Source organism: Methanoculleus sp. UBA374 (genome assembly GCA_002508705.1).
GTDB lineage: Archaea > Halobacteriota > Methanomicrobia > Methanomicrobiales > Methanoculleaceae > Methanoculleus > Methanoculleus palmolei.
Map to the genome: position 1 here is coordinate 284,665 of DAYL01000033.1, position 53,913 is coordinate 338,577.

The 53,913-nt window shown below is 63.1% G+C and carries 55 protein-coding genes, 2 tRNA genes and 1 pseudogene; 32 read left to right on the forward strand and 26 right to left on the reverse strand.

The window, feature by feature from the left end; all coding sequences use genetic code 11:
• Positions 1–193: 193 nt before the first annotated feature.
• From BRA42_RS12985 to BRA42_RS12995, 3 genes are all read right to left on the reverse strand, one after another.
• Positions 194–1,873, reverse strand: a complete 1,680-nt coding sequence (locus tag BRA42_RS12985) for a hypothetical protein (RefSeq protein ID WP_292409269.1) — start codon at positions 1,871–1,873, stop codon at positions 194–196.
• Positions 1,870–2,577, reverse strand: coding sequence for a hypothetical protein (locus tag BRA42_RS12990; RefSeq protein ID WP_292409268.1), 708 nt, complete (start codon positions 2,575–2,577; stop codon positions 1,870–1,872). Before BRA42_RS12990 ends, BRA42_RS12985 begins: the two co-directional genes overlap by 4 nt.
• Before the next feature lie 370 nt (positions 2,578–2,947).
• Positions 2,948–3,928 (reverse strand): quinone oxidoreductase family protein, encoded by a 981-nt coding sequence (locus BRA42_RS12995; protein ID WP_292409266.1) that lies wholly within the window; start codon positions 3,926–3,928, stop codon positions 2,948–2,950.
• Positions 3,929–4,038: 110 nt separating this feature from the next.
• Between BRA42_RS12995 and rsgA the strand changes: the two genes are divergently transcribed.
• Positions 4,039–5,133, forward strand: a complete 1,095-nt coding sequence (gene rsgA / locus BRA42_RS13000; RefSeq protein WP_292409265.1) for a ribosome small subunit-dependent GTPase A — start codon at positions 4,039–4,041, stop codon at positions 5,131–5,133.
• 103 nt (positions 5,134–5,236) lie between these two features.
• Here the strand turns inward: rsgA and BRA42_RS13005 are convergent, their stop codons facing one another.
• Positions 5,237–5,986: a class I SAM-dependent methyltransferase gene (locus BRA42_RS13005; RefSeq protein ID WP_292409264.1), complete on the reverse strand. Its 750-nt coding sequence runs from the start codon at positions 5,984–5,986 to the stop codon at positions 5,237–5,239.
• Positions 5,987–6,123: 137 nt separating this feature from the next.
• Here BRA42_RS13005 and BRA42_RS13010 point away from each other — a divergent pair.
• Positions 6,124–7,317, forward strand: a pseudogene (locus BRA42_RS13010) (M24 family metallopeptidase).
• A gap of 67 nt (positions 7,318–7,384) precedes the next feature.
• On the opposite strand, the gene BRA42_RS13015 reads toward BRA42_RS13010, so the two are convergent.
• Positions 7,385–8,248: an alpha/beta hydrolase gene (locus BRA42_RS13015; protein WP_342770663.1), complete on the reverse strand. Its 864-nt coding sequence runs from the start codon at positions 8,246–8,248 to the stop codon at positions 7,385–7,387.
• 137 nt (positions 8,249–8,385) lie between these two features.
• Here BRA42_RS13015 and BRA42_RS13020 point away from each other — a divergent pair, with 137 nt between their 5' ends.
• Entirely contained in the window at positions 8,386–9,231 is an 846-nt protein-coding gene (locus tag BRA42_RS13020) for a hypothetical protein (protein WP_292409258.1), read from the forward strand.
• A 280-nt stretch (positions 9,232–9,511) separates the two neighbouring features.
• Positions 9,512–11,632, forward strand: coding sequence for a catalase (locus tag BRA42_RS13025; protein ID WP_342770664.1), 2,121 nt, complete (start codon positions 9,512–9,514; stop codon positions 11,630–11,632).
• 89 nt (positions 11,633–11,721) lie between these two features.
• On the opposite strand, the gene BRA42_RS13030 is transcribed toward BRA42_RS13025, so the two are convergent.
• The 3 genes from BRA42_RS13030 to BRA42_RS13040 form a co-directional block, all read right to left on the reverse strand.
• Positions 11,722–12,171 (reverse strand): DUF3887 domain-containing protein, encoded by a 450-nt coding sequence (locus BRA42_RS13030; protein WP_292409255.1) that lies wholly within the window; start codon positions 12,169–12,171, stop codon positions 11,722–11,724.
• A gap of 74 nt (positions 12,172–12,245) precedes the next feature.
• Positions 12,246–12,629, reverse strand: a complete 384-nt coding sequence (locus BRA42_RS13035; protein ID WP_292409252.1) for a hypothetical protein — start codon at positions 12,627–12,629, stop codon at positions 12,246–12,248.
• A gap of 383 nt (positions 12,630–13,012) precedes the next feature.
• The gene (locus BRA42_RS13040; RefSeq protein WP_292409250.1) at positions 13,013–13,402 is read right to left on the reverse strand and encodes an ArsR/SmtB family transcription factor; all 390 of its coding nucleotides are present in this window, start codon (positions 13,400–13,402) and stop codon (positions 13,013–13,015) included.
• Between the two features lie 391 nt (positions 13,403–13,793).
• Here BRA42_RS13040 and arsB point away from each other — a divergent pair, with 391 nt between their 5' ends.
• The 4 genes from arsB to BRA42_RS13060 all read left to right on the forward strand — a co-directional run bounded on the left by arsB (position 13,794) and on the right by BRA42_RS13060 (position 16,036).
• Positions 13,794–14,906: an ACR3 family arsenite efflux transporter gene (gene arsB / locus BRA42_RS13045; protein ID WP_342771042.1), complete on the forward strand. Its 1,113-nt coding sequence runs from the start codon at positions 13,794–13,796 to the stop codon at positions 14,904–14,906.
• A gap of 84 nt (positions 14,907–14,990) precedes the next feature.
• Complete coding sequence (locus BRA42_RS13050; RefSeq protein ID WP_342771043.1) at positions 14,991–15,293, forward strand: DUF2703 domain-containing protein; 303 nt, start codon at positions 14,991–14,993, stop codon at positions 15,291–15,293.
• A 123-nt stretch (positions 15,294–15,416) separates the two neighbouring features.
• Positions 15,417–15,698 carry a hypothetical protein gene (locus tag BRA42_RS13055; RefSeq protein WP_342771046.1) on the forward strand — a complete coding sequence of 94 codons (282 nt, stop codon included), beginning with the start codon at positions 15,417–15,419 and terminating at the stop codon, positions 15,696–15,698.
• A 179-nt stretch (positions 15,699–15,877) separates the two neighbouring features.
• Positions 15,878–16,036 carry a hypothetical protein gene (locus tag BRA42_RS13060; RefSeq protein ID WP_292409244.1) on the forward strand — a complete coding sequence of 53 codons (159 nt, stop codon included), beginning with the start codon at positions 15,878–15,880 and terminating at the stop codon, positions 16,034–16,036.
• Positions 16,037–16,342: 306 nt separating this feature from the next.
• Here the strand turns inward: BRA42_RS13060 and BRA42_RS13065 are convergent.
• Positions 16,343–16,427 (reverse strand) — tRNA-Leu (locus BRA42_RS13065).
• 180 nt (positions 16,428–16,607) lie between these two features.
• Between BRA42_RS13065 and BRA42_RS13070 the strand changes: the two genes are divergently transcribed.
• Entirely contained in the window at positions 16,608–16,889 is a 282-nt protein-coding gene (locus BRA42_RS13070) for a hypothetical protein (RefSeq protein ID WP_292409242.1), read from the forward strand.
• Positions 16,890–16,893: 4 nt separating this feature from the next.
• On the forward strand, positions 16,894–17,550 hold the full coding sequence (locus tag BRA42_RS13075; protein ID WP_342685932.1) for a hypothetical protein: 657 nt from the start codon (positions 16,894–16,896) through the stop codon (positions 17,548–17,550).
• Positions 17,551–17,649: 99 nt separating this feature from the next.
• Here BRA42_RS13075 and BRA42_RS13080 read toward each other — a convergent pair whose 3' ends face one another.
• From BRA42_RS13080 to argH, 9 genes are all read right to left on the reverse strand, one after another.
• Positions 17,650–19,389 carry a DUF2070 family protein gene (locus BRA42_RS13080; RefSeq protein ID WP_292409237.1) on the reverse strand — a complete coding sequence of 580 codons (1,740 nt, stop codon included), beginning with the start codon at positions 19,387–19,389 and terminating at the stop codon, positions 17,650–17,652.
• An 83-nt stretch (positions 19,390–19,472) separates the two neighbouring features.
• Positions 19,473–20,363 carry a carbohydrate kinase family protein gene (locus BRA42_RS13085; protein ID WP_292409235.1) on the reverse strand — a complete coding sequence of 297 codons (891 nt, stop codon included), beginning with the start codon at positions 20,361–20,363 and terminating at the stop codon, positions 19,473–19,475.
• A complete protein-coding gene (locus BRA42_RS13090) occupies positions 20,360–20,698 on the reverse strand; it encodes a DUF555 domain-containing protein (RefSeq protein ID WP_292409233.1) in 339 nt (112 codons plus the stop codon). Before BRA42_RS13090 ends, BRA42_RS13085 begins: the two co-directional genes overlap by 4 nt.
• A gap of 21 nt (positions 20,699–20,719) precedes the next feature.
• Positions 20,720–21,247 carry a nitroreductase family protein gene (locus BRA42_RS13095; RefSeq protein WP_292409231.1) on the reverse strand — a complete coding sequence of 176 codons (528 nt, stop codon included), beginning with the start codon at positions 21,245–21,247 and terminating at the stop codon, positions 20,720–20,722.
• On the reverse strand, positions 21,234–21,590 hold the full coding sequence (locus BRA42_RS13100) for a hypothetical protein (RefSeq protein WP_292409229.1): 357 nt from the start codon (positions 21,588–21,590) through the stop codon (positions 21,234–21,236). The genes BRA42_RS13095 and BRA42_RS13100 overlap by 14 nt, the downstream gene beginning before the upstream one ends.
• 55 nt (positions 21,591–21,645) lie before the next feature.
• Complete coding sequence (locus tag BRA42_RS13105) at positions 21,646–21,951, reverse strand: DUF5350 domain-containing protein (RefSeq protein ID WP_292409227.1); 306 nt, start codon at positions 21,949–21,951, stop codon at positions 21,646–21,648.
• Positions 21,952–22,053: 102 nt separating this feature from the next.
• The gene (gene gatE, locus BRA42_RS13110; RefSeq protein WP_342771044.1) at positions 22,054–23,913 is read right to left on the reverse strand and encodes a Glu-tRNA(Gln) amidotransferase subunit GatE; all 1,860 of its coding nucleotides are present in this window, start codon (positions 23,911–23,913) and stop codon (positions 22,054–22,056) included.
• Complete coding sequence (gene gatD, locus BRA42_RS13115) at positions 23,903–25,144, reverse strand: Glu-tRNA(Gln) amidotransferase subunit GatD (RefSeq protein WP_342771047.1); 1,242 nt, start codon at positions 25,142–25,144, stop codon at positions 23,903–23,905. The genes gatE and gatD overlap by 11 nt, the downstream gene beginning before the upstream one ends.
• Positions 25,141–26,619: an argininosuccinate lyase gene (argH, locus tag BRA42_RS13120; protein WP_342771045.1), complete on the reverse strand. Its 1,479-nt coding sequence runs from the start codon at positions 26,617–26,619 to the stop codon at positions 25,141–25,143. Before argH ends, gatD begins: the two co-directional genes overlap by 4 nt.
• A 535-nt stretch (positions 26,620–27,154) precedes the next feature.
• Here argH and BRA42_RS13125 point away from each other — a divergent pair.
• The 17 genes from BRA42_RS13125 (at position 27,155) to hisB (ending at position 40,814) form a co-directional block, all read left to right on the forward strand.
• Entirely contained in the window at positions 27,155–28,147 is a 993-nt protein-coding gene (locus tag BRA42_RS13125; protein WP_292409221.1) for an ABC transporter substrate-binding protein, read from the forward strand.
• 134 nt (positions 28,148–28,281) lie between these two features.
• Positions 28,282–29,058, forward strand: a complete 777-nt coding sequence (locus BRA42_RS13130; protein ID WP_292409219.1) for an ABC transporter permease — start codon at positions 28,282–28,284, stop codon at positions 29,056–29,058.
• 1 nt (position 29,059) lies between these two features.
• On the forward strand, positions 29,060–29,821 hold the full coding sequence (locus BRA42_RS13135; protein ID WP_292409217.1) for an ABC transporter ATP-binding protein: 762 nt from the start codon (positions 29,060–29,062) through the stop codon (positions 29,819–29,821).
• A gap of 61 nt (positions 29,822–29,882) precedes the next feature.
• Positions 29,883–30,395: a 50S ribosomal protein L16 gene (locus BRA42_RS13140; RefSeq protein ID WP_292409215.1), complete on the forward strand. Its 513-nt coding sequence runs from the start codon at positions 29,883–29,885 to the stop codon at positions 30,393–30,395.
• A 95-nt stretch (positions 30,396–30,490) separates the two neighbouring features.
• Positions 30,491–31,330, forward strand: coding sequence for a fumarate hydratase (locus tag BRA42_RS13145; protein ID WP_292409213.1), 840 nt, complete (start codon positions 30,491–30,493; stop codon positions 31,328–31,330).
• Entirely contained in the window at positions 31,327–31,872 is a 546-nt protein-coding gene (locus tag BRA42_RS13150) for a FumA C-terminus/TtdB family hydratase beta subunit (RefSeq protein WP_292409211.1), read from the forward strand. The genes BRA42_RS13145 and BRA42_RS13150 overlap by 4 nt, the downstream gene beginning before the upstream one ends.
• A gap of 11 nt (positions 31,873–31,883) precedes the next feature.
• Positions 31,884–32,156, forward strand: coding sequence for a 4Fe-4S dicluster domain-containing protein (locus BRA42_RS13155; RefSeq protein WP_292409209.1), 273 nt, complete (start codon positions 31,884–31,886; stop codon positions 32,154–32,156).
• Positions 32,153–33,253: a 2-oxoacid:acceptor oxidoreductase subunit alpha gene (locus BRA42_RS13160; protein ID WP_292409207.1), complete on the forward strand. Its 1,101-nt coding sequence runs from the start codon at positions 32,153–32,155 to the stop codon at positions 33,251–33,253. Before BRA42_RS13155 ends, BRA42_RS13160 begins: the two co-directional genes overlap by 4 nt.
• On the forward strand, positions 33,250–34,038 hold the full coding sequence (locus BRA42_RS13165; RefSeq protein ID WP_292409205.1) for a thiamine pyrophosphate-dependent enzyme: 789 nt from the start codon (positions 33,250–33,252) through the stop codon (positions 34,036–34,038). Before BRA42_RS13160 ends, BRA42_RS13165 begins: the two co-directional genes overlap by 4 nt.
• Positions 34,035–34,583, forward strand: a complete 549-nt coding sequence (locus BRA42_RS13170) for a 2-oxoacid:ferredoxin oxidoreductase subunit gamma (protein ID WP_292409203.1) — start codon at positions 34,035–34,037, stop codon at positions 34,581–34,583. The genes BRA42_RS13165 and BRA42_RS13170 overlap by 4 nt, the downstream gene beginning before the upstream one ends.
• Entirely contained in the window at positions 34,570–35,655 is a 1,086-nt protein-coding gene (locus BRA42_RS13175) for a succinate--CoA ligase subunit beta (RefSeq protein ID WP_342770717.1), read from the forward strand. The genes BRA42_RS13170 and BRA42_RS13175 overlap by 14 nt, the downstream gene beginning before the upstream one ends.
• Positions 35,652–36,518, forward strand: coding sequence for a succinate--CoA ligase subunit alpha (sucD, locus tag BRA42_RS13180; RefSeq protein ID WP_292409199.1), 867 nt, complete (start codon positions 35,652–35,654; stop codon positions 36,516–36,518). The genes BRA42_RS13175 and sucD overlap by 4 nt, the downstream gene beginning before the upstream one ends.
• On the forward strand, positions 36,515–37,327 hold the full coding sequence (locus BRA42_RS13185; protein WP_292409197.1) for a DNA integrity scanning protein DisA nucleotide-binding domain protein: 813 nt from the start codon (positions 36,515–36,517) through the stop codon (positions 37,325–37,327). Before sucD ends, BRA42_RS13185 begins: the two co-directional genes overlap by 4 nt.
• A gap of 60 nt (positions 37,328–37,387) precedes the next feature.
• Positions 37,388–38,590: a methionine adenosyltransferase gene (locus tag BRA42_RS13190; protein ID WP_292409195.1), complete on the forward strand. Its 1,203-nt coding sequence runs from the start codon at positions 37,388–37,390 to the stop codon at positions 38,588–38,590.
• A gap of 29 nt (positions 38,591–38,619) precedes the next feature.
• Positions 38,620–39,519, forward strand: coding sequence for an ATP phosphoribosyltransferase (gene hisG, locus BRA42_RS13195; RefSeq protein ID WP_292409194.1), 900 nt, complete (start codon positions 38,620–38,622; stop codon positions 39,517–39,519).
• A 4-nt stretch (positions 39,520–39,523) separates the two neighbouring features.
• Positions 39,524–40,243 carry a 1-(5-phosphoribosyl)-5-[(5-phosphoribosylamino)methylideneamino]imidazole-4-carboxamide isomerase gene (hisA, locus tag BRA42_RS13200; RefSeq protein WP_292409290.1) on the forward strand — a complete coding sequence of 240 codons (720 nt, stop codon included), beginning with the start codon at positions 39,524–39,526 and terminating at the stop codon, positions 40,241–40,243.
• The gene (hisB, locus tag BRA42_RS13205; protein ID WP_342770718.1) at positions 40,230–40,814 is read left to right on the forward strand and encodes an imidazoleglycerol-phosphate dehydratase HisB; all 585 of its coding nucleotides are present in this window, start codon (positions 40,230–40,232) and stop codon (positions 40,812–40,814) included. Before hisA ends, hisB begins: the two co-directional genes overlap by 14 nt.
• A gap of 10 nt (positions 40,815–40,824) precedes the next feature.
• Here hisB and nth read toward each other — a convergent pair whose 3' ends face one another.
• From nth to pyrH, 3 genes are all read right to left on the reverse strand, one after another.
• Complete coding sequence (gene nth, locus BRA42_RS13210) at positions 40,825–41,493, reverse strand: endonuclease III (protein ID WP_292409190.1); 669 nt, start codon at positions 41,491–41,493, stop codon at positions 40,825–40,827.
• Between the two features lie 5 nt (positions 41,494–41,498).
• A tRNA-Pro gene (locus BRA42_RS13215) sits at positions 41,499–41,573 on the reverse strand.
• Positions 41,574–41,627: 54 nt separating this feature from the next.
• Entirely contained in the window at positions 41,628–42,332 is a 705-nt protein-coding gene (gene pyrH / locus BRA42_RS13220; protein WP_292409188.1) for a UMP kinase, read from the reverse strand.
• A gap of 172 nt (positions 42,333–42,504) precedes the next feature.
• On the opposite strand from pyrH, the gene amrS reads away from it, so the two are divergent.
• Positions 42,505–43,518: an AmmeMemoRadiSam system radical SAM enzyme gene (gene amrS / locus BRA42_RS13225; protein WP_292409186.1), complete on the forward strand. Its 1,014-nt coding sequence runs from the start codon at positions 42,505–42,507 to the stop codon at positions 43,516–43,518.
• Positions 43,499–43,990, forward strand: coding sequence for a Mut7-C RNAse domain-containing protein (locus BRA42_RS13230; protein ID WP_292409184.1), 492 nt, complete (start codon positions 43,499–43,501; stop codon positions 43,988–43,990). The genes amrS and BRA42_RS13230 overlap by 20 nt, the downstream gene beginning before the upstream one ends.
• Positions 43,991–44,065: 75 nt before the next feature.
• On the opposite strand, the gene BRA42_RS13235 is transcribed toward BRA42_RS13230, so the two are convergent.
• Positions 44,066–45,118: a hypothetical protein gene (locus BRA42_RS13235; protein WP_292409181.1), complete on the reverse strand. Its 1,053-nt coding sequence runs from the start codon at positions 45,116–45,118 to the stop codon at positions 44,066–44,068.
• A 218-nt stretch (positions 45,119–45,336) separates the two neighbouring features.
• On the opposite strand from BRA42_RS13235, the gene BRA42_RS13240 reads away from it, so the two are divergent.
• Positions 45,337–48,732: a HEAT repeat domain-containing protein gene (locus BRA42_RS13240; RefSeq protein ID WP_342770719.1), complete on the forward strand. Its 3,396-nt coding sequence runs from the start codon at positions 45,337–45,339 to the stop codon at positions 48,730–48,732.
• 9 nt (positions 48,733–48,741) lie between these two features.
• Here the strand turns inward: BRA42_RS13240 and BRA42_RS13245 are convergent, their stop codons facing one another.
• Both BRA42_RS13245 and BRA42_RS13250 read right to left on the reverse strand, forming a co-directional pair.
• The gene (locus BRA42_RS13245; RefSeq protein WP_292409177.1) at positions 48,742–49,410 is read right to left on the reverse strand and encodes a flavodoxin family protein; all 669 of its coding nucleotides are present in this window, start codon (positions 49,408–49,410) and stop codon (positions 48,742–48,744) included.
• Positions 49,411–49,464: 54 nt separating this feature from the next.
• Entirely contained in the window at positions 49,465–49,932 is a 468-nt protein-coding gene (locus tag BRA42_RS13250) for an FxLYD domain-containing protein (protein WP_342770720.1), read from the reverse strand.
• Positions 49,933–50,072: 140 nt separating this feature from the next.
• Between BRA42_RS13250 and msrB the strand changes: the two genes are divergently transcribed.
• On the forward strand, positions 50,073–50,558 hold the full coding sequence (gene msrB, locus BRA42_RS13255) for a peptide-methionine (R)-S-oxide reductase MsrB (protein WP_292409173.1): 486 nt from the start codon (positions 50,073–50,075) through the stop codon (positions 50,556–50,558).
• 18 nt (positions 50,559–50,576) lie between these two features.
• On the opposite strand, the gene BRA42_RS13260 is transcribed toward msrB, so the two are convergent.
• Together BRA42_RS13260 and BRA42_RS13265 are read right to left on the reverse strand one after the other, a co-directional pair.
• Positions 50,577–51,632 (reverse strand): hypothetical protein, encoded by a 1,056-nt coding sequence (locus BRA42_RS13260; protein ID WP_292409171.1) that lies wholly within the window; start codon positions 51,630–51,632, stop codon positions 50,577–50,579.
• 89 nt (positions 51,633–51,721) lie between these two features.
• A complete protein-coding gene (locus BRA42_RS13265; protein ID WP_292409169.1) occupies positions 51,722–52,912 on the reverse strand; it encodes a hypothetical protein in 1,191 nt (396 codons plus the stop codon).
• A gap of 127 nt (positions 52,913–53,039) precedes the next feature.
• Here BRA42_RS13265 and BRA42_RS13270 point away from each other — a divergent pair, with 127 nt between their 5' ends.
• The gene (locus BRA42_RS13270) at positions 53,040–53,663 is read left to right on the forward strand and encodes a class I SAM-dependent methyltransferase (RefSeq protein ID WP_342685933.1); all 624 of its coding nucleotides are present in this window, start codon (positions 53,040–53,042) and stop codon (positions 53,661–53,663) included.
• The last annotated feature ends 250 nt before the right edge of the window (positions 53,664–53,913 follow it).

Here is a 53,913-nt window from a genome sequence, read left to right on the forward strand (position 1 = left end):
ATGCACCCGCCGTTCCGCCGGGTGCACCTCGAAACCCTTCGGGTTTCTCCCGCTCCGGCTGCTCTACGGCCCGCAAGGATTCGCCGTGCCGATGCCGAGTCCGCTTGCATCACCGGCCTTGGGTGCCGGAGACGTCGATCCTGTTCTTGAGGACCGGAACGGTGCCCGGCTCTTCCGTCTCGGAGACTGTATACTATCGGATCCCGTGCTGTTGCCTGGCCCGAGATCCGTTGAGCTGGCGCAATTTCTCACGGACCTCTTCGATGAGGGGCAGAAGCGCATAGTCGATACAGGAATCCTCAACCCAGAGGGGAGATGCACCGACCAGGGCGATGTAAGTGTCGGCCGTGGCAAACGCTGTTTCAACCCAGTCTTCAGATCGGAGCACGATCTTCCGTGCATCCATACCCGGCTCGTATATGTTGTCGAGCGAGAACAGGACCGTATCTCCGTCACCGGGAGCGAGGATTATGGTCCGCGGGCCCGGGGTAGTCAGGTCGAACACATACGCCTTTCCTTCAAGGTAATTCTTGATGCTGAAGAAGAGCCCCACCACAAACAGGGTCGCGACGAGGGGGCTGTCGCAGTCGATGCCCTCGAACAACACCTGCCCGTCAACCGAGGGAGAGAACCTGAACAAAGGACGTTCCGGCGTTTCACCTTCAAGGAGGGTGACCCCGAACGAGATACGGGACACGCCCCCTTCCGGAGGAGGAGAGAGAAAACGGCGGTATGCACGCCAGGCGCAATCCACCAGAGCATCGTAGTCGAGGAGCTGCCCGTCGCCCGGTCGAACGTCCCGGCGGCGGCAGCACCGCATCAGTTCGTTCCGGCGGTCGGCAAGTATCCGGGGGTATGGGGTCCTGCTCAGATGAGGGTGGACCTCAAGCGCCTGCCGGAGGTACCGGTCTACCGTATCGATTACAGCCTTCATATAATCCTCTGTCCTCACCGCCATCGCCGGTATGACGACGGTATCCGATTCCAGCGCCGAGATCTTCAGTAGGTCGCGGCTGCAGGGCTCAAGAACGAGACGGGGTCCGGAGGAAGAGCAGGGCCGGATGACGACGGTCTCCCCATCGAGCAGTTCAAGGCCCGACTGAGTGAACACTCCTAGAAGAGAGGGAAGGGATGCTTCTCTGAAATGAGGGCCATGGCTGCCGGCCTCTCCCGGGAACGTGTAGTTTTCGCCGATCTTCAGGGAAAATGAACCTCGCTGATTGAGCCAGGCACGCCAAGGGGCGCTCTCAACATCCTGCCATAACTGATTCCACCAGGATCTTTCCCGTGAGGGATCCGCCCGGTACCTCTGCACGGAAATATCCTCGTCGATGAAGAACTCGAGAGTGAACGGTGTTACGGTCTCCTCCCCGGATGCGTCCTTCGTATCGGTATCCGGCAGGGAGGCGTTCGGTCCACGATCCAGCTCATGAATCTCTTTGAGATCCGTGCGAGCCGTCCGGACGTAGACATAGTCTCCTTCACGAAACTCTGCCGGGTCCTTCTTCGAGAGATCGACCTCGATCGTGCCGGTACCGAAGTCCACGAGGCCGTGGCGCCGTTCATAGGTGCCGTGACGCGCGGTCCAGCTCATGACGATGACGCCCCAGACCTCGAGCGAAGAGGAACTGCCGGGCAGAACCCGTTGAACCTGTTCCGGCACCCTCTCGACGACCTTGCTTATACCCCCGGAGATCTCGATCGCCGCTTTTTTCCAGAGCAGCGAGAGCGGACTGTCCCGATAGTCATTAAACAGCTCGAGCCCGGCGCCGTCCTGCATCTCCACCGTAACCCATGCGCCGTAGGGTTTGCCCATATAGAGAGCATCGGGCTCGATCTTCAGAACCCTGCCCCTGAGCGGATTCGGGATCACCGGTCCCGACCCCGCCGAGGAGAAAGAGCGCCCTGCATCCAGAGAACCCCCTGGATGTCGTCGCCCACGCGGGGCACGTAGCCGCCCGTCACGTACTCGGCCGCGTACAGGGCGATATCGATGTCGCGGCGGTATTCGCCGTCTTCGTCCCGCAACCGACAGAGCGGAACGATAAGGCGGTAAAAGGTTTTTCCGCAGAAACGAACCCTCTCCACATCTTTTACGGGAGAATAAAAGGCAAAATCGTCGATATCCCCCTCCGGCAGAGGGACGTAGGCGGCCATGTTCCGGGTAACGACCTCTCTTCCGCCCCGGTCGGCGATTGTACGCGGTTCGGCCCTGTACAGCACGTAAACGAAGGCCGCCAGGGCGAACGGGTAGGTATCGCCCGTCCGATATGCCCCTGCATTCCGGTAGTAGCGCACGTCGAAGAATCTCATGACGGCATCGTCGAGCGAGCCGACTATCTGCCCTTCGATCCCGTTTGCCCATTCTTCGACACCGTGCAGCCTCACCTCGTGGACGACGCCGTCCACGGCCACAGGGTATCCCGTGGAGATCGTTCGATCGACGGTGACGGCGCATGCAGTGAGGCGATCGGATTCCGGGATGTATGCGGAGATCTCGCGTCCGTTCGACTCACGGGTCTCGGGCGTCGCCGCTTCGTTTACCGCCCATGCGAGTATCCGGCGGACCTCTTCCATGGATCGCGTGACGCAACCCCAATGGTTCCCGTGGCCTCCCGGTTTCTTACCGCCACTGTTCGTCAAACCCATCGGATGACCCTCCTTTCAGGAGTTGGTTTAGGTATACACAGAGAGTTACTCCGCGCCGGATAACTCTTTCCTTTCTCTTGTTCGACCGAACGCTCCAGGATATGAAAAACCAACCCCGGTTTTCAGATGTCCCGGTCTCCGCCGCCTTTGACGCCGATCTCGGTGAGGTCATGATCGCGGCGGTCAGGTGTTGTTTTACGCCGATCGGTCCCTCCAGGGCGCCATCGGCGGCAGGTCGCCTGCTGTACGGAAGATCGAGCACATAGCGCGGGCCTGTCGGGTGCTCAAGGATGAGGCATTACTTCGGTCGGATCACCCGGAGCGCGATCTTCCCGGGATGGTGGAGATCAAGATACCGGTGAGCGTCGGCCGCACGATCCAGGGGAAACACCCGGTCGATATGAGGTTTTACGGCACCGGACTCGATAAAAGAGCCAAGTCTCCGTATAATGTCCGGCCCGGGCTCTGCATTATACCCGTTGATCCTGACGTCCGGCCGGGGTTGCGGTTCCGGGTGGATACCGTTGGGGAAGACGACCCTTCCGCCGCTGCGGACGCAGGAAACGACCTCTCCGGCCCCCTCACCGCCCGCGGTGAGCAGGGCGGCGTCGAGCTCTCCAAACCCGAACGAACGTATCGCGGATGAGATCTTGTCCCTTCGTCCGTCTATAACGCAATCGATACCGAGCCTCTTCACCAGAGCGACACCGTCTCTCCCGGATGCGACCGCGAAGACCCGCGCTCCCATCTGCCGTGCAAGTTGTACCGCCACGTGCCCGACGCCCCCGCTTGCTCCGAAGACCGCCACCGACTCGCCCCGCCCGAGGTTCAGCACATCGGCAAGCCCGCGCAGCGCCGTGATACCGGCACCCGATATAACGCTTGCCTGCTCTGCCGTCAGATCTTCCGGGGTGAGCGAGACGTAGCCTGCATCGACTGCAGCGAACTCCGCGTAGAAGCCGCCCTTCGGGTTCAGGAATTCCGGGGCGTAGACATGGTCGTCAGTCTTGAAGCGGGATACCCCCTCGCCGACTGAGGCGATACTGCCAGCGCCTTCCGATCCTAAGACATACGGAAACCGGGTCTCGATCCCGAGCATCCGGGCGTATCCTCCCTCACGCTCAAACGGGTCCCATGCGCCGACACTGGCATACTCCACCCGGATTAAGACCTCTCCGGGGGCGATCTCGGGTATGGGGACCTCCTGCACCACAAGTTCTTCGGGGCCTCCGAACCTGTTGATCACGGCGGCCTGCATTGTTTCTCCGGCCTGTTTCATCGTCGCTCTCCCTGTGAGTTAGGGACAGTCGCCCATAAAGGCGACGGCGGCCGACAACCGCGACCGCAAAGCACTTGTCGCTTCGCATGCCACCCAATTTATGGTTTTTTATGAGCCAATCCACTTCCCGGTGCAAAGAACAGCATCCCTGTACGCTTGAAGACCTCGGCTGGACAAAAGAGCACGATGCGGCGTTCTCGAAGTACGCCGGCCCGTATCTCGCCGGCCGCGTGGCCTGCCGGCAGAAGACCGTATGGGACGTGCTCGTCGACGGCGGGTCCGTCACGGCCGGGGTCTCCGGAGCATTGCGAAAAATCGGCCGCTTTCCCGCAGTGGGGGATTTTGTCGTACTGCTGAACCAGCCGGAGGCCGGAACCTCGATGATCGTCGATATCCTCCCGCAGAAAACCCGGTTTGCACGGGGAACGCCGGGACGCGAAGGCGCCGACCAGGTCATCGCGGCGAATATCGATACGGTCTTCATCGTCACGGCCGCCGGCCGAGACCTTAACGCCCGCCGGATCGAACGTTTTCTCGCGATCACCCACGCATCCGGCGCCTGCCCGGTGGTCGTCATCAACAAATCCGATCTCGCGGACGATCCCGTAGCGCTCGCCGACGAGATCACCTCGATCTCGCCCGGCATACCGGTCATCCCGATCAGCGCTGTGAGTGGGGAAGGCGTCGATCGGCTCGATCCGTACCTGTCGCCACGAACAACGATCGCCCTCATCGGCTCGTCGGGTGTCGGCAAATCCACCCTGATCAACCGGCTCGTGGGCCGGCCGGTGCAGGCGACCTCGCATACCCGCGACTATGACGATAGAGGGCGGCACACCACGACCGTCCGCCAGCTCTTCGTCCTCGCCGGCGGGGCGCTCATGATCGACAACCCCGGTCTGCGGGAGGTCGGTATCGGTACGGCATCCGCCGGTATCGCCGATACGTTCCCCGACATTCTCGAACTCGCGGAGGGCTGCAGGTTCTCGGACTGCCGGCACGAAGAGGAGCCGGGCTGTGCAGTGCAGGCGGCCGTCGCGGACGGAACCCTCTCAGCGTCACGGCTGAATAGTTTCCACCGGCTGATGCGGGAACTCGCATTCGAACGGGACAAAGAGGAGATCGGGCTTGTCCGGCTTGAAAAGAAGCGCTGGAAAGAAATTGGAAAAATTGCAAGGGATTTTGCGAAGACAAAGGGGAGGTAGCGGCCGTCCGGTTCAGCACCGCGGCTGCAAACCGACCCCCGGCATCTCCCGGAGGGGGAAAGGAGGGCCCATCGGATGAAAAACCGCCTCCCGGGCAGCAAGGTCAGCCGTTCTTCCGCAGGATGAAGAACTCGTAGCCGTACTCGTCGGCATGCTCCCGGTAGACGGCGGCCTCCCGTTCGGCGAACTCAATTTGCGCCTTCGCTTCGGGATTGCCGGCGACTTTCGGCCGCAGGTCTTCTATCCGCGTGTGGACCGGCACATAGTAATTCTCCCACCACGCGGACTTCGGGAGCGGGAAGGTCGCGACGACCTCATAGCCGGCATCTTCGGCGATCGCGCAGGTCTCCCGGACCGTTTTTATCGCCGGGTAGCAGTCGTTCCAGAACGCCGCCGCCTCCGGCGAGGGGGTTTCGGTGAACCAAACAGATTCGGTGAGGCAGAGGTAGCCGCCCGGCCGGAGGAGCCGCTTCCACGAGGCGAGCCCCTTCTCGAACCCCACGACAAAGATCGAGCCCTCCGCCCAGAGGACGTCGAACGTTGCATCGGGAAATGGCAGGTCGTCCATCGAGGCCCGGAGGGGGACGATCCGGCCGCCCACCCCGGCCGATGCCGCGCTCCGGGCGAGGTCGTCGAGGAACGGCTGGTGGACGTCGACGGCGGTAATGTGGCAGCCCGGGCAGATCCGGGCCAGCTCGACGGTCTGCATCCCGGCCCCGCACCCGATGTCCAGGATCTCCGGCCGGGCGGGAAGGTCGGCAAGCATCGAGAAGGCCTTCCGGGTGCATGCGTTGCTCCCCGGCCCCTGGCGGGGCAGGTTCTCGTGCAGGGTAAAAACGAAAGGAGTGTCCATGGGAGTAGTGCGCGGTTCGGCTTTATAACCCATGTGGTCGGCATTGCCTCCGGTCGGCGGGAGAGGAACGGGACGGCCCCGACTGCCGGAACCCGCATCCCGCCAGAGCCAAATACCATCGCCGCCCAACCATAGGTATGGACCAGCGAACCCCCGCCTCCGAACTCCGCGACCGCATGGAGCGGTTTCGAGATCGCATGGGCGCGGAGAACCCCACATGGGAACTTGCCGCAATCTTTGGCAGGGTGAACCAGTTCTACCTCACCGGAACTATGCAGGACGGGGTGCTCCTCATCCCCCGCGACGGAGAGGCGGTGCTCCGGGTGCGCCGGAGTTTCGAGCGGGCATTGGACGAGTCCTTCTTCTCCGATATCCGGCCGATGAAGAGTTTTCGCGATGCGGCATGCGGGATGGGCGCCTGCCCGGAAACGGTCCATGTAGATACGGAGGTGGTGCCCCTCGCGCTGCTCGAACGCTTCCGGAAGTATTTCCCCTTCAGGGAGGCGGGATCGCTCGATACGCAGGCAGCGGCAGTCCGGGCAAAGAAGAGCGCCTACGAACTCGCGATCATGGAGCGGGCAGGCAAAATCCACCGGCACGCACTGGAGGACTGCGTCCCCGGAATGCTCTGGGAGGGGATGAGCGAGGCCGAACTCGGGGGCGAAGTCTTCTCTCTCATGGTCCGGGAGGGGCACCATGGCATAGCCCGGTTCGGGCGGTTCGGGACGGAGATGGTGCTCGGACAACTCGGCTTCGGGGAGAACTCTCTCTACCCGACCAGCTTCGACGGACCGGGCGGATGTTACGGAGCGGCTCCCGGTGCACCGGTCCTCGGCAGCATGGGTCGGACGCTTAAATCCGGCGACCTGGTCTTCGTCGACTGCGCATGCGGGGTGCAGGGCTACCACACCGACAAGACGGTGACGTATATGTTCGGGCGATCGCTTCCCGATGAGGCGATAGAGGCCCATCACCGGTGCGTGGAGATCTAGGACGAAGCGGCTTCGATGCTGCGGCCGGGGACCGCACCCTCGGAGATCTACGAAGCGATACTCGACGGTTTAAACCCGAAATTTCTGGAAGACTTCATGGGGTTCGGCGACCGGCAGGCACAGTTCCTGGGCCACGGCGTCGGCCTCTGCGTGGACGAGACACCCGTGATCGCGCGGGGCTTCGACGAACCGCTCGAGGAGGGGCTGGTGTTCGCCCTCGAACCCAAGAAGGGAGTCCGGGGTGTCGGGATGGTCGGGATCGAGAATACCTTCGTGGTCGCCCGCGGGGGCGGCAGGTGCATCACTGGAACGAATGCCGGCCTGATCCCGGTGTACTGAGGCGGGAGAGCGGACCCTTCCGCGGGTCGCGCCCTCCGCCTCCCGGTCCCGGAAGTTCGTTCCTCTCCTACGCGGGAGGTCCGGCAACCGGCTGGACCTGCTGCTCAAGGAAGTCCAGCACCTCGCGGTTGACGATCTCCGCGTGGGTCCAGGTGATCCCGTGCGGCCCGCCCTCGATCACCACCAGGCGACTTCCCTCGATCAGTTCATGGGTGCGTCTGCCAGATATGGCGAAGGGCACGATACGATCCGCATCGCCGTGAATCACCAGGACCGGAACGTCGATGCTCGCAAGATCGTTCCGGAAATCGGTCAACCACGCCGAGACACAGTCGAGTGTGCCCCGGGGAGAGGCGGCCGCTGCGACGTTCCAGCTGAGGCGGACGACCTCGTCGCTGACACGGACGCCCCCGAAGGTATCGACGTTATAGAAGTCCGAGAGGAACCCGGAGAGGAAGGCCGGACGGTCGGCGGCGATGCTCTCCATGAACCCGTCGAAGACGCTGCCTTCGATACCTTCGGGGTTGTCGGATGTCTTCAGGAGGAACGGCGGGATCGCGGATATGAAGACGGCCCGTTCCACGCGCTCGCTCCCGTAGGTGCCGAGATAGCGGGCGACCTCTCCGCCGCCCATCGAGAACCCGACGAGCGTGGCGTCGGTTAGGTCGAGTTCCGTCATGAGTTTATGCAGGTCCCCGGCCAGGGTATCGTAGTCGTAGCCATAGGTCGGTTTCGCGGAGTTGCCGAACCCTCTGCGGTCGTAGACGATGACGCGGTAGCCTGAATCAAGCAGCACCGAGACCTGCTTCTCCCAGGATTTGCTGGAGAGCGGCCAGCCGTGGATCAGGACGACCGGCTTACCCGTGCCGTGGTCCTCATAATAGAGGTCGATGGTGCCCGAGTTTTCTTTATCAACGGTGATATAGGACATAATGATACCTCCTCTTCCGCGGGGTCCCGGGACGTATCACTATAAATAGTTGTGGTCCGGTTCCCGGAACAAATCGCAGAAGGGTTCGCTGAGAACAGAAAACCTAATATCTGCAACAGTCTAAGGCCTGATTAGCAATGGGGAATCGATCGGACCTTTTCAGGACGGCACTCATCATAGCAGGTATCCTCGCGGTGATCCTCTTCGTATTCATAGCGCTGACCGCAGTAACTCTAGGCCAATCCTCGGCGGAGAGTTTCAGGTCGACGTATCACTACGGCCTGACGATCTCGACATCCGGCCCTCTCGACGATGTGGTCCTCCTGATCCCCCTTCCTTCCTATTACAACCGAGATACCGGTACAAACGTCACACCCTTCGATCTCTCCCGTGCAAATCTCAGAAACTTCGACAGGAGCAATATATCGGTGAGGATCGAGAACGTCAGCGGGATTCCCATGCTGAACATCTCGGCCGGGCGGCTCGATCCCGTCTATAAAAACCGCGTCCAACCCATCGGGATCATGCCGGGGCAGAACGAATCGGATCTCCCGCGACCGACCCACGTCTACTCCAACAGGTACTCGGAAGAGACGCCAGTGCTCGTCGAGATGGAACTCTCTATGCCTACTACCGAGTCGGGTCACGAGATCGAGACCCGGAGGCCGATAGGAGCCGAGCCCCTCTTCATGCCTTACCGGGTCGTCGGTGCCCTGAATGCCTCCGGCGAACCCATCGATGGTTATTACGTGAGCCCCGGGTCCTCCGGCTACGTCGTCGAGGTCCCGTTCATCCTCTCGTTTGACGCCGGGGATGAGAACGTCCTCACCATCTCGGCGGACTTCCTGGGGACAAACCAGTGGTGGATTCTCGGCTGGCAGTCGAACTCGTACAGCGAGAGGGTGGGCCACGAGTTCAGGGGTCCCTGCAACGGCACCTACCCGGTAAAAGGCATCCTCATCACCGGTAAGGGCGTCTACTGACCCTCTGCAAGAGCCCCGGGCGGTCCGGACCGCGCTGCGAGGAACGTTCAGTACGGCGGCGGCCATGATCGGTAACGTCTGAATAAATTTGCCCTTTTTCTTAATCTACCGCTTTTGCAGAGATATTCATGGAGAAGAGCGGTTCTGGACATCAATCTCTGGCGTGCAGTTACTTTTATGATGACCGACCGGAATGTGGGGATACTCCCAAGCCGGGGATCAGCATGGTAGAGCACAATTGCAGGCCCCGGTCGGGGCGACAGAGATGCGGGTGAAGGATATGGATACGAGGCGAAAGATAAATGAGAAGAGCAAGCAGGAGCAGCTCGACAGGGTCCACCCGGACCCGGAACGCGAGTACCTGACGACGAATCAGGGAGTCCGGGTCAGCCATACCGACGATGCGCTGAAGGTGGGGGAGCGGGGGCCGACGCTCCTTGAAGATTTCCACTTCCGCGAAAAGCTGACGCACTTCGACCACGAGCGGATTCCAGAGCGGATCGTCCATGCCCGCGGTTCGGGCGCTCACGGCTACTTCCAGGTCTACGAACCGATGACCGAGTACACGCGGGCGGCGTTCCTCCAGGACCCGAAGAAAAAGACCCCGGTCTTCGTCCGGTTCTCGACCGTCGTCGGGTTCCGGGGGTCTGCCGATACGGTCAGAGATGTCCGGGGGTTTGCAGTGAAGTTTTACACGGAGGAAGGGAACTACGACATCGTCGGCAACAATATGCCGATCTTCTTCATCGTGGACGCCATCAAGTTTCCCGATCTCATTCACGCGATCAAGCCGGAGCAGCACCACCAGATGCCGCAGGCCTCCTCCGCCCACGATACCTTCTGGGATTTTGCGGGGAGTCTCCCGGAGATCACGCACATGCTCATGTGGGTCCTCTCGGACCGTGCGATCCCGCGAAGTTACCGCATGATGCAGGGCTTCGGGGTCAACACTTTCCGGTTCGTCAATGCCGAAGGGAAGGCGCGGTTCGTCAAGTTCCACTGGCGGCCGCTGCTCGGCATCCACTCGCTCGCCTGGGACGAAGCGCAGAAACTGGCCGGAAAGGACCCGGACTTCAACCGCCGCGACCTCTGGGAGGCGATCGAGATGGGAGACTACCCGGAGTACGAGTTCGGGGTGCAGATGATCGAGGAGGAGGACGAGCACAACTTCGACTTCGATATCCTGGATGCGACGAAGATCTGGCCCGAAGAGGAGGTAGCGATCCGGTGGATCGGAAAGATGACCCTGAACCGGAACCCGGACAACTTCTTCGCGGAGACCGAGCAGATCGCTTTCTGCCCGGCGAACGTCGTGCCGGGGATTGACCTCTCGAACGACCCGCTCCTGCAGGGCCGGCTCTTCTCGTACCTCGATACCCAGTTGATCCGCCTCGGAGGCCCGAACTTCCAGGAGATCCCGATCAACCGTCCGCTCTCGCCGGTCGCGAACAACCAGCGGGAGGGCTACCACCGGACGACGATCGACCAGGGCCGGGTCAGTTACTTCCCGAACGCACTCGGGGAAAACAAACCCCGTCCGGCTCCGGCGGAAGAGGGCGGCTACGTCCACTACCAGGAGAAGATAGAGGGAAGGAAGATCCGCGCACGCAGCGAGAAGTTCAACGACCATTTCAGCCAGGCGAAACTCTTCTGGAACAGCATGTCGGAGGTGGAAAAGGAGCATATCGTCAAGGCTTTCCACTTCGAGCTCGGGAAGGTCTCCGATACAGGGGTCCGGTCGCGGGTGGTGGACCTTATCAACAACGTCGACGGCGACCTTGCGATACGGGTTGCGCAGGGGATCGGGGTGCCTCCCCCGGCACGGAAGGGGGCGCCCTCCGGGACGAAGAAGTCCCCGAATCTCAGCCAGGAGACGACCGTCATGGACACCATCAAGAGCAGGAGGGTTGCGATCCTCGCCATGGAGGGGTATAACCGCGACGAGGTGGTGCAGGTGGAGCAGGCGCTGAAGGACGCCGGGGCTCATCCGGAGATCGTCTCAGAGTTCTACGGCAGGGTCAGGTCTGCCGACGGTAAAGAGATGGAGGTGGACAGGAGTTACGCCACCACCGGTTCCATCGTCTACGACGCCGTGTATATCCCGGGCGGGAGACACGCGGAGACCCTGAAAAACCAGAGTTACGCGATCCACTTCGTCAACGAGGCCTTCAAACACGGTAAGCCTATCGGGGCGATTGGTGAGGGCATCGAACTTTTGAAGGCGTCGGCCATCAAGGGAGTGGCCTTTGCCGATACCTCCGGAGGGGAAGCCCTGGCCGAGATGGGGGTTGTGACCTGCGGGAGTCAGGGGAGTGTTGAATCCTTCATCGACCAGTTCAAGACGGCCATTGCCCGGCACCGCCACTGGGACCGGGAGAGGATGGAGCAGGTGCCCGCCTGATGGGGGGTCGCCTGTAACAGAGAGCCGGGGAGAGCCTCCCCGGAGATTCTTTTTAGCTCCGGGCCGACTGATCTGCTCGCATAGGGCTCTCAGCCGCGCAGCATCGGGGAAGTGAACCAGAGCCCGGAGAGCCGGTGCGACTCGTCATCCTTCCGGAAGACGAACCGGAGGTCCACTCCGTCCTCCCTCTCGAACGCCGCCTTGTAGGTCACGGTGATGAGCTCGTCGGTCTCCGTAACGACGGGGTCTCTTCTGGAGTCGTAGAGCCCGATCTTCGATGTGATGAATTCGCGGGTCTTTTCAAACGCGGCTTTGTCCATGGCCCGTTTCATCTCATCGTCGAAATCGCGGGAGTAGATCGTGTAGTTGCCGTCGTTGAGGCCGGAAAGGAGGTTGTCGGCGATCGGGTCCGCGTATGCAAGCACCTGTGCCCTCCTCTCGTCGGAGACGACGGTCTCCTGGCTCATGCAGCCGGATGCAGAGACGGCGAGAAGGAGCACCAGAGCGGCGAGAACCGATACCTGAGGATAATTCATCATAGAGGGTCGAATCGGGAGATGATGAATGTATCCTTCCCATGAAGTCAGTGGAAAAAGTTGTTCTCTGTCTTACCTCACTGCACCGCCCGCTTCTCCTCCACCGGAGGGTTCTTGATCGTAACCGTAAGCGGCTGCGTATTCTTGCCGCGAACCTCCACGGCATACGTACCCGGCGCCGGGAACTTGTGTGCGAAGAACGTATACGTCTGCTGGCCGCCGCCCGCAAGGTCCTGCTTTTTCTCGGCCAGCTTGCCGTTGATCCACAACTCCGCCGTAAAGAACGTATCCCAGTTCGAGGACGGGACGCCTTCGTTGTCGAACCAGTAGCCGATACTCACCGAGACGTTCGGAAAGAAATACGGATTGCCGTTCTCGTCACGACCGCCGCCGGTGCTTCCGCTGACCGTGGGGTATGCTTCTACGGACTTTATTGCTGCAGGTCGATAGGTTGGTGACATACTACCAAAATTATAAAAATAATATAATAAATTTCCCCTCACCCCTATTGACCCCGGCCGATGCAATGTTTACGAGGCGGGGAAGGTCGTCTACCGTTTGTTGGGAACGCAGGCGACTATCCGGGGGTACTACGGTTCGAGAGGGAAAGGAGTGCGATAGTGATCCCTGCTTTTGGAAAGGGTTAACTTTTAGACAGTTTCTTTGCGGCGTATCCTCTCTTCCCACACAGGGGAGAGGTGGAATCGCGAAGCGTTGTAAAGAGCATGGTATCACTCACGGTATCATCCCCGACGGGAGGAGGGGTGGCCATATTGACGTTGCCTCTACACAGGTATGGCTGCAGCGATCCGCCGGCGGTCTCGGTCGTTCCACATTCCTTGTGTCAGCCCTCTTGTCGTGGCCCATTGCCCGGGCGTGCAGCCCACATCGCCCCATCCTCGGTGAGCCGGTAGATGATCCAGTTCCCCTGCTGGTCGCCGGCGATCAGCCCTGCTGTTTTCAGGACTGAGAGATGGTAGGACAACTTTGAATCTGCTATTGCAAGCACCGCCTTGATGACACAGACGCAGAGCGGCTGCACGGAAAGCATCGCGAGGATCTTGAGGCGGAACGGATCGGCAAGTGCGCGGTGGACGGTGCTCTCCCGTGTGAGCGCCGCATCATCCGGCAACTGCTCTACCAGTCCTGCGATGCCGCCGCTCCGGCAGAGCGACTCCTCGACGTCGGGAGGGAGGGGCAGGGATGCATCCCGGTCTTTCCTGTCTTCTGTCATCGGGATATCACATGTCATTTCAAAATAATACGAAATTGAAATGCCTTAACCTTTTGTTGCTACCCTATGAGGTACGAACCGGTCGTTCGACTGCAGAGAATAAAAGCGTGGACAGTGTAAGTGTCGGTTTCACCGGCGGCAGGGGCCGCACGGATCATTCCGATCCAGGCACTACCGCAAGCTCGTGAATGATCCTCCGCTTCAACTCTTTTTGAAATCAAAATATTTATCGGGTGGTGATGCCCACTGTATTTCAAATAATGTTGAAACACCATAGAGAAGTATCACCATGACGGACGTCGCCAGCAAAAACCAGAAGAAAAGCATCGCCGGAAGGTTCAGAAGACTCCCTGCACCGGAGAGCAGTTGCAGGTGCGGCGGTGAGTGACCGATGGGTACCGTCGACCAGGTACATCCTCCTGCAGCGGGCCCGCGTCTCTCGGTGATCGACCGCTATCTGACGCTCTGGATCGTGATTGCCATGATCGCCGGTGTCGCCGTAGGCTACTTTCTCCCCGGCGTGCCGGAGGTGATCACCGGCTTTTCGATCGGCACCACCTCCATCCCGATCGCGCTCGGGCTGATCCTGATGATGTACCCGCCGCTCGCAAAGGTCCGCTATGAGGAACTCGGCCGGGTCTTCCGCGACACCCGGGTACTCGCCCTCTCCCTCGTCCAGAACTGGATCGTCGGCCCGGTGCTGATGTTCCTCCTCGCGGCGGCGTTCCTCGCAGGGCGGCCCGAGTTCATGTACGGTCTTATCCTGGTGGGCCTCGCCCGGTGCATCGCCATGGTGATCGTCTGGAACGATCTCGCGAGAGGCGACTGCGAGTACTGCGCCGCCATCGTCGGCGTCAACTCGATCTTCCAGGTGCTCTTCTACGCCGTCTACGCCTACGTCTTCATCACCGTCCTCCCGCCGCTCCTTGGTCTCGGGGCCGGAACAGAGGTGCCGATCACCATCACGGGCGTCGCCGTCACGGTCTTTATCTACCTGGGCATCCCGTTCATCGCCGGATTCCTGACCCGGTTCGCGCTCCTCCGGGTGAAGTCGAAGGAGTGGTACCACAAGCGGTTCATCCCGAAGATCTCGCCGATCACCCTGATCGCCCTGCTCCTCACCATCGTGGTGATGTTCTCGACGCAGGGCGGCAACATCGTGGCGCTGCCGTTTGACGTCGTCCGGATTGCCATCCCGCTCACACTTTACTTCCTGATTATGTTCTCCACGAGCTTCTGGATGAGCTGGAAGATCGGAGTCGACTACGGAAAGTCAACATCACTTGCGTTCACCGCCGCGAGCAACAACTTCGAGCTCGCCATCGCCGTCGCCATCGGGGTCTTCGGGATCGGCTCCGGCGTGGCGTTTGCCACCGTCATCGGGCCGCTCATCGAGGTGCCGGTGTTGCTCGCTCTCGTCAACGTCGCCCTCCGGCTCCGCGACCGCTGGTACGGAGGAACAGTCGAAGCATATTGTCCCGCGCCACATGAGGGATTATCATGAAGAACGAACTTATCGTCGAATGGCAATGTCGGAAAAGACATCGAGAACACCTGCGAGCGTTGCGGCGAGACCGGGCGGACGGTGATGGATATCGTCGAGCGGATACGCCCGGTGATCGAGGAAGAGGGCATCACGGTCCAGGTTGTCGAGACCGTCCTCGAAGACGATGCAATAGCAGACTCAAACAGCATCCTCTTCAACGGCAGACCATTTGAGGACTTCATCGAAGGCATGAAGGTTACCAGCACTCCCTGCGCCTCCTGCGCCTGCATCACCGGGCAGGACGACGTCGAGTGCCGTGCGGTCGAGTACGGCGGCGAGCGTTATGAGTCGATCCCGCCGGAACTGATCGCCCGGGCGGTATTGAAGGCGCTCGGGCTGGAGTGAGACCATGAAGAAGAAAGTGCTCTTCGTCTGCACCCACAACGCCGCCCGTTCGCAGATGGCTACCTGAACGCCCGTTACGGCGACCGTTATGAGGTCTTTTCCGCCGGCACCAGGCCCGGAACTCTGAACCCTTATGCGGTCGGGGCGATGGCCGAGATCGGGATCGATATCTCCGGGCACCGCGTCAAAGACATCGCCGAGTTCGATGAGCACGAGATGGATTATCTGGTTACGGTCTGCGAGGGAGGGGTCTGTCCGCTCTTCCCCCGGGCAAAGGAGGAGATACGCCGGGAGTTCCCGGACCCGTCGAAGCTCACCGGCACCGACGAGGAGATCGTGGCCGGTATCCGGCGAATCAGGGAAGAAATCACCGCCTGGATCGACGCGGCGTTCGGGGCGATGTGAATGGTGTTCACCATCGTTGCCTACTCGGGGTCTCGACCGCCGGGAAGCGGCCGCTCAGGCAGGGACAGCGGTCATGTGCCGGTGGCATGGTCGAGATCTGCTCGCGGCCACCCGGCCGACGGCGTCGCTGGGGGCTGTGGTCCGGCACGCAGATCGCGTTCTCGTGCTGGACGGGTGCGGTGACTGCTACGGGAAGAAGGGGGCGCGGGACCGGTGTCGAGCTGCACCTGAACATCATCGCAGCATCCTGCGACAGCGAGAAGAACGGAACGGCCGAGCCCCGGTTCGATGAGATCGAACGTCTGGTCTCCGCTGTGCTTGAGGCGTTCCGGCGATGAACTGCGGTGATGACTGAATCCCGGTTTACCAGTTCGATGATAGTGTTTTCTATTGTGATCCGCGCTTTTTCCTTATGCATCAACTCTATCTCATACGCACAAAGACCTTCTTGACTGGTAGCACCGGGAACCTGTCTCCCCTTGATTCATACTAGATATACGGTGTTTTTTCTGTGCGGTCCTTTCCGATGTGCCCGATAAAGTCAGGCTCTAGTACTCTCTTCAAGAGGGCGCACCCCCACGCATGATCGTACCTCAGGTGGTGAACGTCAAATTTTTTCACTTATCTATAACCCGGGCTTGGAGTGCGAGGGGTGGGATTCGAACCCACGGACCCCTGCGGGAGTGGATCTTAAGTCCACCGCCTTTGGCCGGGCTTGGCTACCCTCGCTCGAAAAATATCCTGTACCTATTATCTATCGCAGGTATTAAGCTCAGCGTCCGGTGAAGACGACCCGGCCGGCCGTTCATTGCACCGAACCCCGGTCAGTGCAGGAGCCAGAAGGTATTTGGGGTATCGTTACGATTTTGCAGGAGAGCATGGGGAGAACCCGGGACAACGGAGGCAACCATGGAGGCGGATCGTAACCCGTACGATAGCAAGCCGGAAATGCCCTGCCGGCACGCCCGGACCGATAAAGACGGCGTGAACTGCCAGGACCGCTGCCGGCTCGTCAATTTCGCGTTCGGGAGCATATCGAAGGGTGCGGTGCTGCTGCTCGTCCAAGCGAAGCAGGCCCCGGTCCAGGGCAGGCTCTGCCAGCCCGAGCAGGGGGCGGCGGACGGCCTTCACCGGACACGAGCCCGAAGAACGCCCGAACACGGCAGCGGCGGACACAAACACGGAGGATAAACCGATGACGGACACCCGGACGCTTCTCTCGGCGCTCTCGTTCGGGCTCGCAGGCGCCTGTTTCTTCGCGTACCCTGCAATCCGGCCCTACACCGACGAAGCGTCCCTCGCCGGCGCCGAAGCATTCGCTTCACCCGCCTGGCTTCTTTCGCATACGCTCGCCATAGTCGGGTTCATCCTGCTCACGCTGGGGCTGCTCGGCCTGTATGGCCGTCTCCGCGGAACGAAGGCCGAAACCTGGGGCATCACGGCGCTTGTCCTGACCTGGATCGGCACCGGACTGATCCTGCCCTACTACGGGGTCGAGACCTTTGCGCTGCACGCCGTGGGCAGGGAAGCGCTCCGGGAGAACAGCGTCGGCCTGTTTGTAACGCTCACGGACTCGATCCGGTTTGGGGAGTGGGTCTGGCTCTTCACGTTCGGTCTCCTCGCTCTTGCAGCCGGCGCCATCCTGTTTGGGATCGCGATCTGGCGGTCGGGTCGCCTCCCCCGGTGGAGCGGTATTCCCCTGGCGCTCGGCTTCGCGCTCTTTCTCCCGCAGTTCTTCACGCCCCCGCCGGTCCGGGTCGCCCACGGGCTGCTCGTCCTCGCCGGGTGCTGGCTCGTGGCGTGGAGCATGGTGAACCACCGGACGGGCGAAGGGGACGCACGCTCCCGGTAACCATCTCCCGTGCGGAGTCAACCTTCCTGGCCTATGAACCGGTAGTTCGTGATGAGCATTGAAGCGCACCGAAAGAAAAATGCCGGGTATCCCGCCGCCCTACTGCAGCACGATGTAGGCAAGGATCGAGAGCAGGAACGCAAGCGCAAGGATCATAAAACTGATCGGGGCGATGAACGCGAGCATCGCGTTGACGGTGCTTGCAAGTTGCGAGACCCGCTGCGACCCGAAGACGACGACCCCCTCGCACGAAGCCGTTGCCGCCCCCACCCGGGCTGGGGCAAGGTCGGCGACCGCCTCCCGGACCGCCTGCTCCACATACGGGACGATCTCCTCCACCGGCACCCGATACCCGACCGGGTTCTTGCCGCTGATGGTATTTACCGTGTGGGTATCGGTGGTCATGACCTCGGCCTCGTCAACGTGGCCGAGCACCACGGAGCGAAGTCTCTCCCGGACGCCCGGGACCATGTTGTTCCCGTCGATCAGGACGTAGGCCGCCCGCTCTCCGCCGACCTCCGTCGCCAGCACCTGCACCCCGAGCGACCCGAACCCCTGCTCGCGGGTGAACGGGACCCGGACATGCGAGACACCGATCGCGAGCGTTTCCATGGGAAGATCCCGGGCAACCCTGAACCCCTCGCGTGCGGCGGCGATGTACTCCGTCGCGATCCGGGTTGCCGGGAGGACCGGAGAACCCACACTGGCCATGCAGTTGTGGGCGTCCACGAAGGCGACCGCCGAGAAGGCGCATCTTCCTTCGGCCATGATCACCGTCCCGATCGAGTAGTCGAGGTCCTCCGTCCGTTCCGGAGAGCGGGTGCTCACCATCAGGAGGGCGTCTCCGAACCGCTGGCAGAGGATTGAGACCGATCCCGACGCGACCCGGACCGGGCGGCTCGCGGAGCCGGAGAAGGTGAGCCTTTCCCGGGACGCCTCAACGGCGCGGGCGATCTTATCGATCTCGCTCTCCGAGACCAGGTTGAAGTCGTGGGTGGCGCAGCCGTGAGCGACCAGCGTCTCCTCGGGAAACGTGTCGTGGAGGATCCGCGGAAGGTTGCCGCCGCCGACGTCGCCCATCGGCCCGGGATGGACGTTCGGGACCGTGAAGAGAGCGTCCTCCCCGGAGTCGCGGGAGAAGAAGAGCGAGACCTGCGGGACGTAGACCTCCTCGCCGATCTCGCGGAAGAAGTCCTCCATCTTCTTTGAGTCGTCGGTCAGGTGGGCGATGAAGGTGTTGAGGAAGTTAAGCCCGCTGATCTGGAACGCCCGCTTCAGCGGCCGCTCGATCAGCCAGATCAGGAAGACAAAGACCAGCCCGAAGACTCCCTGGAGGAGGAGAGCGTAGGGCACGAACCCTGGAGTAAAATACCAGGCCCCGACCGTTATCCCGGCTGCGCTCTGGAGGAACGCGGGAAGGACCATCCGGATGATCCGGTAGTCGGCCACGGCAACGAGGACCAGCAGCCGGAGGCCGAAGACCAGGCCGAGAGCGACCGCATAAAGTGCGGGAAAGACCTCCCTCCCGAAGACCAGGACCGGCGAGAGGCTCAGGATCACGGAGAGAACCGTGCAGGCCAGGGCGAGGAGGGCCGACCGGTTCCAGGTGAGTTGCCCGCCGGAATATCCCACCAGAGGCACGGTCAGCAGGAAGGCGACCAGTGCCGGGACGGAGAACCCGAGGGTCCCGACCAGGAAAAATTCTTGTCCGGCCCGGTAGGTGGCGGCGTCGATGATGAGCCCGAGCACGACGATGAGCGCAAGGGACCTCGGCCAGGACGGGGCGGAGAAGATGTACCGCGTGAGCCGCTCGACACGCACATCGGGACCGGATTCCATCAGGCGCCCCCGGATGCCACTCCCGGACCGGGGGCAGGAGCCGGTGTCATCCCGCCGGCACATTGCACGTTATTCCCCATAATTTAGGTCAGTATTTCTCCGGGCTCGCCAAAGACCTTCCGGTACCGTGCAAGCATCCGGTCCCAGTCCGGAAGGTTCGTCTGGGTGCCCGTCCGCTCGACGACATAGGACGAGACCACCGCCCCTGCACGACAGCAATCGAGCGGGGTGTAGCCCTTCCGGAACGCCGTGAGGAAACCGGCCCGGTAACCGTCGCCGGCGCCCGTGGGGTCGACGGCATCCACCCTGACGGCCGGGACATGGTGCTCCTCGCCGTCCATGCAGAGGACGCTCCCCTCCGCCCCCCGGGTCGTGACCGTCATGGGGACCGACGCAACGAGCGCATCCTGCTCCACCCCGAGCATATCGCACATCCGGTCCATCTCGTGGTTGTTCGAGAAGAGGATGTCGACGTTTGCAAGGATAACCTCGAGTTGCTCGGGGGTGTAGCGAAGGAGGTCCTGGCCCGGGTCGAAGGAGGCGAATTTGCTCTTCCGGGCCACCCGGACGTTGAAGTCGGGGTCGGCCGTCGCCATGTGGACGAAGTCGAGGGCGGGGGCCTCCGCACGGGAGAACGCGGCCGACGCACCCCATTCAAAGAAGGTCTCCTGGTCGCCGGCGTCGTCCGTAAAGACGTATGCGGTTGCGGTGCGGGCATCCCCGACCACGGAGAAGTCCTGCACGATCTCGAGGTCGTGCATCCAATGGTCGTAGTCGCTGCCCGGAAAATCGCCGCCGACCGATGAGATCAGGCGGCACCGCTCCCCGAGCATCGCGATCCCGACCGCGATATTCGCCGCTCCGCCGCCGAAGTAGACGGAATGGGCGGTGATATAGGTCGAGTTGTGCCTTCCGGGGAGTTTCGGCACCCGGAAGAGATGGTCGACGGCGGTATGCCCGACGACGGAGATCATAGTTCCTCCACTTCCTGCACCTTCAGCGGAACGTCGCGCAAAGCCTTGCCGACAACCGACTTTGCTATCCGCGATGCGTGTTCGCCGGATTCCGCACGGAAGACCTTCATCTGAAGGACGAGGCCGACGAGGGCGGTGTTCGCCACCACAAGAGCGGTGTCGAGATCCCCCTCGCAGAGGGGGCAGGCGCTCACCCCGGCCTCGATCTCCACGAACTTTGCCGAAGGATTGAGCCGTTTCCCCGCCTCGCTGATCGCGATGCTCACGGCATCGTCCATCGACCTGACATCTTTAATTATCCACGCTGATTCAAGCGTAACCAAATAATCCGGCATAATCTCTCCGAAATAGGCGTCCTACCAGGTCTCACGGTGCGTGTGCTCGTCCACCGGCATACGCTCCATAGGTTCGAGCGGCGGCGTTCCCCTGCCGACCGCGAGAAGCGCGACGGGACGGACATGCTGGGGGAGGCCCAGGGTCTCGCGAACAGAGTCTTCGTTGAACGCCCCGGTCCAGCACGAGTGCAGGCCCCGGGCATGTGCGGCGAGCATCATATACGTGCAGGCGATGGTGGCGTCCTGCACCGCGTAGAGGATCCCCCGCTCCCCGTAGTGCGACATGGACCGTACGTAGTTCGCACAGACCGCAAAGACCGCAGGGGCCTCCCGGATGTGCACCTGCTCGAAGGCCGCGAGCGCAAGCTCCTCCCTCGCGTCTTCGTAGGTTACGATGACGACGTCCCATGCCTCACGGTTTCCGGCGCTCGGCGCCGTTCTCGCAGCGGCGAGGATGTAGTCGATATCCTCCGGGTCAAGCGGTTCCCCGGAGTATTCCCGAACCGACGACCGCGTTTTTAAGAATCGAAGAAAATCAGATGAGTTCATGCTCTTTGAGCGTATCCCACGCAGCCTGTGCGGCGGTCGTAACGGCGCTGACGCCTCTGCTCAGCCGTTCCGACGCGGCGCCCAGTTCCATGCTCTCGGTGAGAGCGATCGCTTCGTTGAGGTGATCGATGGCCTTCTTAAATTCACCAAGTTCCGTGCCCCCATACGCAAACTCGAGCTCCGAACGGATTGACTCGAGCACCATCACGAGCATCCGTTTTCCGCCGGGTTTCTCCTGGAGCGGAAACTGGATCAGGGCTGTCGTCAGGTGCGACCCGACAATCAGTTCGGATTTCGCCCGTTCGGCAAACTGGTAGACCCTGACGGCGGTTTTGAGATCCATACTCATACTGGAACTCGCTAGTATAAAAAGTATCGAAAGAGAAGAGCGGGACGGCTTATCTTGATTTCTGCTTGGTCCCGAGAGCCGACACCTTGGCGCGCCGTATACACCGGCGTACCCGTGCGTCCATGGTGGGGGCGCCTCCACCTCGGCCTCGGCCGCCGCGTCCACCCCGTCCGCCGCGTCCGCCGCGCCGGGAGTCCTGTCCTTCCCTGTTTGCTCGTTTGAGGATAGCCGCCGCAGGCTTGAACCGCTGGTTCGGGCCGGGTCTCTTCACTTCGCCTTCACTTGCAGGGACGAGTCGTATCTGCCCCTTTACGCCCTTAACCTGGGCCCACTGAACACTTCCTGTCTTTCCCATGATAGAACTCCTTTATGATTATGAACTGACCCTCTGATAAAAGTAACCCGGAGCCCGGCCGGGACAGACCGGGTCCGGGGCGGGAGGCAATCGTTCCGGAGATCAGGCGAGTAATTCTTTTAGTTCGCGCCTGAGGACCTCGCTGACGACCTTGCCGTCCACGCTCCCCCTGAGTTCCTGCATGACGACCCCCATCAGGGGACCAAGTGCGCCCATGCCCTTCTCGCGGGCGAATGCCTCCCGCTCGGCCACGATGCGGTGCACGATCGCTTCCACATCGGCCCGCGACACGGCGGGGGCCATCCTGGCAATGGCTGCATCCACCCGCTCCCGGGGCGTTCCGCCGCCACCGCCCGCCGTCCGGGCGAGTTCGGTGATCAGGTCGGGGATCGCCTCCTTTGCAGCCCGGCCGGCTTCCACGGCGGAGAGGAGGGTAAGGATCTCCTCTTTACTCACCCGGTCGACGGCCACGCCGTCGCGGGCAAGTTCCCGGCAGGTGGCAAGCAGTGTCCGTGCCGCGGTGGTGGGGCGGACACCGGCGGCGACGGCCGCTTCAAACGTCGGCAGCCGCTCGGAGAACGCCATCTGGTGCGCCAGCGCCTCGTCAAGCCCGAACGCCCTGACAAACCGCTCCGCCCGGTCGGTCAGAAGTTCGGGCACCGCGATGCTCTCCCAGCGGTCCTTATCGATCTCAACCGGAAATACGTCGGTCTCGGGGTACATCCGTGCAGCTCCGGGAAGCGGGCGCATGTAGGCCGTGCTCCCTTCTTCCAGCATCTTCCGGGTCTCCTCGGGCACGCCGGAGAGGGCCATCTCCGCGCGGATCATCACCTGCTCGATCGCGCAGCCGGCCCGCTCTCTTCCCGCCGCCACGATGACGACGCAGTCCTCTTCCGCGGCACCGACGACCTCCCGCAGCCGGGCGACCTCCTCTGCGGTGACGCCGTAGGCGGGGAGTTCGTCGGTGTGGAAGATCCCGCCGACGCCGCACTTCTTCGCGTAGTCCGACATCTCGCTCCCGAGGCGGCGGCCGGGCTGGATCTCCCGCCCGACGAGACCTGCAAACCCGCAGAGCCGGATAGCGAGGATGGACTTTGCCTTCTTCAGGATGGAGGATGCCGTTCCGGCAAAGAGTTCGGTGACGTCGACGACGGTGTGGTCGACCCGTGCGCCGCGCTCCCGTAAAGCGTCGCGAACGGCAAGGAGGTTCGTCTGCCGTTCGACCTCGCGGCTGACCACCTCGGCGATGAGGTTGAGCTCCTGAACGCCCTTGATCTCAACCCGTGCGCCGCCGGCGATGGAGACGTTGATGTCCTGCCGGATCGTCCCGAGGCCCCGTTTCACCCGGCCGGTGGAGCGGAGCACCATGCCGATATACTCGGCGATCCGCTGGACGGCCTTTGGGGTGTGCATGCAGGGCGCGGTGGTGATCTCGACGAGCGGGATACCCAGGCGGTCGAGTGAGAAGGTATCGCCCTCGACCCGTTGCGCCGCCTCCTCTTCCAGGCATATCGTCTCGATCCGGCAGCCGTCCGGGAGGGCGCCGGAGAGCGCAACGAGCGCCGTCCGCTGGAACCCGCTGGTGTTCGAACCGTCGATGACGAGTTTTCGCATCGTCTGCACCTGCTCGACGGGGGTCATGCCGAGCATCTTCGCTATCGTGAGGCAGACTTCGAGCGCCTCGGGGTTCATCGGGGCAGGAGGCTCCTCGTCGTGCTCCACCAGACAGACCGTATCGTAGGTATAGTAGCAGAACTTCCGGACGAGTTTCATCTCTTCCCGCGCCGCCCGGTCGATCTCACCGAGTTCGCTCTCCGTCGCCCGGAGGTAACGGTAAAACTCTCCCGTCCGCTCGCTGGTGTCCCGGAGAAGGGTCGGGCACCGGCAGAAAAGTTTCTCGGCGGTGTCGAGTTGCTGGTGGATCTCGATCCCGGCTTTGAGGCCGAGTTCCTTATAGTCCATTACTCGACCTCCGCCGGATCTCGCCCGCAAGGTCGGTCTGCATCAACTCGCCCGCCCGTTCGGGGTCTTTTTCATTCCCGAGCACCCACATCAGTTTGACGAGCGCCGCCTCGGGGAGCATGTCCTCCCCCTCAACCACGCCGGCGGCAAGAAGGTCTCTTCCGGTGTTGTAGACCCGGTCGCAGACCCGGCCGTGCAGGCACTGGGACGTCATGACGACGGTCGTCCCGTCCTCGATCATATCCCGGAGCGGGGGTATCCACTCCGTCGCCACGTGCCCGAGCCCCGTCCCCGATATGACCAGGCCCGCGTAGCCCTCAAAGGCGTCGAGGACCGCGGCGGGCATACCGGGGTAGAAGTTGAGGAGGGCGCAGCGCTCTTCGAGCGCATCGTGGAGTTCCGGCTCCCCGGTCCCCCGCCTGACCGCCTCGTCCGAGAGGGCGACGGAGAGGGAGGGGTAGTCGACGTAGCCGAGCGGCGCCATTCCCATGCTCCGGAAGGCGTCGCGCCGGGAGGTGTGCATCTTCCGGACCCTCGTCGCCCGGTGGATGGAGCACCGGTCGTCGTTCGTCGTCGCGTGCATCACCACCGCCACCTCGCCGAGGTCGCCGGCAGCGACGGCGGCGCTGCAGAGGGCGTTCATGGCGTTGTCGGAACTCGGGCGGTCGGCGGACCGCTGCGACCCGACAAAGACCACCGGCACCGGCGTCTTCAGCATGAACCTGACGGCCGCCGCCGAGTAGGCCATCGTGTCGGTGCCGTGGGTGACGATCACCCCGGAGACCCCGTGCCGGATCTCGTCGTAGACCGCCCGGGCAAGTTCCTGCCAGAGCGCCGGGCGCATGTTCTCCGAGAGGATGCTTGCGACCTGGCGGTCGCGGTAGCGGGCGATATCCCCGAGTTCCGGGATCGCCCGCAGGATGTCGCTCGCCGAGAACTGGCTCGTCACGGCCCCTGTCCGGTAGTCCACCCTGCTTGCGATCGTCCCGCCGGTGGAGATGATGGCGAGTTCCGGGAGGTCGGGGTTCTGGATGACGACTCCGGCGCCTGCCGGCGGCTGCGGAGCAGCGCGCTCAATCAGTTCGATCTTCTCGGGGGATGTCCCGATGTTGTAGCCGTTGTCCAGTTTGACGACGGCCATCCCGTCACGCTCGGTGATGTAGGTCCCGGTGAGGGCGGTCCCGCCGCTCGCGTACCGCACCAGGTCGCCGGTTTGCAGAGTCTCCGTTATGCTACCAGCCTCCGTGATTCAAGGATAAGGTGTTCAAGCGCTTGATTGAGCGCCGCATCGGTCTCCTCCGCCCATATCGCATCGCGGCGGAGGAGTTCTTTTTGTTCGGAAAGTTGCACCGCGACCGCCGCGGGCGCCGGGCCGCCGACGATGCCCCGCACCGCGACGGCGTGACGTGGATCGAGGGCTGCATCGATCCGCTCCTGGGTGACACCCAAGCCCACGACCGAGAGGCCGGCCGCTTCCCGTGCGGCGCCTTCGAGCGTGGCGAGGTCGAGCGAGCCGTGTCTGACCGCCCGCCCGACGATCCGGTGGGCGGTGCGGAAGGGAAGCCCGTAGTCCCGGACGAGGACGTCGGCAAGTTCCGTCGCGGTGGAGAAACCCCGGCCCGCCTCGGCGGCCATCCGCCCGGTGTTGAAGGCCGCAGAACCGATCATGCCGGAGAGAAGCGGGATGCTCTGCCGGACCGCCTCCACTCCCCGCCAGAGGTGCGGAGTCGCCTCCTGAAGGTCGCGGTTGTAACTCATGGGGAGCCCCTTCACGATGGTGACGGCCGCGGCAAGCTCCCCGGCGACCGATCCGGCCTTCGCCCGCATGATCTCGGCAACGTCCGGGTTCTTCTTCTGGGGCATGATCGAGGAGGACGAGCAGTAGGCGTCGTCCAGCTGGACGAACCCGACGAACGCGGTGCTCCAGAGGACGAGTTCCTCACAGAGCCTGCTTACCGTCGTCATGCAGGCGGCGGCGGCGGCGAGCACCTCGATGACGAAGTCCCGGGCGGCGACCGCGTCCATGCTGTTTCGCGCCGGGCGGGAAAAGCCAAGGAGGGCGGCGGTGTAGTTACGGTCGAGCGGAAAGCCGGTCGAGGCAAATGCCGCCGAGCCGAGCGGCGATACGTCCACACGGGCGTACGCCTCCCGGAGCCGGGCCGTATCGCGGGAGAAGGCCTGCTCGTAGGCAAGAAGGTAATGAGCCAGCGTCGTGGGCTGGGCGTGCTGGAGGTGGGTGAAGCCCGGCATCACCGTCTTCGTATGGGCGGCGGCAACGCTGAGCAGGGTCTGCCGCAGGTCGACAAGCGACCGCACGAGGGCGATGATCTCCTCTTTGAGCCGCATCCTCACGCAGGTGGCGACCTCGTCGTTCCGGGACCGCCCCATGTGGAGGCGGCCGCCGACGTCCTCCCCGACCCGGTCGATGAGGTAAGCCTCCTTTCCGGCGTGGATGTCCTCGAACCGTTCGTCGAACGCCTCTTTCGGGAGGCCGTGGTCGTGGAGGTCGAGGAGCGCCGCCATCAGCGCCCGTGCCGGTGCTTCTTCGATGATCCCCTGCCGGGAGAGGCCGAGGAGGTGTGCCATGTCCACGAGAAGGTCCACCTCCGCGATCCAGCGGTCGGCGTCCATCGAGGCAAGAAAGTGCTCGAGATCGCCCGAACGTTCGCCGGAGAGACGGCCCTGCCGAATCTGATCCGTTCGCATCCTATCAACAGTCCTGCCTGTACCGTTTGGCTCTATAGAGATTAAAACCACACCCGCGGCGGCGGGGAGGATACCGGAGGGGGTGCGATGCCCTGGGCGTGACTGCGGACGGTGCAGCGGACTTGAGTGCCCGAAAAATTCGAGATGAGTCTTGTTTTGATCTCGACTGCCGGATCGGTGGATGAAAAGGGCTCCGTATGCCGGACCCGGGGTATATCGCCGCAAGAGGGGGGGCAACGGGGAATGCGGGCCTGAGAAACTCGGAGAGTTTCGAAGGGAGTGCCTCTTTCTCTCGGGCGCGATAACCGCTGGAAAGCCGGTGAACGGGCAAAGCCCCAAACGTGCCCTCCTCATCCCCGGCATCCTCTCTCCGGGAAGGAGGCCGCCCCGTACGCATGGATTACCCCATAAGGAAAACAATTGGTCAAAAATTTCTACTATAGTATAACAAAAACCCTCATTTTCGATAAAACTATATACTGACAATATGAAGACTACTCACTATACTTGCAACTATTACCTATGGAAGATGCTTATGAGACCAATTATTGCAGTTGTTCTGGCCGTGGCCCTGGTTGCAGCGTTTGCATTTGTCTCCGGGTGCACGGGAACGGATACCGGCGACGTGACGCACCTACGGATCGGCTACCAGCCGAGCACTCACCAGACCGCACACATGACCGCGATGGAGAAGGGATGGTGGCAGACCGACCTTGCGCCCCTGGGCGTCACTCAGGTGACCGACTATAACTTCCCCACCGGGGCGCCTGAGATGCAGTCGATGCTTGCCGGGGACCTTGATGTCGCCTACGTAGGCTCCGCCCCGGTCATCGCGGCCGTGAGCAGCGGACTTGACGCCAAGATCGTTGCAGCGGTGCAGACGCAGGGGTCCGACCTGGTGCTCAGGAACGAGATCCCCTACTCGACCCCCGCAGACCTCGTGGGTAAGAAGATCGCAACCTTCCCGCCGGGGACGATCCAGGACACCGTTCTCAGGACCTGGCTTGAGGAGAACGGTGTCGACCCCGCAAAAGACGTCACCATCGTCGCCATGGACCCCGGCGCCGCCACCACCGCCATCTCCGCAGGCCAGGTCGACGGCGTCTTCCTGCCCCACCCGTCCCCGGCCGTCATCGAGGCGGAGGGCACGGGAAGAACCGTGGTGCAGTCGGGCGAGATGATCAAGGACCACTCATGCTGTGTCCTCGTTGCGAGCGGCTCCTTAATCCGCGAGCACCCGGAGATCGTCGAACAGATCGTTAAGACGCATATCAATGCGACGGAGTACAACCGCGAACACCTGGACGAGGCCGCATCCATCTACTCAAGGAAGACCGGACAGGACGTCGAGACCGTGAAGGCGTCCTTCAGGGACTGGGACGGCACCTGGACCACCGACCCGCGGGTCATCGCGCCGTCGGTAGTCGAGTACACGAACCTTCAGTACGACCTCGGCTACATCGACAGGCCTCTCACCGAGGACGATCTCTTCGACTTCTCGTTCTACGAGAAAGCCCGGGAATCATAACCCGGGACCTCCCCGCTTTTCCCTCCAAAAGTATCTTTTAGAGACATGCCGATGAAATAAGGGAAGAACCTTCCGGAGTGAGCCCGTCTTCACCCCGCCTTCCGGCAGGTAACCCACGCAGCGGAACTGAAGCCATGAACAAAAAGACACAGAAACGATTACTCGGCATCGCATCGATCATCGTCGTGGCGGTGATCTGGCAGATCGTCGCGGAATACGTGGTGGGGCAGTCCTTCATCCTTCCGAGCGTCAGCGACGTCCTCGGCGCGTTCGTCGAGCTTTTAGAGTCCGGCACCTTCCTCACCGACACCATGGTCAGTCTTGAACACTTCGGGATCGGACTCATCGTGGCGCTCCTCCTCGGCATTCCCATCGGGGTTTTGATGGGATGGTTCCGGGTGGCGGACTTCCTGCTCGACCCGATCATCGAGATCCTCCGCCCCATCCCGCCGCTCGCCTGGATTCCATTCGCCATCATCTGGTTCGGGCTCACCAGCCAGGCGGCGGGGTTCGTCATCTTTGCCGGAGCGTTCTTCCCGATCCTGACCGCGACCTATTCTGCATTTCGGGGCATTCCGAAGGTCTATGTCGAGGCGGGCAAGGTGCTCGGGTGCGACACCTCCTTTGAGGTGATCCGCTACGTCGCCCTTCCCGCAGCCGTCCCGTCGATCGTCTCCGGCATCAGAACGGCCATGGGCGTAGGGTGGATGTGCCTTGTGGCCGCCGAGATGTTCGGCGTCTCCACGTACGGCCTCGGCTACCAACTCTGGCACAACTACTACCTCCACCAGATGCCCGAAGTCGTCGCTTACATGTTGATCCTCGGGTTCCTGGGCCTCTTTATCGACCGGATCTTCCGAAACTACGTGGACCAGCGTCTCCTGCGGTGGCATGCAGGGGAGGTGGCTTAGCATGAGCGGGGTTAAGATACAGGGGATCAACAAGGCTTTCCCGAAGGAGGACGGCACCGTAACGCAGGCGCTTGCCGGCGTTACCCTGGATATCCGGGACAAGGAGTTCGTCTGCCTGGTCGGGCCGTCGGGGTGCGGGAAGACGACGCTTCTCCGGATCATCGCCGGGCTTGAGACCGCAACCGCCGGGAGCGTGACCGTCGACGGCCAGCGGGTCACCGGCCCGGCCCCGACGCGGGGGATGGTCTTTCAGGAGTACTCCCTCTTTCCCTGGCGGCGGGTGATCGACAACGTCGCGTTCGGCCTGGAGATGAAGGGCGTCGCAAAGGAGGAGCGCCGGAAGACGGCGGAGCGGTACCTCGAGATGGTCGGCCTCTCTCAATTCCGGGACGCCTACCCCTACGAACTCTCCGGCGGGATGCGGCAGCGCGTGGCGATAGCCCGGGCGCTTGCAAACGATCCCGAAGTCCTCCTCATGGACGAGCCGTTCGGCGCCCTGGACGCCCAGACCCGGAACAAGATGCAGAAGGAACTCCTCGCTCTCTGGGGCCAGACGAAGAAGACGATCGTCTTCGTCACCCACAGCGTCGACGAGGCGGTTTACCTCTCCGACCGGATCGTCGTCCTCTCCCCGCGGCCGGGGACGGTCCGGGAGGTTATCCCCATCCCCTGGCCGCAGCCGCGCGACCGGACCAGCGCCGAGTTCGCGGAAGTCCGCCGGAGGGTGCTCCGGATGATCGACGAGAGTGAAGACTTCTCGTAAGGTTTATTAGAGGAGATCTCAATTTTATAAAGGACTCATAGATCGGCAGGAGTTTTTAAAGATGGTACGAAAACCAGCGAAGATGTACAGGAATCTCGCAAAGAAAGCATATACACGCAGAGAATACATGGGCGGCGTTCCGGGCAGCAAGATTGTGCAGTTCGATATGGGCAACCTCAGCCAGGATTTCCCGGTTGAGTTCTCAATCGTCGCCGAGGAGACCTGCCAGATCCGCCACACGGCCCTTGAAGCCGCTCGTATCAGCATCAACCGGCAACTCCTCAAGGAAGTAGGGAGGGTAAACTACCATTTAAAGATCCGGACCTTCCCGCACCACGTTCTCCGTGAGAACAAGCAGGCGACCGGCGCAGGAGCGGACCGTGTCTCGGAAGGAATGCGCCTCGCCTTCGGGAAAGCCGTCGGCACCGCGGCACGGGTTGAACGGGGTCAGAAAGTCTTCACCGTCTGGACAAGCCCGCAGTATGCCGAGAAGGCAAAGATCTCTCTCCAGCGCGGCATCTACAAGATCCCGACTCCCGCAAGGATTGTCGAAGAGCGGGCACCGGAAGCATAAATCCGCACCCAGTCCCACCCTTTTTCCGGGGAGCAACCCGTAGATCCGGTACCCGTGGGAATGTGGATTATTATAAACCCTTCCCGCCAGTATACATGATGATAAATTCGGCAGATTCGACACTTTCGGGCGCACTGGCAGAGGCTACAGAGAGAGCCCTCGTAGAGGCCGAGCTCCGGCTTCCTCCCGACGTACTTGCAGTGCTCCGGCGGGCGGCGGCGACCGAGAGGAACGAGATCGCACGCCAGGAGTTCACGAACATCCTGGAGAACGTCGAACTCGCCCGGGAACGGCGGGTGCCGATCTGTCAGGATACCGGGGTGCCGGTCGTCTATATCACCCTGCCTCCCGACGTTCCGTTCTCCGCTTCCCTCTTTACGGGGGTGCGGGAGGGGGTGCGCCGGGCGACGGCCGCGATCCCTCTCCGCCCGAACGTCGTCGACCCGCTCACCCGGGAAAACACCGGGGATAACACCGGTGTCGGGGTGCCGGTCGTCCACGTGGCGCCCGGGGACCGGTTCACGGTGACGGTGCTCCCGAAAGGTGCAGGCTCCGAGAACGTCTCAAGGATAGGGATGCTTCTCCCCTCGCAGGCGGCGGAGGTCCCGAAGTTCGTCGTCGAGACGGTGCTCCTCGCGGGAGGCAGGCCCTGCCCGCCCGTCATTCTCGGCGTCGGGATCGGCGGGACGTTTGACGCGGCGGCGGCACTTGCAAAAGAAGCCCTGCTCCTCCCGGTCGATACCATGGACCGTGACGAGCAGGAGATCTGCGATGCGGTCAACGCCCTCGGTATCGGGCCGATGGGTCTCGGCGGCGATACGACGGCGCTTGCGGTGAAGGTGAAGCGGGCGGACTGCCACACCGCGTCCCTCCCGGTGGCGGTGAACGTGCAGTGCTGGGCCTGCCGCCGGGCGACCGTGGAGGTGCGGTGGTGACGGACCTCGTAACGCCGCTCGGCGACGAGGTCCTCTCGCTCCGGGCCGGCGACCGGGTCACCCTCTCCGGGACGATCTACACCGCCCGGGACGAGGCCCATCTCCGCATGATGAAAGAAGGCATACCCTTCGATCCGAAAGGCGCCGCGGTCTATCACTGCGGCCCGGTGGTGAAGGGCGATCGCCTCGTCGTTGCCGGGCCCACCACGTCGGCCCGGATGAACGCCCTCACGGGTTTCCTCATCGACGCGGGCGTCCGGGTCTTCATCGGCAAGGGCGGGATGGGGCCCGAAGTGGTCGAGCAACTCCGGGGGCGCGCCGTCTACCTCGCGCTCACGGGGGGGTGCGCCGCGCTCGCCGCCTCCCGCCTGCTTCTATCCGGCGTCTACTTCGAAGACCTCGGCATGGCTGAAGCCGTCTGGGTCATCAGGGCCGATCACCTGCCGCTGACGGTCGGAATCGACGCCCACGGCGGCGATCTCTTCCGCGCCGTACGCGAGAAAGCGAAAACACAATTTCACCAGCGATTCAATACCATGTAGGATGCCGTCTCATGAAACTTGTCATCGATGAAAGCCGCTGCAAAGGCTGCAACCTCTGCGTGCTGGTCTGCCCCTATGGGATCTTTCAGGAAGGGACGGAACTCAATCGCCGGGGGATCGTCTCCCCGGTCCTCGACCGCCCGGAACGGTGCACGAACTGCCGGCTGCAGGCCCTCTACGGGCGGACGCTCTGCGGGGTCTGCCAGATGATCTGCCCCGACCAGGCCATCTCCTGGGTTGACGAGAAACCGTTCGAACCGCACCGGGTGGAGGTGGAGTTTTGAGCCGGGTTGAGTTCATGCAGGGAAATGCCGCCTGTGCCGAGGGTGCGCTTGCCGCGGGGTGCCGGTTCTTCGGCGGCTATCCGATCACGCCGTCGACCGAGATCGCCGAGACCATGGCCCGAAGACTCCCGAAAATCGGCGGGGTCTTCATCTCCATGGAGGACGAACTTGCAAGCATCGCCTCGGTGATCGGGGCCGCCTGGACGGGAACAAGGGCGATGACCGCGACAAGCGGCCCCGGGTTCTCGCTGATGATGGAGAACATCGGCTATGCGGCCATGACCGAGACGCCGTGCGTCATCGTCAACGTCCAGCGGGGCGGCCCGAGCACCGGCCAGCCGACGCGGGCGGCGCAGGGGGACATGCTCCAGTGCCGGTTCGGGTCGCACGGCGACTACAGCACCATCGCGCTCACCCCGAACTCCGTTCAGGAGATGTTCGACCTGACGGTGAAGGCGTTCGCCCTCGCGGACCGGTTCAGAGTCCCCACATTCCTGATGGCCGACGAGATCGTCGGCCATATGCGGGAGCGGGTGACCATCCCCGACGCCGTCGATATCGCCCCCCCGCGACCGCTTGCGGAAGGTTCTCTTCCGTTCGAGGCCGGTGCCGACGGCGTTCCCGGGTTCGCGCCCTTCGGCTCGGGGAGGTCCGTCCACGTGACGGGCCTCACCCACGACGAGCGGGGTTACCCGGACACGACCGACCCCGAAGCGCACGCGAAGCTCGTGCGCAGGCTGGTCGCGAAGGTCGAGTTGGCCCGCCACGATATCGCCGACTACGAGGTCACGAACCCCGATGCCGGGACGGTCTTCATCTCCTACGGTGCGCCGTCACGGGCGGTGGAGCAGGTGATCCACGACCATCCGGACGACACGGTCGGCCACCTGCGCCTTCGCGTCGTCTGGCCGTTCCCGGAGCGTGCCCTGCAGGAGTTCCCGAACGCCGACGTCTTCCTGATGCCGGAACTGAACATGGGCCAGATGGTGCGGGAGGTCCAGCGCCATGTAGACCGGCCGGTCGTCTCCCTGCCGAAGATCGGGGGAGAACTCCACACCCCCGCCGAACTTGCGCGGGCCCTGGAGGCGCACCGATGACCGCGCCCGACTGGCTCCGGAAAGACCGCCTGCCCCACATCTACTGCACCGGGTGCGGCAACGGGACGGTCATCAACTGCACCCTTGCGGCGGTGGAGGAGATGGGCTGGAAGCGGAACGAGACGGTCTTTATATCCGGGATCGGGTGCTCTTCCCGCGCTCCCGGGTACATCCTTACCGACTCGCTCCATACCACGCACGGGCGGGCGCTCGCCTTCGCCACCGGGGTGAAACTGGCACGCCCGGACTTCAACATCGTCGTCTTCACGGGAGACGGCGACCTTGCCGCCATCGGCGGGAACCACTTCATTCACGCCTGCCGCCGGAACGTGGACATGACGGTGGTCTGCATGAATAACCTGATCTACGGCATGACCGGCGGGCAGGGGAGCCCGACGACCCCGCCGGGAGCGTTCTCGACGACGACGCCCTACGGGTCGAGCGAACCGGCCTTCGACCTCGCGGAACTTGCCGTGGCGGCGGGCGCAAACTACGTCGCCCGCTGGACTTCCTACCACGTCAAGGAACTCACGAAGGCCATAACCGCCGGAATGCAGACGCCGGGACTCGCGTTCGTCGAGGTGAGGACCCAGTGCCCGACGAATTACGGCCGCCACAATAAACTCCGGCGCGTCTCGGACATGATCGAGTATCTCCGGAGCCATGCGATGCTCGTCGAGAAGTACAACCGGACGGTCGCGGAGGGGAGACCGATCCCGGACGGGACCTTCACCGTCGGGGAACTGGTCCGAAGGAGCCGGCCGGCGATGGGGGCGCGCCGATGAGACACGAGATCCGGTTCTCGGGATACGGCGGGCAGGGGATCATCCTCTCCGCGGTCATCCTCGGCCGGGCGGCGGCGCTCTACGACAGCAAATACGCCGTACAGACGCAGGTCTACGGCCCTGAAGCCCGGGGCGGGGCCTCGATGGGGCAGGTGGTGATCGATGATGCGCCCATCCTCTACCCCGAAGTGGCCGACCCCGACATCTACGTCATCATGTCCCAGCAGGGGTTTGAGAAGTACGGAGTTCGGGCGCGGGAGGACGCGGTCATGCTCCTTGACGCCGACCTGGTCCGGTCGCGTCCGATCTCGCGTTACTGCGAGATCCCGGCAACGGCGGAGGCTAAGGGGACCCTCGGCCGGGAGATCGTGGCAAATATCGTGATGATCGGCGCTCTCGTGGCCGCAACCGGGGTTGTGAGCAGGGAGGCGATCGAACGCGCGGTGCTCGACAGCGTGCCGAAAGGCACCGAAGATCTGAATCTCAGGGCACTGAAGCGGGGATTTGAACTCGGTGAAAGGGGTCGTAAAGATGAAGCTGCTTGAATTTGAGGCAAAAGAACTCTTCAGGGAGGAAGGCATCCGGGTGCCGAGGGGCCTCCTGGTCAGCGAGCACGAGGAGATCCTCCTCCACATGAACGAACTCGGGAAAAAAGTCGTCGTCAAGGCGCAGGTGGACGTCGGCGGCCGGGGCAAGGCCGGCGGCGTCCTCATGGCCGACGCCTCCAATGTCGTCGAGACGGCGCGGCACCTTTTCCACACCCCGATCAAGGGCGTACCCGTCCCCCGGGTTCTCATCGAGGAGCGCCTCGCGATCGAGCACGAGTACTACGTCTCCATCGCCATCGACCGCTCGGCGAAGCAGCCGGTGATCCTCTTTGCCGACGTCGGCGGCGTCGAGATCGAGGGGACGGCAAAGGAGAACCCCGATGCGATCAGAAAGATCACGTTCTCACCCCTGCTCTCCGATGTCCCGAACTTCCTTCTCCGTGAACTCACCGGGAACGTCCCGGACGGCGTTCGGGAGATGATCAATAAACTCTATCATGTCTTCTGCAAGAAGGACGCTCTTCTCGCCGAGATCAACCCGCTCGTGACGACGCCGGAAGGAGTCTACGCGGCCGACGCGAAACTCATCATCGACGACAACGCCCTCGCCCGCCAGGGGATAGCGGTCAATCGCGACCTCTCGGAGCGCGAGCGTGAGGCGGAGAAGCACGGGTTCTCCTATGTGGAGCTCGGGGGGACCATCGGCGTCATCGGCAACGGCGCCGGGCTCACGATGTCGACGCTCGACCTTATCGAGTATTATCACGGACGGGCGGCGAACTTCCTCGACGTGGGAGGCGGCGCCGACCAGGAACGGGTGATGCACGCCGTCCGGCTTGTCGCGAGCATGCCCGGGGTCACGGTGATCGTGGTCAACCTCCTTGGGGGCATCACCCGGTGCGACGAGGTGGCGAAGGGCATCATCGCCGCCGACGTCACACCGACGGTCATCGTCCGGATGGCCGGGACAAACGAGGAGGAAGGGCGGCGGCTGCTTGCCGAGCACGGCTACCGGATGCTTGAGAGCATGGATGCGGCCGTGAAGACGGCGCTGGAGGTCGCAGCATGATCTACGGAGAGAGATCCCTTGGCGTGATCGTGCAGAACATCACCGGCAGGCAGGGTCGGTTCCACACGGAACTGATGAACGACTACGCGCGCAAGGTCGGCGGCCGCGGCGTCGTCGCCGGGGTCGCGCCCGGCAAGGGAGGGCAGGAGGTTCACGGCGTGCCGGTCTACGATACGGTAGCGGAGGCGCTCCGGGAGCACGACGCGACCGCAAGCGTCATCTTCGTCCCGGCGAGCGGCGCGGCCGACTCGGTCATGGAGGCGGCGCACGCGGGGATCGATCTAGCCGTCGTCATCACCGAGCATATCCCGGTTCACGACGCCATGAAGGCGATCTCCTACGCAAAACTCCACGACTGCACGGTCATCGGCCCGAACTGTCCGGGTTTCCTCTCGCCGGGAGAGTGCAAACTCGGGATTATGCCGGCCCATCTCGCCACCCGGGGTGAGGTCGGCGTCGTCTCCCGGAGCGGCACCCTCACCTACGAGGTGGTTGACGAACTCACCCGTGCCGGTATCGGCCAGAGCACGGTGGTCGGGATCGGCGGCGACCCGGTGATCGGCCAGACGTTCGTGGACGTGCTCGCACGGTTCGAAGAGGACCCGCAGACGCGGGCAGTCGTCGTCATCGGCGAGGTGGGAGGCAACCTCGAAGAGGAGGGCGTCCGGTCGACGGACCTCCCCGTCGTCGCCTACATCGCCGGCGTGAGCGCCCCGCCGGAGAAAAGGATGGGCCACGCGGGGGCGATCATCGAGGGCGGTGAAGGCGACGCACGCTCCAAGGTGCGGCGCATCGCCGCCCTCAACGTCCCGGTCGCGTCCCGGCCGTCGGAGATACCGGGGTTGGTTCGGGGGGTGCTATGAACGGCGACCTGATGCTTGCCACCGCCTGTGAGGTGGCGGCGAAGATCGGTGCACGGGCGGTCGTCTCGTTCGTCGAGCCGGCCTCGGTCCCCCCGGGCGCGCCCGATATTCAGATCATCCGGGTGCAGGAACTGCAACTGGATGTCTTAAAGGACCTCACCATGCACGATATCCTTGAGGTGAGCGAGCGGCATATGCTTGACGCCGCCGTCCACCTCTACCTCCGGCGAAACCTGGAGAGCGGTCTCGTTGTCGGAGTCTTTCCCTACGCCGTCATCATCTACGACATCGAGGAGGGGAAGAACTTCATCAATCTCAAGGATTTTTCCGATATCGTCCCCCGCGAGGTGCTCCACGCGGCCCTGACGCTCGCCCTCGAGATCGCGCTCGAAGGCAGGGAAGGAAGGGCCATCGGCACCGCGTTTATCATCGGAGACCCGGAGGAGATCTTCAAGCATTCCCACCAGGCGATCCTCAACCCCTACCAGGGCCAGCCGGCCGCTCTTCGAGACATCAAGAACAAGGATAACTGGGAGAGCGTCAAGGAATTCGCCCAGCTGGACGGCGTCTTCGTCATCGATAAGAACGGCGAGGTGCGGGCGGCGGGGCGCTACCTGGACGTCACCGGGCGGGGCATCTCTCTTCCCGGGGGCCTTGGAGGGAGGCACCGCGCAACTGCGTCCATCACGCACGAGGTCCCGGTCGTCGGGATCACGGTATCCGAGAGCGGGGGCATGGTGCGTGTCTTCAGGGACGGCAATTGCAAAATAGGAATCCGCTCCGACATTCATCTCAGGAGTAATGGTTAGAAATGGTTATATGAGTTGCAATCATTTCTCTTATATTACTTTAGAACTACGGTGGATTTGATGACCAGGAACATCAGCGTTGAAGGGCTTGACCAGATCCCGATCGAGAAGCAGCGGATTGAACTCGTAGAACGGAAATGCCTCGGGCACCCTGACAGCCTTGCGGATGGTGTCGCGGAATCGATCAGCCGGGCGCTCAGCAGGTCATACCTGGAGGAGTGCGGCAGCGTCCTGCACCACAACACCGACCAGGGCGAGGTCGTGGCGGGGGAGTCGATCCCGCAGTTCGGCGGCGGCCGGATAACGAAACCGATCTACTTCCTCATCTCGGGCCGGGCGACCAGGACCTTCAACGGCGTGAACATCCCCGCAGACGCGATTGCCGTCGAAGCGGCACGAAGTTACATCAAAAAGATCCTCCCTATCATCAACATGGACCGCGACGTCATCGTCGACTGCCGGATGGGGAACGGGTCGACCGATCTCCGGGACGTCTTCCGGTCCTGCGAGGGCAAGGTCCCCCGGGCGAACGATACCTCGTTCGGTGTCGGGCACGCACCGTTCAGCGAGGCGGAGAGCATCGTCAAGGGTGTTGCTGCGTTCATCGACGACGAACTCCGCCTGAAGTATCCCGTCATCGGTCAGGACTGCAAGATCATGTGCCTGCGTGACGGCGACGTCATCACTCTCACGATCGCCATGGCGTTTGTAGACCGCTACTGCTCGAGTCTCGCCGAGTACGTCGAACAAAAGAATGTTCTGACGGAGCAGATCGCTCTCGTTGCAAAACGGTTTACACAAAGGAAGGTCAACGTCGCTATCAACACCGCCGACGACCTTGAGGGCGGCAGCGTCTTCCTGACGGTCTCGGGCACTTCGGCCGAGATGGGCGACGACGGGTCCGTCGGCCGGGGCAACCGTTCGAACGGGCTGATCACCCCGAACCGCCCCATGAGCATGGAAGCGACGAGCGGTAAAAACCCGATCAACCACATCGGAAAGATCTACAACCTCCTTTCGACGCAGATAGCGCAGGACTGTGTCAGGGAGATCGACGGCATCGAGGAGATGTACGTCCGTCTCCTCTCCCAGATCGGCTATCCGATCGACCAGCCGCATGTGGCAAGCGCCCAGGTCCTTACGAAACCTGGCGTAACCATCGGGTCCGTCAGGTCCGATATCGAGGGGATCATCGACGGGTGGCTGGAGAAGACCACCACCATCACCGAGAAGGTCATCCGGGGAGAACTCTCCACCTTCTAATCTTTTCCGGTCCGGAGTTGTCGTTATCCATGAATAAACCAGCATCCCGAAAGCCGGGGCTCGAGCCCGGGCTTGTCCGTCTTGCCATCCCGAACAAAGGGAGGATCGCCGCGCCCGTCAACGACCTGATCGAGAAGAGCGGTCTCCATCTGGTCGATGCGGGGGAGCGGAGGCTCATCACCCGGACCCGCGACCCGCACGTGGAGATCCTCTTCGCCCGGCCCATCGACATCCCGGAGTACGTGGCGAGCGGCGTCGCCGACCTCGGCATCACCGGGAGGGATATGGTCATGGAGCGGGGCTCAACGGTCGAGCAGGTGCTCGACCTGCAGACCGGAAGGGCAACGCTCGTCGTTGCCGTGCCGGAGGAGTCCGATATCGAGGCTGTTGCCGATCTTTCCGGGGCAACGGTGGCGACCGAGTTCCCGGGAATCACCCGCTCGTTCTTTGCCGGGCGCGGGATCACCGTGACGGTGGTGACCGTCGGCGGGGCCTGCGAGGCGACGCCGCACCTCGGGATCGCCGACGCCATCGTCGATCTCACCTCTTCGGGGACGACCCTCCGGACGAACCACCTCCGCGTCATCGAAGAGGTCCTTGACTCCACAACGATCCTGGTTGCAAATCCCGCCTCTCTCACGGCTAAACGCGAGAAGATCGACGAGATCGTCCTTGCCCTCGAGAGCGTCATCCGGGCGGAGGGGCAGTGCTACCTGATGATGAACGTGCACCGGAGCGCTCTTGCAGATGTGAGACAGGTGCTGCCCGGCCTCTCCGGCCCGACGGTGATGGACGTGGCGTCCGACGAGAACCTGGTCGCCGTTCATGCCGTCGTGAAAGAAGAACGAGTTTATCAGTTGATCAATCAGTTAAAACGGGCCGGCGCAAAAGACATATTAGTCATGCCCATTGAACGGATCATACGTTGAGAAGATGGAGATCTATCCTGCAGTCGATATCCTGGACGGGCGGTGCGTGCAACTCGTACAGGGGCGGCCTGAGGCGGCGACGGTCTATGGGGACCCGGCCGCCTGGGCGCATCGGTGGCTCGATGAGGGGGCGGACGGCCTCCACATCGTCAACCTTGACGGGGCGTTCGGCCGGGCGCAGAAGAACGCCGACCTGATCCGGGCTTTCATCGGGGAGACCAGCGCTTTCGTCGAACTCGGCGGCGGGGTCCGGAACGTGGAGGACGCCGCCGGGTGGCTCGATACCGGCGTCGACCGGGTGATCCTCTCGACCCTTGCCGTCCGGTCGCCGGAGACGATCCGGACGCTTGCCGATGAGTTCGGCAGCGCCCGGGTCATGGCGGGGATCGACGCCCGGGGAGGCGAGGTGATGATCGAGGGGTGGAAGCAACCGGCGGGGAGTTACCTCTCCTGGGCGGAGCGGTTCGAGGACCTCGGCGCGGGAGCGCTCCTCTACACGAACGTGGAGCGAGAAGGGCTCCAGCAGGGGATCGCACTCGGTCCGGTGACGGACCTCCTCCGCCGGACGGGTATTCCGGTCGTCGTCTCGGGCGGGATATCGAGTCCGGGGGACGTTGCAGCGCTTCGCGGCGCCGGAGCTGCGGGAGCGGTGATCGGGTCGGCCCTCTATGCCGGGAAGGTGCGTCTTTCGGATCTTCTGGGGGCGGCTCATGCGGAAGAGTGAGGTCCACCGCACCACGAGGGAGACCGATATCGATCTCTCCCTCACTCTCGACGGTACCGGGACCGGGACCGTCGAGACCGGAATACCGTTCTTCGACCATATGCTCACGTCGTTTTCCCGGCACGGCCGGATGGACCTCACCGTTCGGGCGGCCGGCGACCTTGCGGTGGACCCCCACCACACCATCGAGGACCTCGGGATCGTCCTCGGCACGGCCCTTGCCGAAGCGGTCGGGGACGGACGGGGGATCACCCGGTTCGCCGACGCCGCCGTCCCGATGGACGAGGCGCTCGCCCGGGCGGCGCTCGATGTGGGCGGGCGGGGATACCTCGTCTTCAATGCCGCCTTCTCGCCGGCGGGCCCGGGCGGCATCCCCGGCGACCTCATCGAACATTTCTTCTACAGTTTCTGCACCAATGCCGGGATCACCGCCCACATCACCGTCACGGGGAGGAACGACCACCATATGTGTGAGGCGGCGTTCAAGGCGGTTGCACGGGCGCTCCGGGCGGCCGTGGCGGTCGACCCCTCCATGATGGGCGACGTACCGAGCACGAAAGGCACGTTGTGATCCGGGGCCCTTATTCTTCGTCCGGGGGTTTCCCGGCACGCAACTCCCGGCAGTACCGGCAGAGGTCGGCGACGACGCACCGGTCGTGTTTCGGGTTCTGCGCCGTGCAGACAGCGCGCCCGTGGCGGATCAGGAGGTAGTTGATGTCCCGCCAGACCTCATGCGGGAAGAGCGCCATGAGGTCGCGCTCGATGACGGCAGGGTTCGTGCTGTCGGTAAACCCTATCCTCTTTGAGACCCGGCGGACATGGGTATCGACGGCGATGCCGACGTTGATCCCGAACGCCTGAGAAAGGACGATGTTTGCTGTCTTTCTCCCGACGCCGGGAAGCGTCTGCAGTTCCTCCATCGTCTGCGGAACTTCGCCGCCGAAGTCGGAGACGAGTTTCCTTGCGGTTTCGACGATGTGGCGGGCCTTTGTACGGTGGAACCCGATGCTCTTGATGATCGGCTCCACCTCCCCGGGTTCCGCGCGGGCGAGTTCCTCCGGCGTCGGGTAGCGGGAGAAGAGCGTATCGCGGACGGCGTTGACGGCGCGGTCCGTTGTCTGCGCGGAGAGGATGGTGAGGATCAGCGTTTCAAACGGGTTATGAAAGTTGAGAAAGTGGCGCCTGTCGTCGACGATGGGGTACTGCACAAGAAGACGACGGTATGCCTCACAGGCGGTTTCGCGGTTCATGCTGATGGGGCAGGGCAGATTTGAACTGCCGTCAAAGCGTCCCAAACGCTCTAGGATGGACCAGGCTACCCTACTGCCCCGGTGCCACCATACATTGGAAAAGCAGACAAAAATAGTTACCGATTGGGGACCGTTCAGGCCGGCAGGGGGTTTGAGTCTTCTTCGCACACGATGGTGCCGAGGGCGGTGCCTTCTACGATCACCCGGTAAAGGTTCTCCGGGTCGCGGCCGTCAAGGACCAGGAGCGGGATCCCGGACCGTTCGATGACCTTACCGGCCACGATGTCGAGCACCGTATTGGCACCCGCATTCATTCTGCACCCGGTTATGATATCGAGGAGTTCATGCGGCGTGAGGCGCTCATACCTCACCGCACCGGAGTTCGTCTTCGGGTCGGCGCTGTAGATCCCGTTGACCGACGTGGCGTTGATGAGGAGGTCGGCGCCGACGCTCTCGGCGAGGACCGCGGATACGGCGTCCGTTGTCTGTGCGGGGGTGATGCCGCCCATGACGACGATCTTTCCGGTCTCTGCAAACTCACGCGCTTCCGTGTAACTCTCCGCAACGCGCGGGTAGGCCGCATCTCCGAGTCCGGCCACGAGAAGGCGCGCGTTCAGCCGGGTCACCAGGATGCCGAACTCGTCCGCCGTCGCCTCATCGACACCGAGGTCACGGGCGACCTGGATGTACCGGCGTGCCTCCCCGCCGCCGCCGACAACGATAAAAAGCCGACATTTTCCAGCAATCCTTCTGAGAACAGAGGCGTATTGGCTGATATTGTTCGATTCGAGCGAAGGAACCAGAACCGAGCCACCCAGAGATACCACGATCTTCTTCATTCCACCCTATTATTATCCCCGATATCACTCATATATCTGTTGTGAAGATGCTGTACTCTTCTCCACGCGATTTCCACGGGGGCTCCGGGCTTTGCGGGTGGGGCGAAGCGCCGGCAGCGGCCCGCCCGCACCCCCGCAAGATAGATATCATGGTTCCTCTCACGCGGTGATCATGCACGAGGCGCGACTCTACCGGAAACTGGAGGATAACGCCGTCCGCTGTTCGCTCTGTGCTCACCGGTGCACCATACGGGACGGCAACGCGGGGGTCTGCGGCGTACGCATCAACCGCGGCGGCACGCTCTACGCCGCCACCTTCGGTAAGATTGTTGCCGAAGCGGTCGACCCTATCGAAAAGAAGCCGCTTTTCCACTTCCTGCCGGGGACCCTCTCCTACTCGCTCGGAACGGTCGGATGCAATTTCCGCTGCGAACATTGCCAGAACTGGACCATCTCCCAGGAGACGCTGGAAGCGCAGTCGCTCCGGGACCTCGACCCGGAGCAGGGCGTGGAGCGGGCGCTTGCATCCGGTTCCGCGAGCATCTCCTGGACGTATAACGAGCCCGCCATCTGGCACGAGTACCCGCTTGCGATGGGGACGAGCGCGCGCAAGCGCGGGCTCGGGACCGTCTACGTCACGAACGGCTATATCACCGAGGAAGGGCTCCGCGAGATCTCTTCGATGCTTTCGGCTTTTCGCGTCGATATCAAGTCGTTCTCCGACGCCTTTTACCGGAAGGTCTGCGGAGGGCGGCTGCAGCCGGTCCTCGACGCGACGGCTCTTGCAAAGGAACTCGGACTGCATGTCGAGACGGTCACGCTGGTCATCCCCGGGCAGAACGATTCGATGGAGGAGATGGAGGCGCTCATCCGCTGGGTGCTCGAGAACCTCGGGCCCGATACCCCGATGCACTTCACCCGGTTCCACCCCGACTACAGGATGACGGGCGTGAGGCCGACCGAGATCCGGGCCCTCGAGAAGATTTACGAGCGTGCGAAAGAACTCGGGCTCCACTACCCGTATCTGGGAAACGTCGGAAGCCATCCCTACGAGAACACCTACTGCCCGACCTGCGGCAGCCTCGTCATCGAGCGGTCGGGGTATGCGGTCAGGATGCGGGGGCTCAAAGATCATACCTGCACGACGTGCGGCGGGCGCATCGAGTATGTCTCGGAGATCCGGTGAAGCCCGGTTCCTGACCGACAGGATGCTCGGGACGCTCACCCGCTACCTGCGGTTCATGGGCTACGACACGATGAGCGCGAACAGCCTTGCCCCGGGCAGCAACCGGGAGGACACGCTCCTCCTCGAGATCGCCGCCCGGGACGACCGGCTTCTCCTGACCCGGGACCGCGAACTCGCCCGGCGGGGCGGGGCGCAGGCGGTCTACATCGAATCTGAAGCGCTCATGGATCAGGTCCGGCAGGTGGCCGACCGCGGGCTCATCGAGCCCGAGATCCGGATGTGCCGCTGTTCGCTCTGCAACACGTCCCTCCGGCCGGCCACCGCGCGGGAGATCCGGGAGGCACGCTACGCCCCACGGTCGGCCCGGGGGAAGGGGTTCTCGTGGTGCCCGATCTGCCGGAAACTCTACTGGATGGGTTCGCACGGCGACCGCCTTGAGCAGCGTCTGAAGAAGATGCGCCCCCCCTCCTGACCCCCGGCGTATGCAGAAGGTGCCGGTGGGTTTTTCCACAAATTTGATACCGGCCCCGGGAGCGGGAAGTTGTCCTCACGGCAGCATGACGGCTGCAAGGTGCTCCATCAGGCGGAACGGGTCCGACGCAACGACGGGTGTCCCCGCGTAAAGTTCCATCCCCCCGATATCCGAGGTCCGGGAATACAGGTCTCCCCGGTCCACCACCCATGCGACATAGTGACCCTTCCCTCCGAGCGGCGGCATATACACCGCCGCATTGTAACTCTGCACCCCTATGTTGTGGTAACACTCAAGTACTTTTGCGAGCGCAGGGGCGAGATCGCGCGGCGACTCCGCGAGGATCACAACTTCGTGCTCTTTTCTCGGGGTGAGGTGCGCCATGACCCGGGCGGCCCCGTAGACGAGCCCGAGACCGACGGCAGTGTGAACCGTAAAGAGGTCGTCGTAGTATTCGCTCCCGTATCGGCACCGGTACTCCTCCCTGATCCTCTCGATCCGTTCCAGAGCGGCATACGGACGGTGGGTGAGCAGGACCTGGGCATGGTTGTGCACGACGCTCGCCCCTGCACGCCATAGGAGGTTCCAGATGAGAAGGGGGTAGACCGCACGGGGGTCTATCCTGTGCGCGTCCTGGCACCACCGGATGGCCACGCTGATCATATCGGCTATCTGCGGTTCTGCCGTGATGTAGGGATTGTTCTCTTTCGCGATGATGACGGCATGGAGGTAATCGTACTTGGCGATGTTGCTTGCTGTGATCCAGTGGTCGCCGTCGATCCTCCCGAACGTATCGGCGGGCGTCTCTTCGAGGGGGTTTGCGAACGGCCCCTCCCCGGCAAGCACCTGCAGGTCCCGTGTCTCTTCGGTGCGTGGCGTCAGGACCGGACGGCGTGCCCGGACCGAATTGAAGAGCGTGCTCTCGCCGGTCTGGTCGTTGGTCACCCTGACGATCTGCTGGGTCTCGATATCGCCGTACTTCTCCTGCACCCATGTTTTCATTGCGTCGGGGAAGACCAGGTGTCCCGGTTCGACGTACCAGGAGTAGATCCGGGAGACAAGCACTTCCATATCCGGCGCGAGTTCCTGTATGATGCCCGGTAATCTGGTAATATCAAGTTGAGCCATAGAAATCCGGTATGCCGATCCTGTACCGATAAATATTCGCATCGGCCGGAGCAGGCTGGAAAAGAACCGGGAGCAGGCCGGGTGGGTGTCAGGCGCAGCCATGGGGTATCTCGGGGACGGAATGGAAGGTTTATTGGCCGCAAATAGAAAATATATTTGAATTTGCCGCGTTGTGGCTGAACAGAGGGCTACGGTACGCAGGCTATGGGTAATGGGACATGGCTTTATTTGATAAATTTCTGACGCATATCGAGCGGTTACGGTCGGAGAAGGATTGTCCCGACCTGATCGGGGCACTGGATAGCGAAGATCCCGATTACCGTGCCGCTGCGGCGCAGGCTCTCTGTAAGTCCGGCGCCTCCGCCGTCCCCGATCTCCTTGACGCGCTGGAGAATGCCGGTCCTGCATCACGGGCGCGGATGGCAGAGGCCCTCGCATCGACCGGCGCTTCTTCCGCCCCGCTGCTCCTCGCCCTGATTACCCGGGCAAGCCCCGCCCTGCGGGTATCCATCGGCCGTGCAATCGCAGGAACGCCGTGCGACTCAATGTTTGAGGTCCTCCTGCCCGCACTGCACCATGAGCAGCCGGCCATGCGGTGCGCCGCGGTGTTCGTCCTTCGCGGGATGGGCAGGAAGGCAATCCCGCACCTCGCGGCGGCGCTCCGTGACAAAGACCGTTCGGTCCGGAAGGAGGCGGCAGGTGCGCTCGCCGCACTGCGGTGGACGCCCGACAATCCACTTGAAAAGGTGCAGTTCTACTTCCTCCTGGAAGATTGGGCGGAGCTTGCAAAACTTCAGGGAGCGGCCGTCCCGACCCTCCTCAAGGCCCTCGGCAGCAAGGAGACCCGAATACGGTGCGAGTCCGCACGGACGCTCGGGAAGATCCGTGATCCCCGGGCTATTCCGGGACTGATTGCGGCGGTGGAGGACCCGGAGATGGACGTCCGCATACGCGCCGTTGAGGCGCTCGGGGAGATAGGCGACGACCGGGCGAAACCCCCGCTGGTTGAAGCCCTCCACGATCCCCATCATCAGGTGAGGATGGAGGCGGCCTGGGCGCTCGACCGGCTGGACTGGATTCCGCAAAGCGACATCGAGAGGGCGGATTACCTGATTGCAAGAGAGCAATGGAACGAACTTGTCCGGATGGGGAGACCGGCTATCCCGCCGCTCATCCAGGCTCTGGAGGTCGAGTATTCGGGTGTCCGCACCGGTGCGAGCGAAGCGTTGCGACACCTGGGACAGCCGGCATTCGACGCCCTGAACGCGGCAATGCGGGCGAAAAGCCCTCGACTTCGTGAAGAAGCCCGGAGTGCGCTGGAGTACATCCGGTTGCGCCAGGAGGAAAATTCCCGGATGCGGCCGATCCCGGAAGACCCGTCTGAATACGACAGGGAACTGGAAGAGGCGCTTGCCGCCCGGAAACGGATTGAGGAGCAGTTGGGTCCGATGGCCCGGGCGCACAACCGGCCGCCCCGCAATAGACCCAGACCGCCGGTACAGGAAGAAGCGGTGCAACCCGTTGCCGATGAGAAGGCCGCCGGACCGGAACCCGCCGCCCGGCAGCCCGTCGATGCCGTCGACCTTGATACACTCCTGGAGGAGAGCCGGAGGGCCGAGGAGACGTGGACCGGAGTGAAGGCCAGGATTCGCCAGCGAAAACGGGTTTCTCTCGATGAGATCGTTCCGGCCGGCGATGAGGAGCAGGCGGCCGAAGAAGAGGAGGATGCCGGGAATGATGCTCCTGCCCCCGAAGCATCGGACGCGGCGGTTATGCCCGACCCGGTTCTTCCCGCCGCACCATCGAAGGACGCCCTCGACCCGGTTCCGGAGAGAGCGGCGCTCGAGCGGTACCTCAACGCCCTACAGAGCGATGATGAGGAGATCCGGGCGACGGCTGTTGCGGCGTTGCGCAGTTTCGGGAAGCCGGCGGTTGCGTTTCTGATCCTGGCACTCGCCGACCCGCATCCCGGCGTTCGGATCGCCGCCGCGGAAGGGCTTGGCGAGCTCGGCGATGAAGACGGCGTCGATCCGCTGGTCCGACTCACCGGTGACCCCGAGCGGGACGTCCGCATTGCCGCTGCCGGCGCACTCGGAGGGATCGGGGATTTACGTGCAGTCGGCCCGCTGATTCGTCTGTTTAGCGACGGATACCCCCTGGTCCGGGCCGCTGCTGCTGCAGCTGTTGCGGCGTTCGGCCGGGATGCACTTGAGCCGCTCGCGGCGGCTCTCTCCGATCCGTTGCCGACGGTCCGGCTGACGGCGGCGAGAGCCCTCGGGACCGTCGGAGACCCCCGGGCGATACCGCTCCTTATCGGACACCTGGATGATCCTGCCCGTGAGGTCGGCGTGGTTGCGGCCCGGACCCTCGGGGGGTTCGGGCGCCCTGCCGTCGAACCGCTCTCACTGGTGTTGAGGGAGGGAGGACGGGAGAGACGCCTTGCGGCGGTCGATGCGCTGGCAGGGATCGACTCCGTTCAGGCAAAAGAGGCGTTACAGTACGCCCTGGGCGATGAGGATAATGAGGTCCGGAGTAAAGCCGCCGCTGTGCTTCTGAGGCGGCGGCGCGCGGCGGACGTCCGGCCGGACATCCCCGGCGACCCGTCCTGGCAGGAGGTTAAACCGCTCATTATTGCGCTCAAGAGCAAGTCTCAGGAAGTGCAGGTCTCTGCCGCCACCCGGCTTATCGGGATGGGGCGCCCTGCCGCCGAGGGGCTCATCCTGGCGCTCAAGGACGAGGACCCGGAGTTACGGGCCGCAGCCGCCGGGGTCCTCGGCGAGATGCGGGAGGCGGCGGGCGAGCCGCTCATGAATGCCTTAAACGACACGGACCGGTTCGTCAGGCTCGTTGCTGCCCAGAATCTCGGTAATATCGGAGATAAACAGGCCACCGAAGTCCTGATCGCCTCCCTGCAACGGGAACCCGACCCTGCCGTCCGGGCGGCCGTGGCGGAGGCGCTGGGCTATCTGGGAAGCAGGCAGGCGATAGAGCCGCTGGCCCTGGCACTGCGGGACAGGGACGAGTTTGTCAAGGTTGCCGCTGCCCGGTCGCTCGGTTACATCGGGGACAACCATGCCATTGAGCCGCTTGTCCAGGCGCTCAGCGACGTGGACGACCGGGTCCGGTATGCCGCTCTCGAGGCCCTGAAGGACCCCGGCGGTGGGGTGCAGGGCCGCCTGGTCAGGGCGCTCCGGTCCGGGGACGGAAAGTTTCGTGCCGGGGTTGCCGAAGCACTGGACGCAGGCGGCTGGAAGCCGGAGACCGGCGAAGAAAAGGCGCTTTACCTCATGGCCCTGGACCGGTGGGCCGAGGTGGAACGGGTCGGCCCCGATGCGCTGCCGGTACTTGCCGGGGCGCTCTCCGACCCGTCGATAGAGGTGCGGGCAGGCGCCGTCAGGGTTATTGCCCGGATCGGGGGGGAAGGCGCCGTCGCCCCCCTCATTCTGGCGCTCCGGGACGATACCCCCGTGGTCAGGATGTGGGCAGAACGGGGCCTGATTGATATCGGCGATGCAGCGGCCCCCGCACTCCTCCTCGCGGTCCGCGAGGCGCAGCCGGAGGCGCGCGCGGGGTTGCAGCGGGTCCTCGATGCAATTCGCGCGAAAGGACCGTAAGAAGAGTCCCTAGGACATCCGCCCGGCTGCCTTCCAGTAGTCGTACTCATGGTGCCAGCGATCCTTGTTCGCCGTGATCAGGGCTCGCATACGCTCGAGCATCATGGCGTGGAGTCTCTCCTGCTCCGGGTAGGTCTCCTTATTCGCAATGGCTTCGGCAAGTCTCCTGCCGAGTTCGTAGGCCCTCCCTTCCGCAGGCACGATCGTCTCCGGGTCTCCCCCGAGGACCACACCGACACCTCCCACAGTGTTCGCGCCCAGGGTCTGGAGAACGCCGTTGAGGTACGACACGACCTCATCCGCTCCGGACCCGCCTGCCGTGGCGACGGAGCACCCGTACTTCCCGATGAACATCTGGCAGTGGATGGCATCGGCCATCCGGTCGAAGAGGGTCTTTGTCTGGGCGGTGACGGAGTTGATGTAGTTGGGCGAGCCGAGAACGATGCCGTCGCTTTCGAGCATCGTCTGGTAGAGCCCGGAAAAATCGTCGTCCTTGATGCATTCCCCTCGTTCGCAGCAGACCAGGCACCCGTTGCAGTACTCGATCTGGAGTTTGCAGACATCAACGATCTCAACATCGGCTCCGGCGCTCGCGGCTCCGTCGGCGACCGCCCGGACCAGCCGGAGCGTCTGGCTCCGCAAGCCGCGGGGACTTCCGTTGATAGCAACTATTTTCATCTTTTCTCCTCATTCCGAATGTTTGATGGGGTTGTTTCGATCCTATCATGTGTATTACGGGATGTCATGTGCGACAGTGATCTCGGCGTGGTACTGCCGGTCGCAGTCGCCGGGGAGCGGCTCAACGGTGAAGATCTTCTTCTCGCCCGCCTGGAACCGGGGGGCGAAGCGGGTCTCCGTCGACCGGATCATGCCGTTTTCGTCGTCAATGAGCATGAACCGGATGACGACGTTTCTTCCGGGAGCATCGCCGGTGTTGGTCACCGTTCCCGTCGCAACCCAGTAACAGGACGTGTCGGTACGGAAATGCTTCTCCAGCGCGGTGATGGCGGCTGAGAACGACGGCTCTGGCCCGGCAGGCGAGTAGGTGGCATGAGCGGTCGGTGTTCCCTCCGGCGTCGGGGTGGGCGCTTCGGGTCCCGGGGGTGCCTCCGTACAACCTGCCACGGCAGCAGTGCCGGCAAGAGAGGCGAAGAGCAGAAGGCTCACGAGGATCTTTTTCGCAACGGACGTATCCTGCATGCTGATTCATCGTCCCGGAGGCTATATAACGGATATGGAAATGTATCCGGGACCCCCGACCCGCCCACCCGGACAGGGACTGGGGAAACGATTTATAGGCATTAAGAATAAGTGGCCGGCTGGAACCTGGAGGAGTGCTGATGAGCGAGAACGCCGCAAAAACCCTCGGGACGGTGAAGGTCTGCAACGCCGTGACCGGCAAGGTGGAAGAGGTCGAGAGAGTCGTCAAATCGGACGAGGAGTGGCGGCGCCAGCTGACGCCGGAGCAGTTCTCTGTCGCCCGGAAGGAGGGCACGGAGCCGGCGTTCACCGGGGAGTACTGGAACTCTACAGAGGACGGGCTGTACGTCTGCGTCTGCTGCGGCAACCACCTCTTCTCCTCAACGACAAAGTTCGAATCGGGCACAGGCTGGCCGAGTTTCTGGAAACCAGTATCGGACCTGAACATAAAGACAGAGCCCGACACCCGGTTCTCCATGGTCCGGACCGGGGTGCTCTGCAGCCGATGCGACGCCCACCTCGGGCATGTCTTTGACGACGGGCCGCCCCCGACCTCTATGCGCTACTGCATGAATTCGGCATCGCTCCGGTTCGTGCGGCGGGAGGCCCTCTCACGGCAGGGGTGAGAAGCCTGCCGTGAGGGGTCATGGCGTCCCGCCGAGGCGCCAGACCGGGCTGTCTTTACCGATCTTCGCCTGGAGGTAGGCGCGGGCCGGGTCCAGGTCCTCCGGGACCTCGAAGAAGAGGTATCCCGTCACGGTCTCGCCCCGATCGAGAGCGACCCTGGAGTATGACCCCCCCTGGTTGGTCGGGCCGGGCGATGCAAGCGGACGATAGGTCTCGGCGGCGTAGTGAAGGGTAAAAGCGCTCTCCGGCGGCGTCTGGAAGCGGGTGTTGGTGCCGTCTCCCCGATGACCGAGGTGCGTCGCCTTGACAGCGACCATGAGGTAGACCTTTCCCGGCTCCGCAGCGTACTGCACCGGTTTCGTACCGGAGGTCTGGAACGCGTGCGACCAGGTTATCGGGCCGGCGATCAACGAGGCGGAGTTCTCCCGGCGGGCATCGTCGTAGCAGAACCGTTCACCGGGCTGGAGAGCGTCGGGAAACGCGGGAACGGGCTCCTCATCGAGGCTCATCGGGCCAGCGGCCGGGTTGTCTTCAGGGGAACGGCTGCAGTCCTGCAGGGCGTCGGAGAGGCGTTCGGTCCCGATAGCCAGGCGGTTCAGCGCATCGCCAGTCACGCTCCGGTTCACGGGGATGCCCCCGCAAAGCAGGGTGCCTGCTGCGGCGAACTCGTCGAGCGCAGCGATAAATTGTGAGCGCACAGGCTCGTTTTCGGGGGAGATCTCGAGATCGGCGGCCGCGGTGGAGAGGTTCTCCACGAGAGAAGAGAGTTCGCCCGCCCGGTCCCGGAGCGCCGCGTCGTCTCGTACATGTATGGCATGTATCTGCTCCACCGAGAGTCCCAGGAGCGGGATACCGGCCCTGGCTATAAGCGACTCCAGCCTCTCGTCGTCGCTCACCGGTTCGGCGAGGAGGTCCGCAACGTTCTCCGACCCCGCTTCGAAACCGGAGCCGTTCTCGGGAGCGCCGCTTTCCTCCGTCGATGAAGAAGGAGGGACCGCCGCGCATACCGCCGGGAAGAGAATCAGGGCGGCCATCATCGTCCCGATACAGCCGGCTATGATCAGTGCCGTCATACGGGGGTATCTCAGCGTCACAAGGAGGATATCGTGCCCGGAAAAGATATGGATTGCGATTACGGCGCCTCCGCGTCGGGGGAGCCGGTTCAGGGAGCCGATCCCAGCGTCCTTCCAAGCGCCCAGACGGGCGACGCGTCGCCGCCGAGGTCCACGCGGACAGAGCATTCGTCGAGCGGGAGCGCCGCCGGCACGTCGAAGACGATATATCCTGCCTTTTTCTCGTACCGGTTCAGCGTTGCCGCGGCGTAGGGTTCACCGAGAGACGTCCTGTCTGAGAGTTTTACCGGGGCGTAGGTCGTGTTGCGGTAATGGAGGGTGAAAGCCTGGAGGTCCGGCGTCCGCACGGTGTATACCCTGTTCTCTCCTCTATGGCCCAGGTTCGTGGCTTTCACCTCGACGAGCAGGAACATCCTTCCGGGCTCCGCCACGACCGCTTCTCCGCTCCCGTCGAGAAGGTGGTACATACCGGTGCCCACCGTCGATTCCAGCATCAGGGAGATGTCGTTTGCGCGAGACCGGTCTTCGTAGATATACCGTTGCAGGAGCGCCAGTTCTTTGCCGGGAGCGGCCGGCCGGGGCAGGGAGAGGTTGACCGCCGCAATCTCCCCCGGCGCCTCCAGCACGGGGTACTGCAGGCATCCGAATGCCTCCCGGAGACGGTTCGACCCCTGCCGGTTTGCTTCGAGGGCGGTATCCACCATTGTCCTGTTGAGGGGAGCATCTCCCTGCAGAGCCTCTCCGGCCGCTACGTACGAGCCGAGGGCAAGGGCGAACGAGTCGTTCAGGCCGCTCCGGTCGTCGGAAATACGAAGCGCCGAAGACTCCTTGAGAAGGTCCGCCGCGAACGTCCGGAGCGCCGCGGCACTCTCCTTTGCCGGTTTCTCATCCCAGGCCTGGAGGGCGTAGACGTTCTGCACCGAGAGGAGCATGAGCGATATGCTGTTCTCTTCCACCAGTCGGGCGAGTTCGTCGTCGTCGTACTCAGGGACAGGTGCCGGGGTGTTTTCGGTCTCGTTTTCGGTCTTGTTCTCGTCCGGGACCGCCGGTTCATCCGCTGTCCCCGGCACGGACCCGGGAGTGAGGTTCAGGGGGTGGCTGCTGGAAACCCGCTCCTCAATCCCGGCGAGGACGGCGGAGAGGTCCCGGACATCGGATGGCTGCCCGGAACCGGCCGAGACCGGGTCGGCGGCGTCGGGAGGCACCGGGGAGGGGGCAAAGAGGACGCCCGTAAAGACCACGAGGGCCAGTATCATTGCAACGGCATCTGAGGAGTCCACGAGGGTATAATCTTCTTTTCGTAACGCAAAAACCTTCCCTGAAGCCTGGTGCACCGAACGGGTCCCGGATGGACGCCGCGCGAGCGGCACGAAAGATTATCTTTCGACGGCACCGACCTCTGGACCTGTGACCGTTCAATCGTCTCCCTGGGACGAAGACTACCGGAGGCGGGGAAACCTCTGGGGAGGAGCGCCGGCGCCGCTCCCGGACCTTCCGGCCGGTGCCGCCGTCCTTGAGGTCGGCTGCGGAAACGGCAAGACTCTCGGGGCGCTTATCCGAAGATCCGCGCGCGTGGCCGCGATCGATCTTTCTCCCCGTGCCGTCGCCCTCGCCCGGCGGCACCCTGATGCGGCATCGGCCTCTTTCGCCGTCGCCGATGCCCGGTGCCTGCCGTTTTGCGCAGAAACGTTTGATGCGGTCTTCCTGGTCCACATCGCCGGTCACCTGCCCGGGCCGGGCCGTCGAGCCGTAGCAGCCGAGGTCTGCCGGGTGCTCGGGACCGGTGGGACGGCTTTCTTCCGGGGCTTTTCCGTTGAGGATATGCGCGCCGGGAAGGGAACGGAGACGGAGCCGCAGACGTTCCGGAGGGGCGATGGCATCCTCACCCACTACTTCACCGAGGATGAGGTGCGGGAACTCTTTGCACCGCTCGTCCCGGTCTCGATCCGGACGCACCGCTGGCGGATGCGGGTCAGGGGCCGGGACCTCCCCCGGGCCGAGATCGAGGGGTTCTTCCGGAAGGCGGAGTAGGTGGACCGGGAGGTTTTCATGCAGCGGGACGATCCTCGGTGGGTGTGGTTTGTGCCTGACGGGGCTGGAATCTGGAAGTTTCTCTCAACTGCAACTTTCAGGTTTGGATCTCAAATAGGGTGCAGATTCACACACATGCTGCTTGAACTTCAGCAGGAGCGGTCTTTACTACGGCATCGTTTCCTCGTTTGTACAAACCATACACGGATTTCTATCGAATATCGCCATGGGGGTGGGGACAGGGGAGGGG

What these genes read in the sequence shown, in the direction of transcription:
- BRA42_RS12990 (WP_292409268.1), bottom strand. Translation starts at nt 2,577, where the DNA reads ATGGAAGAGGTCCGCCGGATACTCGCATGGGCGGTAAACGAAGCGGCG.
- BRA42_RS12995 (WP_292409266.1), bottom strand. Translation starts at nt 3,928, where the DNA reads ATGAAACAGGCCGGAGAAACAATGCAGGCCGCCGTGATCAACAGGTTC.
- rsgA (WP_292409265.1), top strand. Translation starts at nt 4,039, where the DNA reads ATGAGCCAATCCACTTCCCGGTGCAAAGAACAGCATCCCTGTACGCTT.
- BRA42_RS13005 (WP_292409264.1), bottom strand. Translation starts at nt 5,986, where the DNA reads ATGGACACTCCTTTCGTTTTTACCCTGCACGAGAACCTGCCCCGCCAG.
- BRA42_RS13015 (WP_342770663.1), bottom strand. Translation starts at nt 8,248, where the DNA reads ATGTCCTATATCACCGTTGATAAAGAAAACTCGGGCACCATCGACCTC.
- BRA42_RS13020 (WP_292409258.1), top strand. Translation starts at nt 8,386, where the DNA reads ATGGGGAATCGATCGGACCTTTTCAGGACGGCACTCATCATAGCAGGT.
- BRA42_RS13025 (WP_342770664.1), top strand. Translation starts at nt 9,512, where the DNA reads ATGGATACGAGGCGAAAGATAAATGAGAAGAGCAAGCAGGAGCAGCTC.
- BRA42_RS13030 (WP_292409255.1), bottom strand. Translation starts at nt 12,171, where the DNA reads ATGATGAATTATCCTCAGGTATCGGTTCTCGCCGCTCTGGTGCTCCTT.
- BRA42_RS13035 (WP_292409252.1), bottom strand. Translation starts at nt 12,629, where the DNA reads ATGTCACCAACCTATCGACCTGCAGCAATAAAGTCCGTAGAAGCATAC.
- BRA42_RS13040 (WP_292409250.1), bottom strand. Translation starts at nt 13,402, where the DNA reads ATGACAGAAGACAGGAAAGACCGGGATGCATCCCTGCCCCTCCCTCCC.
- arsB (WP_342771042.1), top strand. Translation starts at nt 13,794, where the DNA reads ATGGGTACCGTCGACCAGGTACATCCTCCTGCAGCGGGCCCGCGTCTC.
- BRA42_RS13050 (WP_342771043.1), top strand. Translation starts at nt 14,991, where the DNA reads ATGGATATCGTCGAGCGGATACGCCCGGTGATCGAGGAAGAGGGCATC.
- BRA42_RS13070 (WP_292409242.1), top strand. Translation starts at nt 16,608, where the DNA reads ATGGAGGCGGATCGTAACCCGTACGATAGCAAGCCGGAAATGCCCTGC.
- BRA42_RS13075 (WP_342685932.1), top strand. Translation starts at nt 16,894, where the DNA reads ATGACGGACACCCGGACGCTTCTCTCGGCGCTCTCGTTCGGGCTCGCA.
- BRA42_RS13080 (WP_292409237.1), bottom strand. Translation starts at nt 19,389, where the DNA reads ATGGAATCCGGTCCCGATGTGCGTGTCGAGCGGCTCACGCGGTACATC.
- BRA42_RS13085 (WP_292409235.1), bottom strand. Translation starts at nt 20,363, where the DNA reads ATGATCTCCGTCGTCGGGCATACCGCCGTCGACCATCTCTTCCGGGTG.
- BRA42_RS13090 (WP_292409233.1), bottom strand. Translation starts at nt 20,698, where the DNA reads ATGCCGGATTATTTGGTTACGCTTGAATCAGCGTGGATAATTAAAGAT.
- BRA42_RS13095 (WP_292409231.1), bottom strand. Translation starts at nt 21,247, where the DNA reads ATGAACTCATCTGATTTTCTTCGATTCTTAAAAACGCGGTCGTCGGTT.
- BRA42_RS13100 (WP_292409229.1), bottom strand. Translation starts at nt 21,590, where the DNA reads ATGGATCTCAAAACCGCCGTCAGGGTCTACCAGTTTGCCGAACGGGCG.
- BRA42_RS13105 (WP_292409227.1), bottom strand. Translation starts at nt 21,951, where the DNA reads ATGGGAAAGACAGGAAGTGTTCAGTGGGCCCAGGTTAAGGGCGTAAAG.
- gatE (WP_342771044.1), bottom strand. Translation starts at nt 23,913, where the DNA reads ATGGACTATAAGGAACTCGGCCTCAAAGCCGGGATCGAGATCCACCAG.
- argH (WP_342771045.1), bottom strand. Translation starts at nt 26,619, where the DNA reads ATGCGAACGGATCAGATTCGGCAGGGCCGTCTCTCCGGCGAACGTTCG.
- BRA42_RS13125 (WP_292409221.1), top strand. Translation starts at nt 27,155, where the DNA reads ATGAGACCAATTATTGCAGTTGTTCTGGCCGTGGCCCTGGTTGCAGCG.
- BRA42_RS13130 (WP_292409219.1), top strand. Translation starts at nt 28,282, where the DNA reads ATGAACAAAAAGACACAGAAACGATTACTCGGCATCGCATCGATCATC.
- BRA42_RS13135 (WP_292409217.1), top strand. Translation starts at nt 29,060, where the DNA reads ATGAGCGGGGTTAAGATACAGGGGATCAACAAGGCTTTCCCGAAGGAG.
- BRA42_RS13140 (WP_292409215.1), top strand. Translation starts at nt 29,883, where the DNA reads ATGGTACGAAAACCAGCGAAGATGTACAGGAATCTCGCAAAGAAAGCA.
- BRA42_RS13145 (WP_292409213.1), top strand. Translation starts at nt 30,491, where the DNA reads ATGATGATAAATTCGGCAGATTCGACACTTTCGGGCGCACTGGCAGAG.
- BRA42_RS13155 (WP_292409209.1), top strand. Translation starts at nt 31,884, where the DNA reads ATGAAACTTGTCATCGATGAAAGCCGCTGCAAAGGCTGCAACCTCTGC.
- BRA42_RS13165 (WP_292409205.1), top strand. Translation starts at nt 33,250, where the DNA reads ATGACCGCGCCCGACTGGCTCCGGAAAGACCGCCTGCCCCACATCTAC.
- BRA42_RS13170 (WP_292409203.1), top strand. Translation starts at nt 34,035, where the DNA reads ATGAGACACGAGATCCGGTTCTCGGGATACGGCGGGCAGGGGATCATC.
- BRA42_RS13175 (WP_342770717.1), top strand. Translation starts at nt 34,570, where the DNA reads ATGAAGCTGCTTGAATTTGAGGCAAAAGAACTCTTCAGGGAGGAAGGC.
- sucD (WP_292409199.1), top strand. Translation starts at nt 35,652, where the DNA reads ATGATCTACGGAGAGAGATCCCTTGGCGTGATCGTGCAGAACATCACC.
- BRA42_RS13185 (WP_292409197.1), top strand. Translation starts at nt 36,515, where the DNA reads ATGAACGGCGACCTGATGCTTGCCACCGCCTGTGAGGTGGCGGCGAAG.
- BRA42_RS13190 (WP_292409195.1), top strand. Translation starts at nt 37,388, where the DNA reads ATGACCAGGAACATCAGCGTTGAAGGGCTTGACCAGATCCCGATCGAG.
- hisG (WP_292409194.1), top strand. Translation starts at nt 38,620, where the DNA reads ATGAATAAACCAGCATCCCGAAAGCCGGGGCTCGAGCCCGGGCTTGTC.
- hisA (WP_292409290.1), top strand. Translation starts at nt 39,524, where the DNA reads ATGGAGATCTATCCTGCAGTCGATATCCTGGACGGGCGGTGCGTGCAA.
- hisB (WP_342770718.1), top strand. Translation starts at nt 40,230, where the DNA reads ATGCGGAAGAGTGAGGTCCACCGCACCACGAGGGAGACCGATATCGAT.
- nth (WP_292409190.1), bottom strand. Translation starts at nt 41,493, where the DNA reads ATGAACCGCGAAACCGCCTGTGAGGCATACCGTCGTCTTCTTGTGCAG.
- pyrH (WP_292409188.1), bottom strand. Translation starts at nt 42,332, where the DNA reads ATGAAGAAGATCGTGGTATCTCTGGGTGGCTCGGTTCTGGTTCCTTCG.
- amrS (WP_292409186.1), top strand. Translation starts at nt 42,505, where the DNA reads ATGCACGAGGCGCGACTCTACCGGAAACTGGAGGATAACGCCGTCCGC.
- BRA42_RS13230 (WP_292409184.1), top strand. Translation starts at nt 43,499, where the DNA reads ATGTCTCGGAGATCCGGTGAAGCCCGGTTCCTGACCGACAGGATGCTC.
- BRA42_RS13235 (WP_292409181.1), bottom strand. Translation starts at nt 45,118, where the DNA reads ATGGCTCAACTTGATATTACCAGATTACCGGGCATCATACAGGAACTC.
- BRA42_RS13240 (WP_342770719.1), top strand. Translation starts at nt 45,337, where the DNA reads ATGGCTTTATTTGATAAATTTCTGACGCATATCGAGCGGTTACGGTCG.
- BRA42_RS13245 (WP_292409177.1), bottom strand. Translation starts at nt 49,410, where the DNA reads ATGAAAATAGTTGCTATCAACGGAAGTCCCCGCGGCTTGCGGAGCCAG.
- BRA42_RS13250 (WP_342770720.1), bottom strand. Translation starts at nt 49,932, where the DNA reads ATGCAGGATACGTCCGTTGCGAAAAAGATCCTCGTGAGCCTTCTGCTC.
- msrB (WP_292409173.1), top strand. Translation starts at nt 50,073, where the DNA reads ATGAGCGAGAACGCCGCAAAAACCCTCGGGACGGTGAAGGTCTGCAAC.
- BRA42_RS13260 (WP_292409171.1), bottom strand. Translation starts at nt 51,632, where the DNA reads ATGACGGCACTGATCATAGCCGGCTGTATCGGGACGATGATGGCCGCC.